This is a genomic window from Collinsella aerofaciens (assembly GCF_040910265.1).
Classification (GTDB): domain Bacteria; phylum Actinomycetota; class Coriobacteriia; order Coriobacteriales; family Coriobacteriaceae; genus Collinsella; species Collinsella aerofaciens_BK.
The window spans coordinates 1-56768 of sequence record NZ_JBDGAW010000005.1; the positions used below are offsets into that span (position 1 = coordinate 1).

Here is a 56768-nt window from a genome sequence, read left to right on the forward strand (position 1 = left end):
ATTACGAGCTCCTGTGCGAATTGAAGGGAGCGCTCCCGCAAACTGCCTCTTGACAACTTATAGGAGCGTCGGTTTTATTATCTCGGAATTGCATATGGTTGGGGGTTCGCGATTCAGCCCCGTAAACCGGCATAGTTTTGAAATAGCCGGCTGATACGACGGGCATCGTGGCCCTCGGAGAGCCAAATTGATCCGTTTTCTTTCGCCTCCAGACGTTCCCAGGGAATCAGCTGAACCCGCCCGCCACGAAATCGGTCTATCTACTACGTTTGGCCCGACACCCCCAACCACAACCGTGTTTTATGAAAAACCGTAGGCTTTCTACCTGCGGTTTTCTTTTTGCGTTGTTCGCTGTGGTTGAGGGTAGTGGCTTAAACGTAGTAGATGGGCCAGTTTCGTGACAAGCGGGCCGCGTGGATGCCCTCGCGAGGTGAAAATGATCCCTTTTCCTCCGTCCCCAGGGGATTAGTTGGGGCTAGAGCTCTAGGGTGAGGGTGACGGGGCAGTGGTCACTGCCAAAGATGTCGCCGCGGATGCCGGTGTCGCGTACGTTGTCGGCGATTGCGTCGCTTACCAGGAAGTAGTCGATGCGCCAGCCGGCGTTGTTCTTGCGGGCATTAAAGCGGTAGCTCCACCAGCTGTAGACGCCCTCGACGTCGGGGTTTGCCGAGCGCCAGGTATCGGTAAACCCGGCGTTGAGCAGCTCGGTGAACTTGCCGCGTTCCTCGTCCGAAAAGCCAGCGTTGCCGCGGTTGGACTTGGGGTTCTTAAGGTCGATCTCCTCATGCGCCACGTTAAAGTCGCCGCAAGTTACGACGGGCTTGCCGGTCTCGCGTCCAAGCGCGCTCAAAAAGCCGCGATAGGCATCGTCCCAAGCCATGCGCACGTCGATGCGGGCGAGTTCGTTTTGCGCGTTGGGAGTGTAGACATCCACGAACCAAAACTTGTCGAACTCGAGCGCGCAGACGCGGCCCTCGGTCGCGGCTTGGGCGACGAGCTCGGCAGCCTCGCCTTCGCCGGCGTAGGGCAGCAGCGCATCGGCGCGCAGCACGCGTAGCGGTTCCTGGCGGCTAAAGACCGCAGTGCCTGAATAGCCTTTACGCTCGGCGTAGCTCCAGGTTTGGCGATAGCCGGGCAGGTCAATATCAACCTGGCCTTCTTGCAGCTTGGTCTCTTGCAGCGCCAGGATATCGACGTCGAGTTCTTGCGCGATCTGGATAAAGCTCGGGTCCTTTTTGAGCACGGCGCGCAGGCCGTTGACGTTCCACGAGGCGAAAGTGTAAGTCTGAGGCATGGTGTCCTTTCGACGGGGTTGGCAGGCTTAAGATTAGCGCAACAGGGGCGGGGTGGGCTCCGTGGGCGACGGCGCAATCGCAGCCGCCCCGACCAACATGGACGGAGGACAAACATGACGCAAGCGATAACAGATTCCAAGCAGGCCTCCACCGCACTGGCGGAGCTGTTCGGTACCCACAAGCGTGTGGTGTTCTTTGGCGGCGCCGGTGTTTCCACGGCGAGTGGCATCCCCGATTTCCGCAGCGTGGACGGCCTGTATCACCAGCAGTTTGCCTATCCGCCCGAGACCATGCTCTCGCACGGCTTTTACGAGACACATCCGGCGGAGTTCTTCGACTTTTACCGCACCAAGATGATCGCGCTTAACGCCAAGCCCAACCGCTGCCACACCAAGCTGGCCGAACTGGAGCGAGCCGGCAAGCTCGATGCCGTGGTGACGCAAAACATCGACGGCCTGCATCAGATGGCGGGCTCGCAGCGCGTGTTTGAGTTGCACGGATCGGTCCATCGCAACATTTGCCAGTCGTGCGGCGCGGTCTATAGCGCCGAGTGGATTTGCTCGCGCGAGCACGAGGACGCCGCGGGCGTGCCCGTGTGCCCCGCGTGCGGTGGCCGCATCAAGCCCGATGTGGTGCTCTACGAAGAGCCGCTCGACGAGCGTGTGTTGACCGGTGCCGTTGCCGCCATCGCCGCGGCCGATGCCCTCATTGTGGGCGGGACCTCGCTCGTGGTGTATCCGGCGGCAGGCCTTACGCGTTACTTTACTGGCGATACGCTGGCCATTTGCAATTTGGCGCCTACCGATCAGGATGCAAATGCCGACCTGCTGATTTCTTGCGACATCGCGGCCGCGTTTGCGTTCTAGCCCGTGTGCGCGGATACAATAGAAAGACTGAGTGCAAAGCGACCCCGCCGCCAGCTCCCCAAGCTCGGCGGCGTGGGCATTTTAGGAGGATGTTCATGGCGAACGACAGCAAGACATGGCGGTGCGGAAAGTATGAGCTCAGCTTTGACCGTCCGCGCATCATGGGCGTCCTCAACGTGACGCCCGATTCGTTTAGCGATGGCGGGGAGTACTTCGACCCGGATGCCGCCATCGAGTACGGTCTGGCGATGCTCGACGCCGGCGCCGACATCATCGACGTAGGCGGCGAGTCCACGCGCCCTGGTTTTACCCCGGTCAACCCCGACGAGGAGGCTCGCCGCGTGCTGCCCGTGGTGCGCGCGCTGGCCAAGGAGGGCGCCATCGTCTCGATCGACACGCGCCACGTGGCGGTTGCCAAGGCGGCCGTGCGCTGCGGCGCCTCGATCGTCAACGACGTGACCGGCTTCACCGACCCCAAGATGGTCGAGTTTGTTAAGACGAGCACCTGCGGCGTCATCGTGATGCATGCCGGCGAGGTCGCCGCGCCCGCACGCACGCACGCAACGGTGCAGCTCGATACCTCGGCTGCGGCGTTTGTTGCCGAGAAGGCGCGCGAGGCGGCTGCCGAGGCCGCGCGTGAGGCTGAGAAGCCGGCTCGCCGCCGTCGCGGCAAGTTACTGGGCGAGCCTAAGCCGGAGGCCAAGCTTCCGGGCGGCGTGGTGCAGCCCTCGTTGCCGTTTGGCGATCCGGAGCCCGCGACCGAGCCTGCAAGCGAGCAGGAGACGCCGGCCGCCGAGCAGGCTGCTGCCGCCGAGACCGTCGCGCCCGCGCCCGAGGCCACCGAGGCCGCATCGGAGTCCAATGACCGCCTGGCCGCCATGATGCGCCGCAGCGCCCGCCGCGAGGAGGCCTACGTGCCCACCTCGCAGCTCCGCCGCTTCACCCTGCCCGATTCGGCGCCCATCATGCGCCGCGTCATGGGCTTTCTGTCCGACCAGGCCCGCGCGCTCATCCACGCCGGCGTGTCGCGCGACCGCATCTGCATCGATCCTGGCCCGGGCTTTGGTAAGTCGGCTAACGAGGACATCGTCATCCAGCGCGAGACTGCCAAGATGGCGTCACTGGGCTATCCGCTCATGTGCGCTGTATCGCGCAAGCGCTTTGTGGGCGCCGTCTCGGGCGTGACCGAGGCCGCCGAGCGCGATGCCGCTACGTTTGGCGTGTGCCTGGGCGCCATCCAGGCCGGCGCCAACATCGTGCGCGTGCACGACGCCGCGGGCTTTGCGCAGTTCCTGAACGGCTACTGGGCGGTTGCCAAGCCGCAGCCGCGCCGCGCGTTTGTGGCCGTGGGATCCAACTTGGGGCATCGCTGCGACAACATCCGCGCCGCACGCGACATGATCGCCGAGATTCCACTTACCTGCGTGTCCAACTCCTCCAAGATCTACGAGAGCGAGCCGGCCTACGAGACGCGCCAGGACGCGTTTGCCAACGCCGTCATCGAGATCAAGACCGAGTTGGCGCCGCTGGTGCTGCTCGACGAGCTCATGAAGATCGAGGCCGAGCTGGGCCGCGACCGCTCCAAAAAGGCCAAGGCCAACGGTCCGCGCACCATCGACCTGGACCTGCTGTGGATGGACGGCGAGACCCACGGCGGCAAAAAGCTGCGCCTGCCGCATCCACTGATCGGCGAGCGCGACTTTGTGCTGGTGCCGCTTGAGGACCTGATGCACGACCCGGCGCGGTTCTTCCGCTACAACGGCGTCGAGGTCAAGGAGCCCGAGGACCGCGTGGGCCATATCGTGGGTGAATTGGGGCGTATGTAGATGATCGAGATGAATGCTGTTGCCGCTGGCACCGAGCTCGACGCGGCGCGTGACGCGGGCCGCGAGGGCGTGTCCGCGGGCTGGTGCGCGTGGAGCGTGGGCGATGCTTTGCTGACGTTTTCGCTGGTTGTGCGCCCCGATGTGAACATGCACGCCTTCCACGGCCTGCCGTTTGTGGCCGCGATGGGCATGATGGACGCGCTCGTGGGCACGGCTTCGACGCCGGGGTTGGGCCTTGCCGGTAAAGTGGGTATCCAGTGGCCGAGCGATATCGTGTGCGGTGCGCCTGCGTTTGAGGCGTCGCTCGCGCGTGTTGCCGTGAACGGCGGTGCCGGTGCTGCGGGCATGTTTGCCGCGGTGACGGTTGATATTGAACGTGCGGCGCTGGGCGAGCTTGGCGTGGATATGGCCGACGAGGTGCTGGTCGAGGCATTGGCCACCGCCGTGCTGACCCGCGTGGACACCTGGGCGGTTGCCGCCAACACACCACAGGGCGCTGCCGGCCCGCTGGCTCCGGTGCTGGGTGAGTACTTCGATATGGTGCCGCTGCTGGGTCGTCAGGTTGCGGCGGTGTCGCCCAACGGTTTGCCGCTTGCGGTCGGTGTGTTTGCGGGCCTGGACATCTGGGGCCGCGCGACCATCAAGACCGATGCCGGCGAGCAGGAGTTTCCGCCCGAGGCCGTACGGATTCGCGGACTGTAACGCGAGGCGCCCGCGCTCAAAGATAACGATGACAACGAAGCCCTCTTCGGCCTGTGCCGGGGAGGGTTTCGCCTATCTGGGGAATGGGTTGCCAGCGCCCTATTCCTCAAAATTGAAAATTTTTCAGTTTTGAGGAATAGGCTTGGCGAACGTTTGCGGGGCTGTGACATCGGGCGTGCTCGACTTAAGCCCCTGCTCTATCCCAGCTCCTGCATGCGGCGGTAGATTTCGCAGATGCCCTTGATGGTGAGTTGGCCGTCGACCACGTCGAAGGCGTCGGTCGAATCGGCGACGATGCCGGCGAGACCGCCCGTGGCGATAACGGTGGCATCCTCGCGGCCCAGCTCGCGCTTCATGCGCGCGACCAGGCCCTCGGCCATGGCGGCAGCGCCCACCACGGCGCCGACCTTAATGCACTCCTCGGTATCGCGACCGATGGCGTGCTCGGGCGCCTCGAGCGGCACGCTGGCGAGCTTGGCGGCTCGGGTGGCAAGCGCGTCCATGGAGATGCGGATGCCCGGCGCGATCGCCCCACCAATGTAATAACCGTCCTCATCGATGACGTCGATATTGGTCGCGGTGCCAAAGTCCACCACGATTGCCGGCGCGCCGTAGAAAGTCTCGGCCGCAACGGCGTTGGCGACGCGGTCGGCGCCCACGGCCTGGGGGCGCGCCGCGCGCAGCTTGGTCACGGCGGCCGTCTGCGGCCCGATGACGATGGCGTCCGCGGCAATGCGGTCGGCCACGGCGTGCCACTCGCGCGAGAGCTGCGGCACCACGCCCGCAAAGGCGATCGCGTCAACCGCATCGAGCGAGAGGCCGTACATCTTAAAGAAACCCATCAGGCGCACGTGGATCTCGTCGGCGGTATAGGAGCGGTCGGTGGGCATGCGCCACGACTGCACCAGCTCGTCTCCGTCAAACAGGCCCATGGCCGTCTGCGTGTTTCCCATATCGATAGCGAGCAGCATGTCTACTCCCGGTGTCGGCATAAAAGGACGCGCACCATTGTATACGTGCCATCGACGGCGCTCGGCTGTGATTCGTTTACGGTGATAAGGGCTGAGAGGTTTAAATATGAAGGAATTATGCTCTACGAGATTTTCCTTGCCGTTTACCGAACTCCCACGTAATATTCTTTCTTGCGCACATGAGGCGCCCAGACATTGCGGGGTGGAGCAGTCTGGTAGCTCGCCGGGCTCATAACCCGGAGGTCGTAGGTTCAAATCCTGCCCCCGCGACCAAGAACTTTTAGCAGCTCAAAGGCACTGTTCCTCTGGGCTGCTTTCTTTTATATCTTTGATTTATAGCAGCGTTATAGCAGGCTTTGTAGCAAATAGCACTGCAAACTAAACTTAATTCGAGCCACGCTAATAGTTCGCTAGTTTGCCGCTGGGGTATCCCCCCCCCTATGCTCAAGTAGGGCTATAGCCATAGGGCACCAATGACGGGAGCTAAATTACTGCGCGTTAGGGTTTTTCAGACGGGGGTGGTCTTCTTTTAGAAGAATAAGACCGATATATTTAAAGATTTTCGCTTTTACGCCGAGTTGGGGGTATTTCGTCTTCCTTGTAGTTAAAAGCGCAAACTTGGTTAAAGGCCAACGTTCAGTATTGCTGTGCTGCGGCTCTGTAGTGGCATTACAAGCGGCTTTCTTGCCCCTGCCGCTTATCGGATGCGTGGGAATTGGTCAAAGCGGCAAATATCGCCATACAACAACGAAAAAGAGCGCCCGCCAACTGAATGGCAAGCGCTCTTTTTCGTTAGCCTGTTCGGCTATGGGCGAATTGATTGTAGCAGCGTTGTAGCAGGTGGTGCTATCGCTCGATGCCCTTTTTCTTGAGTTCCCTATAAAGCGGGGCGCGGCTTACGCCTGTGCGCTCGCATATCTCCTTAACGGAAATGCCGCCGTCTTTGTATAACCTTACGGCGGTGTCCATCTTGTCTGGGTCTGTGGCGGGTCTGCCAAACTGCCGCCCGCGTGCTTTTGCCGCCGCGATGCCCTCTGCTTGTCTTTCCTTAATCAATTCGCGCTCAAACTGCGCCATAGCCGCGCACATTGCGAAGAAAAAACGTCCCTGTGGGGTGCTGGTATCGGTGCCCTCTTTGATGGATACAAGCGAAACGCCGTTTTCCTCAAAGCGTTCGGCAAGACTGAATAGCTGCTTACTGCTTCGCGCCAAGCGGTCATAACTGCAAACTACAACAGTATCGCCCCTCCTTAACTGTCCAAGCATTTTGTCGAGTTCGGGGCGGCTTTCTTTAACGCCGCTGATTTTGTCGCTAAAAATCTTATCAACGCTACGTTTAGCCAACTGGTCTAGCTGTCGGTCTAGGTTCTGTTCTTTGGTGCTAACGCGTGCATATCCAAATATCATTACTTGCCCCCTTTATAGGTGTATCTAAAAGTCTAAAGCATTTCGGGACAATAATAAAGAGACAGTTAAAGAGACGGTTAAAGCGTCTGTTTTTCGCTTTGTTCTTGGCTGCTTATCGCCGTCTCTTAACGTGTGCTTTTGGGACACGCTCAAATGCCAACATCTTTGTTGCTATATTGCTAAATTGCCGCTGATACGCCGATAAACTCGAACGGTGTTTGCGGTCGCATAGGGCTATAACAACTCGCACGCCGCCCGCCGCGCCCGTGTTTCCCGTCACGGTCTATTACTTTCGCGCTTCAACTAAAACACTGAAAGAATCAAGCAGCTGTTCCTTGGCATGGTCAAGCGATGCAATGCAAGCGTTAATTTGCTCAATAGCTGGTTCGCCCGCTGGCGTGTCCTCAAGCGCTATCGCCGCCGCTTCTTTAATCGCCCGTTCGAGACTTGGAGCATATAGCAGACCGAATCGCTCGCGGTCGTTGAGCTTCCCAACAATTCCAATAAGATAGCTTTTCAACTCAAACTCCTGCGCCTGCTTATAGAACTGGTATGGCGTATTGAAGTTCTCACGCGTCCACGCTGCCAACGCTTCGCCTACAGATTCGCCATGCCTGTATTCGGTATTCCAAACGTCAAGAAAGGGCGAACTTGAATCGTCAAGCTCTTGCAGTATAAGGGCGCGTTCCTTTCCATTGCATAGCAAGGGGTTGTTATAAACGCGTTTGCAAATCCCTATGTCGATGCTTAAAGCGTCTGCAAGCTCTGCCGCGTTGCCTATGTCGAGCGCTTCGAGGATTTGGCAAAACTGGGTATTTGCGTTCTGCGCGTGTCTCTCGTCTTGGTGTAACGGTTCGCACAAATCTAAATCGCTTGGCAAGCGTGCCAAATCATTAAAGGCTTGATTTGCAAGGCTCATTTCCTCTCGAAAGCACGTCTCGCAAGTGCTGAAAGCGTCAAAGCATGATTCGCGCTCATCGTTTCGGTTGTTGATTGAACATTGCATGATTGAATCGTCAAGTAGGCTTTTGTTCATTTCGAATCGCTCCAATTATTTATTTAACGTTGGCGGTTACGCGCTGCCGTCCTACCGCCTTTGCTGCCGTTCAATCGGGCTTTGCCTATAGCAAGCGCCGATTCGTCAACAAGTGGCATACCACGCCGTCCGCCGCTGCCGACAGTTACAAGTTCAAGGTCTATTAGCGTTGTGATAAAGGCTTCGTATTCCTCGGGGGAGTTGAAGCACAAACCAAGCTGAAAGCCCCTATAGCCCTGTTCACCTTCGCGCGGTATGGCGTGCGCGTTCGTGTTAGATAGCAGCTCAATAAGCCGCCAATAGCGTCCGTATGATTCCATGCCACCGACTGAAATAAGTTGATTAAGATAGGGGTTCCCAGCATTAGCGGCTTCGTGCTTAACCCATGATATGGGGCAGTTGGAAAGTGCCCGCGCCGCGCACGCTTCACCTGCTTTGTTTAGTTCATCGCCCATAGCCGCCGCCCGTTATAGACCGAAATATCGGCACACTTGGTCGCGGTTAAGACGAATCATATTTCCGCGAATCCTTACCGCCGACAGCTGCCCATCTTTAACAAGGTTGTAAACAGTGCCCTTTGAGATTTGCAAGCAGTCTGCAACCTGCTTAACGGTTACAAGCTCTTGAAGGTCTTTTAAGTTGCGCGGTGCTTCTTGTCGCTCAGTGCTTTTCATTAGTGCCCCTTTCAACGTGTCGGGTGGATGAATCGCGATTCGATGGGGCTATATAAACATGAAAGCGTTCTATGGGCTTCTAGCATACGGATACGCCAATAGGCAATTTAATAAGCTATATCATTCAAAAAAGATTGAATCAGCAGCGGGCGTGATTAAAAGAGACGCGCCAAAACGTAATATGCGACCTTGGGTAATTACTAAAGCGATGGTTTTAGGCTGGGTTAACCCTTAAAGGAATGTTTACCAGCGCTTTTTTATTAACGCTAAAGTGTGTAAATGAGTTTTGATTAACATGCGGACTCCATAACTCGGTGCGTTAAAATCAGTTTTCAACAGGTTTTCAACCAGTTTTCAACAGTGCTTGCCGTCTTCTTTTCTTCTAATAAGGTTGCACGCCCGCCGCGCCCGCGCTTGCCCTTAAAGGCGCAAGCGCGGCGGGCTGCTGTTATCTAGTCTTATCTGTTCTTATCTGTATAGGCACCCTATAGGGTTGCTATACAAAGAGTAAAGCCACCCTATAGGGTTGCCGTATCGGGCGTATAGGGTGGCTGGGCGTTGGTTGTATGGATGGGGCGCTTATTTGTCGCTGCTGAAAACTGTCTCTCCTAGTTTGTGCGTTGCGGCTTCGATAACAGCGCCCAGCGTATAGTAAGCATCGCCAACGTGATTGTCTGGGCATACGCCCGCATCGGCTGCACCTGCAAGCATTTTCAGCAGGCACGCCGCGCCATTTAGGGCCGAAATAGCATCCTCTGGTTCATCGTTGAACGTTATCAGTGCTTTGCTATGTTTATCCATGTTGCTATGTCCTTTCTAGGTATAGAAACGTACTTACCTGTTCGTTGACTGGTCGCACCTCATTAGGCACTCTACGATGCCTGCCGCCCGCCGCTTCGCGTCTGGGTCTGCACTTGCGTATACGTTCAGCGTCATTGCTGCGTTGGCGTGTCCTAGGTTGCTTGAGACGGTTTTAACGTCCATGCCGTGGGCAAGCGCCAATGTTGCCCACGTGTGGCGCAAATCGTGGAAAGACAAACGCCGCCCCTCGGTGCCACGCGTGCCGAGCATCTTTGTTAAAGATGCCCAGTCTTTAGATAGCCTGTCTGGGTGGTAGTACCCGAGCGCATCGCCAAGAATGAAAGAATTGGGGTTAAGCGATGCCATATTATCGGCGAATGTCTGCCGCTGCTTTTCCTGCCATTGCTCAAGCACTTCTAGCAAAGTGTCTGGCAGAACAACGTCTCTTGCCTTGTCGGTCTTTGGCTGCTTGATATATGCACCTCCTTTGCCGAGTCCAATTGAGCGCCTAATCCATATAACGCGATTGTCCGCGTCAATGTCTCGCCATTGCAGCCCGCATACCTCCCCGCGCCGTATTCCTGTGTTTAGTGCTATGTATGCCGCGACAGTAACGGGGGACAGCTCAAGCAGACTTAGCTTGTCGAGAAGTTCGGCAAGCGCCGTTTCGTCTAGCGCGTTGATACCCTGCTTTTTGTTGACACGCTTGGGCGGCTTAACAAGGGATAGCGGGTTCTTGTCAATAACGCCCGTAGCGATAGCGTTATTAAGAACCATCTTTAGCAACCTGAAAGCCTTTCCTATAGTGGAGGGTGAACGGTCTTCCTTAACAAGCTCGGCTATCCATTTTTCAGCATCAATAGGCTGTAAATCTTTTATTCGTGTTTCGCTAAAAGTTGCGGCTATATACCGCAGCGAATCGCGATAGCTGCTTATGGTTGACGGTTCAATGGCTTTAGTCCGCTCCTTTGCGTCTATGTATTGGGACACATAATCGGATATGGGCGTATCTGCCACGGGTAACGATATGCCGCCGCTGCGGTCAAGGCTTTCGCTATGTTCCCGTTCTTTTTCTTGCCGCCATGCTGCTAGCTCTGCGTTAGCAGCCCGCTTGCCCGTGGCGTTTAGCGTGCGCGTTATATATCGGCGTTTGTTGTTGGTGTCGCGGTATGACAGCCGCCCGCGAAACTTGCCGCGTTTTTTATCCTCTAGCAACTCTTGCCCTGTGTAGTAAAGCGTGCCCATAGCCCAACCCTTCAAGAACATTTCATATTTGTATTTGTAGCAGCTTTGTAGCAATCGTGTAGCAAACAGCTGATTTTGAAGAACTAACCGAATGATTAAACGCTACGCAACTGTATGAACTGTATAAACAAAACAGCAGCTCAAATACCATGTTATCACATGAAAGAAGAGCTATTAGATTTGCAGGACAGAATAATATAAAGCACTCTCATAACCCGGAGGTCGTAGGTTCAAATCCTGCCCCCGCGACCAAGAACTTGCAGCTCGTCGGCCTAGCCGGCGAGCTTTTTTGTTATTCCGGGACTGTGTCTTCGGTCCAATTCTTGGTCTCTCAAACAAAATCTCGATCTGTAACATCTGGGCTCGATTTGGGCGGTTATCTGTTACAGATCGAGACATTTGGACAGAGCGGGTCCGCATATTCGATTCGAAACATGTCGGCAAGGCAGATACTAGGGAAATCTACTAGGGAACTCGTTGAGCCTTCTCAGATGGTGGACATCGTGGTCTTGGAGTTTTAGTTAAAGCCTGTCGCTGTGGTTAATGTCCCAGAGGCGCCGTCGCGAGAAAAGCTGAACTGCCTCCCATTTCTTGGACACGAGAAATGGGAGGCTTTTGGAGTGGGTATGATGAATTGGACACCAGGTTAAGAGCGAAAGGTGTTCAAGATGGCCCAAAGAAGAAAGCGATACGACAGGCAGTTCAAGTTCTCGGCGGCAAAGGTGGTCCTGTCCGGGGAAATGACGGTCAAAGACCTATCGGAGGAACTCGGGAGTCGAAACAACAGGGGGTGGCACCCGAAGCGGTGCCACCCCAAAACCTAGCGAGAACGCACGCCTACTGGTTGATGCCCTTGAACTCGACCTCGCGTCCGCGTGCGCTGACGATGCGCACTGCCTCGCCCAGGACGATGAAGATGACGGCCCCAACGAGCATGGGAATCTTGCTCATCTCGTCCTCCGAGCCGTCGAGCGGCACAATCGTGGCAATGCTCGCAAGGATGATGAGGACCACGGGGACCCAGGTCATGAGCTTGAGAACGATGCCCTTGCCCGGGCAGACGAACGGGCGCGTGGCATCCGGGTCGACCTCGCGGAGCTTGAGGAACGCCGGGAACATGGGGATGTAGGACAGCAGCAGGAACACGACGTTCATGGCGAAGAAGATCCAGAAGAAGCTGTCGGCGCCCAGCATCGCGAGTACGGGCTCGAGCACAACGAGGATGCTCGCCACCACGCCATTGACCACGGCGGCGCCAATGGGCATGTTGTCCTTGCCGCCCTCGATGGCGAAGACCTTGGGAAGGTTGCCGTCCTTCGCGGCGTAGCACGCCACCGAGTTCACGCCAAACGACCACACGATCATGTTGCCAAAGAGCGTGGCCAAAAAAGCGACGGAGACGATGTAGAAGAGCGGGCTCGTCTCGCCGACGATGATGGCGACGGCGTCGGAGATGCCGGCATCAAGCGCAACGTCGGAGGGCATGACGGCCGCGGAGATGCCAAAGGAGCTGAACAGGTACACCGCTGCGATGGCGAGGCCGCCTGCAATGATTGCCTTGGGGATCTCGACGGCGGGGTTCTCCATCTCGCTCTTGAAGGTGGCGAGGACCTCGAAGCCCATGAAGTTGAAGAGGATGATGGAGAGGTAGGTGATGCTCTGGATGTCGGTGAAGTCGGGGAGCATGCTCGCCGGGGTGAGGGGGTTCACCAGACCGTGCGTGGCCGCGTACCAGATGCCGAGACCGCCCACCACGACCGCGATGGCAACCTTGACGATGGCGGTCAGGTTGAAGATCCACGCCGAGTTGGAGGCATTGGAGAAGCAAACGAACGTCACGATCCAAATGAACGCGAGCTCGATGGCGAGGGAGGCAAAGACGGGCAGGTCAGCGCCCAGAAGCATCCCAATGGTCGGTGGGAATATGAGGGCGAGCGAGGCGATCCACAGCGGGAAGTTGACCCAGTAGTACCACGCAACGCGGGCGCCCCACTTGTCGCCAAAGGCGTTGCGGACCCAGTCGTAGAGACCGCCGTCGGTGTCGTAGGTCGAGGCGAGCTCGGACACGATGAGGCCATAGGGCAGCAGGAAGATGACGATCAGCAGGATCCACCAGAAGAACTGGGAGTTGCCGATCGCCGCCGCAGGCGCTGCGGCCTCGCAGACGAACACGATGCAGATGATCGAGAGAATGGCATCGACGAGGCGGAACTTCTTGTGTGCCATGCGAACGCTCCTTTCAAATGAAGGCTAGGTAAACCTATGCGGGAATCTGGTGCGTGCCGCAGTGGATGCCGCCGCCCAGAAGGTTCAGGGGGATGGTGTTGATCTGGATGACCTCGCGGTCGGGGAAGCAGGACTTGAGAACTGCAAGCGCCTCTGCGTCGCGCTCGCGCACGGCCTCGTCGACGCCCTCCTTCCAGAACTTCTGCCCAATGACGAGCCCGTTGGTGATGAGGAAGTTGCAGTAGCTCATCGCGGGAAGCACCGTCATGCGGCCCGTGGGGAAGGGCGAGCCGTCGGGGAGGCCGTCGGCCATCTCAAGCGCGGTCTCCTGCCAAACCTCGTGCAGGTAGTCGCCCTCGTCGATTTCGTAGTAGAACGGGATGGCCATGGGGATGCGCACGATCTTGAGCGGCCGTCCGTCGACCGTGGTCTCGCCCTTGAGGACCTCGTAGGCGGCGTCCAGGCGCTCCTTGTTGAGGCGGTCGATCTCGCTCGTGGCGGCCTCCTCCTCGGTGACCTCGGCGAGTAGCACCGTGTCCTCGCTCACAAAGCGGCACATCTCGTCGATGTGGCCGTTGGCGGAGGACGACCGGTAGGCGTTCCACTTGCCGTCGGGTCCGGGAATGGTGCCCGAGAAGTGGTCCTCGTCCTCGAACGTGGACCTGGGGAGCATGATGACCTTCTCGACGTTGTAGATGCGCTTGAACTCCTTGGCCACCTCGGCCGCCGTGAGGTTGGGGTTGCGCTTGGCGACCTCGGTCTCCTCGATGCACATCATGAGACCGGCGCCGTTGAGCTCGCGGTCGCCGCCCTCGGAGATGAGGCGCGTGAACACGATGTCGTCGATGCCCTCGAGCGCGGCGTGCCAGCGGCCAAAGCCCTGGATGGCAGTCGCCTCGCGCGTGTAGCGCGTCGCACCGGCGGTGGTGTAGTAGGCGTTGTCGTAGTCGACGACCGCGCGGCTACCGTCCGCGGCCTTGAGCACGTCCGCGCCGTAGTCGCGCGGGTAGGTCGTCTCGACGTAGAGGTCGCCGATGTCCTCGGGCAGGAGGTCGTCGGACTCGTATCGCACGAAGCGGATCGCGGAGGTGTCGACGCCTGCCTCCTCGAGCTTGGCCTTGGCGTGCTCGATCGTGGGGTAGTAGCACTGCACGATGACGTCCACGTGCGGGAGGAGGGCTTTGACAATCTGGATGGTGACCTCCTCGACGTTCTCTCCGCGAATCGCCTCGGACTCGGGGGGCCAGGAGAGGAGCACGCTCTGCTGGGGCTCGAACTCCGCCACGCCGCGATACTTGTGGTTGATGTTGCTCATTGTTCGCTCCTTTTAAAAGCGGCCGGGCGGCAGAGAAGGGCCACCCGGCCTATGACGGGGAAGTGGTTAGCGGATGCGCCTGTCGAAGATGGTGGAGAGGAGCTCGAGGGTCTTATCCTCGTAGTAGCGCACGTCCTCGGGGTCGGGGATGCGGAAGTGCGGGCGCGAGTAGTACACCAGCAGCGCCATCATCGCGGAGAGGCGGTTTTCGGCCTCGTCCCACACCGCGCTGCGGTCGCCGTCGAGGCACTCGCGCGTGACCTCCTTCTCGTCGGGCCAGTTGCCGTTGCCGGCGTTGGCGGGAAGGACGTGCATGAGCAGGGCGTGGTCGCTCGCCTTGGCGAGAAGCTCGCTTGTGACCACGTAGGTGGGCTTGAAGTCCTTGTCGCGCTTGGCGATCTCCTCCTCGGTGCGGCCCCAGCATCACTCCTCGGCCATGACGAAGTCGGCGCCCTTGATGGCATCGATGTCGGTGGTCTGGACAAACTCGCCGCCCGAGACGCGGTTGTTCTCCTCGATGCGGTCGATCACGAGCTGCGGGAGGCCGTAGCCCTCGGGGCAGACGATGGTGAACTTGGCGCCGAGCTTGGAGAGCGCATAGCCGAGCGAGGCTCGGGCGTGGAGGCGTCGCCCACGACCGCCATGTGGATGTCCTCGAGGCGCTTGCCGTTGGGCAGGTGCTCGTACATGGTGAGCAGGTCGGCTAGGCACTGGGTGGGGTGGTTGCCGGTGTCGTCGCCGTAGACGTCGGTACTCATGGCGTTGATGACGGGGATGGAGGACCACTGGGCGAAGCGCTCGATGGCCTCGTACTTGTCGGTGCGGATCATGACCACGTCGCACATGCGGGCGAGCACGCGGGCGGTGTCCTCGACGGTCTCCTTCTTGCCCAGGTGGATGTCGCCCGAGCCCAGCATGAGGGCATGGCCGCCCAGGATGGTGGCCGCGGTCTCAAAGGAGACGCGCGTGCGGGTGGAGTTCTGCTGGAAGATCATGCCCAGGGACTTGCCCTTGAAGAGCTGCGGGACGGCGTTGCGGCTGCGCGCGTCCTTGAGGAGCTTCATGAGGTCGATCCACTGGTAGATCTCCTCCTTGGTGAACTGGTTCATGTTCATGAAGTGGCGGAGGTCCTTCTTGTGAAGGTCGGTCGCGCTGCTGCTCTGGAAAGCCATGTCATCTGTCCTTTCGGGTGCGCACGCCTTCCCCGTGGCCGGACGCCTGCCGTCCGGCCCGTCAGTTCGGGCTATGCATCTGTTTGATGGGTCGTGCTGTTGAGGCGCCTACTTGTTGGGCCGTGGCCGGGGCCCTGTTTGCAAGCAATGGGTCGGGATTCCCGTCTTCTTGCACCTTGAATACTATGAAAGGGCGAATACGCCTTCAATGGTATGATTCCTGTAACTTTGGTAGCTACTCTGTTGGTAGTAGTATTGGTAGTACGCATACCACCTCTGTTGGGAGGTCCCACGGACTCGTCTTCTGCGCATCTCAAGCAGCTGAGCGACCTTCTCCTCAAGATCCATACGTGTGATGCGAACAGCATCTTCCAGACGGCGTGTCAGGGTGCGAAGGCGTTGATGCCATTCAAGTACTCGTTGGCCTCGTTCTTCGAGAGCCGCTCTGCGAGCAGGAGGACGTTCAAGATTGTGAGCGAGGACCTTCCCGAGGAGAGCCTCAGGGCGTACGACCAGACCTACTCGGCCATGGACTACATGGTGTGGAGGGATGCCCAGCCCGTGAGGGAGGTCTATCGCGAGTCGGACCTGTTCACCGAGCGCCTCATCGAGTCGTCAACGATCTACAAGGAGTGGCTCGAGCCGCTGGGGATGTACTACTCGATGTCGGGCAACTGCGTGCAGGACGGCATCATCTATGGGTCCATCGCCATCATGAGGGGGAGGGACCTCGGCAACTTCACGGACGACGAGCTCGAGCTCTTCTCCATCATCAACGACCACGTCTCGCAGCGAATGGGGCAACTCTATCCTGCGGGCATCGGGCGGTCGTCACTGGGCGAGTCCTCGTCCTGGTTGCGCACGTCCTTTGGGCTGACGAGCAGGGAGATCGAGATAGCCGAGCTCCTTGCTGGTGGCAGCGAGCGCAGTGTGATTGCCGAGCAGCTTTCGATCTCCCAGAACACCCTGAAGAAGCACATCTCGAACATCTACCGAAAGATGGGCGTGTCAAACGAGGTCGCGTTCCTCGTTGCCGTCAACCGAGGGTTCGAGCTGTAGGGGAGGGTGCGGGGCAGTCGGCCTGTGCGATGGGCTGGATCGCAGAGCGCAACAGTGTGCACAATTCGACCTAAGGCCGAGCGTTTCCGCAGGCGGAGTCAGGCGGTCAATGCACCACCTGCTTCCGACAATGCCTCCGCCGGCGTCCTCCACCCCAGCGTCTCCCTCGGGCGCCCGTTGAGCTGGTCCTGGGCCTCGCGGACCTCGTCGTCGCCAACGCGGGAGAAGTCCGCGCCCTTCGGGAAGTGCTGCCTGAGCAGCCCGTTGGTGTTCTCGTTGGTGCCCTTCTGCCGGGGGCTCCTCGGGTCGCAGAAGTAGACCCTGAAGCCGGTCGCCTCGGTGAAGCGCGCCGTCTGGGCGAGCTCGGGGCCCTGGTCCCAGGTCAGCGTCGAGAGGGGCGCCGAGCGCACCCCCTCCGGCGCGGCCGCGACCATCTCCACCAGCAGGTCCACCACGGTCCTCGAGTCGCGGGCGTCGAGCCGTCTCGCCGCGAGGAAGCGCGTGGAGCGCTCCACCAGCGTTACCAGGCAGGCCGTCCCGGGCCCGGCCACGAGGTGCCAGGCATACGCCGGCGAGGATGATGGCGACGCCCAGCCACTCGACGACGCTGAGCGGCTCGCCGAGGACGATCATGGCGATGAGCAGGCCGGCGGGGAGTTCCGCGGCGGCCATGACAGTGGAGAGGCCCGCGGGCAGGTGCGGAGAGCCCATGCCGAAGAGCAGGACCGGGCAGAGCATGCCGAAGAAGCCGGCGATGACGGCAAAGGGCAGGATGCCCTGGGCGAGGACGCCCGAGACGACGTAGTCCGGGCACACCGTGAGTGACATGATCACGGAGTCCGCGCACACGATGACGCCGCGCTGCTCGGACGAGCAGGGGGCCTCGACCCTGCCGGAGAGGGTGACAAAGAGGGAGCAAGACACGGCCGCCCCCAGCGCGCAGAGCAGGGCCACGGGGTCGTACCCGGTGATGCCGGTCTTGTAAACGCCGCTCGCGAACACCGTCCCGAAGACGATGACCAGGGCGGAGACTACTTGGAGGGGCCTCGGCGGCCGGCGCGTCATGACGGTCTGCCACACGAGCCCCAGCCACGTGAACTGGAAGAGGAGTGTGAGCGCCACCGGGGCGGGCAGCACACTCATGGCGTAGCAATAGAGGATTGAGGTGAGACAGGTGAGGGCTCCCAGGCCCATGAGCTTGAGGGCGAGCTTCCAGCCCGCGCGCTGCCAGCGGTGCCCGAGCACGTGACCCGCGAGCGTGGCGAGGGCGAAGAAGAGGCAGTCGAACCACGCCTGGCTCGCCACCACCTGCGCTGAGGTGAAGCCCGCGGCGTAGGCGAGCTTGTAGGTCGTGGCCATCGCGCCGTAGCAGGCGCCGCCCGCAAAGACCTAGAGCGCCGCCTTGGCTTGTCCTACGCCCGTGGCTCCTGCCTCGGCGGCCTGTTGCTTGATTGTGTTTGTTCCTGCCATTAGGCTCCCTTCCGTCTGCTGTCTTGCAGACGCACATCTCGTGCGTCTGTTCCCTGTAGTCGGAAGGTGGGCTCGTGCGGTCTTCTAGCGGTGCATGTGGCACCTGCTGCCAAGACGAAAAAAGCCACGCAACCGACTGCTCGGTTGCGTGGCAAAAAGGTGGCTAGCGCCCAGAAAAGTCCACGCGTTTTTAGACGGAGACAAGGTACTACAACAGGTGAGATGCCGTCGGGAAAAGCCGAGGGAAAAAAGTAAGTCTCTGCCCGTCGCACCTCTTGGCGTGGGGCGACGGCCGGCCCCGTAGGTGTTCAGGTGTCTCGCAATTTGGTTGAGGTTTGGGCCGCTACCTGTTGTAGGTTGAGACGTTTCGGCAGGCCGATCTCCGTCCATCTAAATCTGTAACAGTAAGACCCGGTTTTGCTGAGTAACTGTTACAGATCGAGACAAACCGGGAGCCGGCCCCGCCCCATCCACCTGCCGCTACCTGCTATCCGCCGATTTCCGTTGCGCTGTTGTATTCCCATGCCATATCCTCTAGACAACTACGCGGCACCATCGCCGCCGCGCCTACAAGAGAGGAATATCCATGACCGCACCTGCATCCAAGCTGCTCCAGCCCATTACGGTTGGCCCCCTTGAGCTCAAGAACCGCATTATGTTCCCGCCGCTGACCACCGGCTACGAGGAGCGTGACGGTTCCATCGGCGAGCGCAGCCTGGCTTTTTACGAGCGCCTGGCCCGTGGCGGTGTGAGCTACATCGTCATCGGCGACGTCGCTCCCGTTATGACTGCAAGCCCCACGCCCAAGTTGGCGACCGACACCCAGATCCCCACGTTTAAGGCGCTGGCCGACGCCGTCCACAAGCACGGCGCCAAGGTCGCGCTGCAGCTGTTCCACCCCGAGTACGACGTGCCCGGTGTCGGCCGCATGGTCATGGGTTCCATGGCCGCCGCCAAGGCTGCGCAGGAGGCCAAGGCCGCCGGCGACGAGGAGACCTTTGCCGCCAAGATGGCCGAGTCCAACGAGATCCGCAAGCAGGCCTACGCCAAGTTGCACCACGATATGCAGCACTTTGTGAACGAGGCGAGCGTAGAGCAGCTCACCCAGATCAAGGAGGCCATCGCCGCCTCGGCCGCTCGCGCGCAGCAGGCCGGCATTGACGCCATCGAGGTCCACGGCGACCGCTTGGTGGGTTCGCTATGTTCGGCCATCCTCAACAAGCGTACCGACGAGTACGGCGGTTCGTTCGAGAACCGCGTTCGCTATGCGCTCGAGGTCGTCGCCGCCATTAAGGAAGCCGCGCCGCAGCTGATGGTGGAGTACAAACTGCCCGTGATCATGGAGAACCCCGACGGCACGCCGCGCGGCAAGGGTGGCCTGCAGCCCGACGAGGCCTGCGAGTTTGCCAAGCTGCTCGAGGGCGCCGGCATCGACATGATCCAGGTTGCACAGGCCAACCATACCGGCAACATGGGCGACACCATTCCGCCCATGGGCGCCATGCCCTACAACTGGACGCTGCCCGTGGCCGAGCGCGTCAAGGCCCTGGTCTCCGTGCCGGTGGCAACCGTCGGCCGTGTTGTTTCGGTCGAGGCCGGCGAGAAGATTCTGGAAGACGGTTCGGCCGATATCATCGCGTACGGCCGCTCGCTCATGTGCGACCCCGACATTGCGCTGAAGGCTGCCACGGGTGAGCCCATCCGCGAGTGCCTCAACTGCAACAAGGGCTGCGTCGATGCAATTCAAAACCGCAAGTACATCTCGTGCGTGCTCAATGCCGAGAACGGCGACGAGGCGACCATCGCCATCAAGCCGGGCGAGGGCGACAAGAAGATCGCCGTGGTGGGCGGCGGTATTGCCGGCCTGGAGGCCGCGCGCGTGGCGGCCAAGCGCGGCTACGATGTGACCATTTACGAGGCGAGCGATCACTTGGGCGGCCAGATTGTGCTGGCAGCCGCGCCTCCGCGCAAGGACGAGATCATGCGCTCGGTCGAGTACTACGAGAAGATTCTGCCTGGCCTGGGCGTGAAAGTTGAGCTCAACCACACCGCTAGCCCTGCGGACCTCAACGCCGCCGACGCCGCGATTGTGGCCGTGGGCGCGCACGACGTGGTCATCCCCGTTCCGGGTGCCGACTCGGAGAAGGTCGTCTCGAGCTGGGACGTGCTGGCCGGCAAGGTGGAGCTCGGCGGCCGCGTCGCCGTTATCGGCGGTGGCCTGGTGGGTACCGAGACTGCCGAGTACTTGCTGCAGCACGGCTGCGAGGTGGCGATCGTGGAGATGCTCGACAAGATTGCCGCTGGCGAGTCCGAGACCATTCTGCCGCTGATCATGAGCGACTTTGCCGCCCACAACGTGGAGCAGCACGTTAAGACCCGCCTGACCGCCATTACCGACGAGGGTGTGGAAGCTGTTCGCACCACCGAGGACGGTGCCGAGGAGCCGGTGAAGATCGCCTGCGATTACGTGGTGATGGCCGTGGGCTCCAAGGCCAACGCGTTTGACCTGGATGGCGTGACGGTGCCCGTGACCTGCGTGGGCGACTGCTCGGGCGAGCGCACCGCCGACATTGCGAGCGCCATTCGCACGGCGTATCACGCGGCCAACGAGCTGTAGTTGATCATCGCAGCGGGGCGGGGCGGTAGCACGGATCCGTCTCGCCCGGCTGTGTCCCGTCGGGTGTCAACCGGTGCGGGGCCTGCAAGCGCAGCAGGCCCCGCCCTTTTTGTTTTGCTCCGGTGGATGGCAATGCGCGGTAATCATGAGGAGTAAGGACGTCTACTGCCTTGCCGATTACTCAAAATTATTGGGGGAGGGGTTAATAATCATATCCGCTATAGCAAAGGACATAAAGAGGTGTCAATTTTGTTGACAGGCGAATGACGATTGGCTGCGAGTCAGCTACCAGCGTAAATAATCGATAAAGAAATGTCGTAAATTGGTGCCAAATGCCCAGATAACGCCGCGTCTATTTTAATTAACTGCTTTGAGTAAACAGTAAAATGCTACTATCTAACTTGCACGTAAGAAAGCAGATTAACGGTTAAGGCTAAGAAGTGGCAGGTATGTCGGAAGCAACTAGGACTCGCACGCATGCGCCCGAGGTTAGGCAGCGCGCCGTCGAGATCCTCCAAGAGGGGGTCGGTCATCGCGCCCTCGCCGCGGAGCTTGGCATTCCCAGGGCCACGGCTCGTCAGTGGGCCCGCGCGTATGCCGTAGGCGGTGCCGACGCCGTTCTCAACGCCGGTTCGCATCATCACACCTATTCGTACGAAGTTAAGCTCGCCGTGGTCAAGGACCGCTTGGAAAACGGCTTAACGGTTCGCGAGGCCATGATCAAGCACAAGATTCCCAGCGAGTCTTCGGTCAAGGCTTGGTGCCGCCAGTATCGCGAGAGCGGTGAGTCCGCGCTGGTTGATAAGCCGCGCGGTCGCAAGCCGCGCGTTAAAAAGGCGGAATAGCGAACGGGATGGTGCGCCCACAGGGGCGCATTTTTCTTGCCGCGCCAACTTTTTGGACCGTCGTGAGCCTACTGGAACATCCTCCAAAGTGGTTAATAAACCGCGCGCAGTGGCCCGTGCGCCTGCCGCCGCGATAGGGGGAGCGTCGCCTCTCTGCTCCAAAGCGGACAGACTCGTTACCCCGTACGCCTAAAACTCCCCAGTTGACCGAAAACCCGCCGCCGCTACTCCTCAACTGAGCTATAACGTTAAACAATTGCAGCGTTTTTGCATGGGGGAGTGATGGTATGACGCTACTGTATTTCCTTACCCTGTTTCCGCTGGTACCGGCGCTGGGCATGCTGCTCGCGCGCGGTGACCGCGCCCGCGATGCGCTAGGGCTTGTAGGCTCTGGCATCATTATGGCGGTGACGGTTGTAGTCGCCGTCATGTTTTTTGGCACGGGCCCGCAGAGCTTCGAGGTTGCCCCCGGCACCTCGCATGTGCTCTCGATCATCAGCTCCGTCATTGACGTGATCCTGTGCGCCGTCATCCTGTACAACGCGCGTAAATATAAGAGCACGCTCACCACGGTGCTCGGCGTGGTGCAGCTGGCGGGCTCGATTGCCTTCGCGACCATGACGTTGCCTGCGGCCGAAGCCGTCACGGCGACGCCGCTCTACCTAGACTACATGAGTGTGATCATGGTGCTCGCCGTCGGCATTGTCGGCAGCCTAATCTGCGTGTATGCCTTGGGTTATATGAAGGACTTCCAGGCCCATGACGAGCACGAGGCTGCGCTGCGCGGGCAGACCGCGCCCGACCGACGCCCGCAGTTCCTGGCGCTTATGTTTCTGTTCCTCTCGGCCATGTTCGTCATCGTGACGAGCGACAACCTGGAGTGGCTGTTCTGCGGCTGGGAAATCACCACCGTGTGCTCGTTCCTCATGATTGGCTACACGCGCACGCCCGAGGCCATCAAGAACGCCTTCACCCAGATCATCCTCAACATGCTGGGCGGCATCGCGTTTTTAGCGGGCCTTATGTTCCTGCACGTCAACGGCATGCCGCTGACCATCTCGGGCATGATCGAGCTTTCCGGCGCCGGAACCGCGCAATCCGCGCTGCTGGTGATGCCGGTCGTTCTGCTGTCGCTCGCCGCACTCACCAAGGCCGCACAGATGCCGTTCCACACTTGGCTATTGGGTGCCATGGTTGCCCCCACGCCCACGAGCGCCCTGCTGCACTCGTCAACCATGGTCAAAGCCGGCGTGTTCCTGATGGTCAAGCTCAGCCCGCTCTATGCCATCTATCCCGTGACTGGCTTTATGGTCACGAGTGTGGGTGCCATCACGTTTTTGCTCGCTGCCCTCATGGCCATCTCGCAGAGCAACGCCAAACGCGTGCTTGCGTACTCCACCATTTCCAACTTGGGCCTTATCAGCGCCTGCCTGGGCGTCGGCGCGCCCGAGGCCGTGTGGGCCGCGATCTTCCTGATCCTGTTCCATACGGTGGCAAAGTCGCTGCTGTTCCTGTGCGTGGGCACGGCCGAGCATCATATCGGCAGCCGCAATATCGAGGACATGGACGGTATGTTCAGCCGCATGCCGCACCTGACGCGCCTGATGATGCTGGGCATCATGGGCATGTTCGTGGCGCCGTTTGGCATGCTCGTGTCCAAGTGGGGCGCCCTGGTGGCGTTTGCGCAGACCGGCAACGTGCTCATGATCATGGTGCTTGCCTTTGGCTCGGCCGCGACGTTCTTCTTCTGGGGCAAGTGGCTTGCCAAGCTTTCGGGCGTCGACCCCACGGCTCAAAACGTTGAGGTCAATGTCCATAAGACCGAATGGATGGCCCTCAACACCATCGCCGCGCTGCTGATTCTGTGCTGCGTGGCGTTCCCGGTTATCTCGAGCGGTCTGGTGTCGCCTTACTTGGCCATGGTGTTTGGCCGCGTGCCGTACGTTATTGGCAAGGATGCCATGTATCTGATGGTGGTTATCGTGGCGTTTATCGCCGTGGTGCTGCTGACTTCATTCCGCGTGAGCAACAAACCGCACGTAAACGTATATCTTTCGGGCGTGGGAACCGACAATTACCGCCATTTCCGCGGCTCGATGGGACACGAGGTGAAGGCCGAAAAGCGCAATTGGTACTCGGAGGACGCCCTTGGCGAGAAGCGTATTGGCCCCGCGGGTAGCGTCGTGTGTTGCAGCATTATCTTGTTTGCGCTGCTGTGTTGCGCGTGGATTGGGCCCGAGCGGCTTGCCATGAGCGCGCCCTCGGTGCTGCGCGGCAAGTATTTTGAAGGTTCGGGTGTCGTGGGCATATTTATTGGTACCGTGGCGTTTGCCTTGATTGCGCCGCTTGTGGGTGGACTGATCGACGGCCTTGACCGCAAGCTTTCGGCCCGCATGCAGGGCCGCGTGGGTCCGCGCCTGCTCCAGCCCTTCTACGACGTTGCCAAGCTGCTGCGCAAGGCCCCTGCCAGCGTAAACACCATGGATGATACCTACATGGCGTGCGCACTCATCTTTACCGTGGTGGGCGGCGGCATCTTTGTGTCGGGCTCCAACACGCTGCTGTGCGCCTTTATGGTGACGCTCGCCGCGATCTTTGTGGTGTTGGCGTCCGCCTCGACGCAAAGCCCGTTTGCCCAGGTTGGCGCCGACCGCGAGCTGCTGCAGGTTATGAGTTACGAGCCCGCCGTTCTGCTGATGAGCGTGGGCCTGTATCTTGCCACCGACAGCTTCGATTCCATTGCTGTGACGGGGCAGTCGGCCCCCATCATCGTGTACAGCGCGCCCATTTTCCTTGCGCTGCTCGCGGTGCTTACCATCAAGCTGCGCAAGTCGCCGTTTGACCTTTCGTACTCGCATCACGCGCATCAGGAGATTGTCCAGGGCGTCGCCACCGAGATGAGCGGCAGCACGCTGGCCAAGATGACCCTTATGCACTGGTGCGAGACCGTGCTGTTTTTGATGTGGGTGGGCATGTTCTTTGTTTGGGACAACCCGGTGAGCTGGGTGGTCTCCCTGGTCGTCATGGCCGCGACGTATTTTGTCGAGGTGCTGATCGACAACACCTTCGCACGCAGCACCTGGCGCAGCTGCTTTAAGCTCGGCTGGGGCGTGGCGCTGGTGTTTGGCCTGCTCAACCTCATGCCCATCCTCGTCGACGTGTTTATTTAGGAGGCGGCATCCATGGATCATAAAATGTCGCGCTCGCCGTGGGTTATTCATTACGACGGCTCGAGCTGCAACGGATGCGATATCGAGGTGCTGGCCTCGCTCACGCCGCTGTTCGATGCGGAGCGCTTTGGTGTGGTCAACACCGGCAACCCCAAGCATGCGGATATCTTTTTGGTGACGGGGTCGGTCAATGCCCAGAACCTGCCCGTCGTGCGTCAGATTTACAACCAGATGCTCGAGCCCAAGTGCGTGGTGGCGTGCGGCATCTGCGCGTGCTCGGGCGGCGTGTTCCGCGATGCCTACAACGTGATTGGCGGCGTGGACCGCGCGATTCCCGTGGACGTGTACGCGCCCGGGTGCGCCATTCGCCCCGAGACGGTGATCGATGCCATCGTGGAGGCGTGTGGCATCCTGGACCAGAAGGAGGCCGTGATGCGCGCCGGCGGCGATCCGCTCACCGTGGGCGGTGCCGCTACCTGGGACGGTGGCGTTGAGCTGGGCGAGGACGGGTTTGTGGCCGCGGGGGCCGGCGACGCGCCCGCCGTTGGCGACGCACCTGCTGGGACGCCCGCCGCTGGCGACGCACCTGCTGGGACGCCCTCCGCGTCCGTCGCTGCGAAGGAGGCCGAGTAATGCAAAAGGCTATCTATACCACCGTTGGGATCGACGAGCTCCTGTCGCATGTCCAGGCGCTTAAGGGTGTCGGTGCGCGCTTTGTGCAAATGCACGCCGAGCGTAACGTCGACGACGGCTCGTATCGCTTGGTCTATACGTTTATCAACGTTCGTGCTGCTCAGGAGCATATTGCGCAGGACGGCAGCTATGCGATTGAGAACCTGGTGGCTGAGGGCATCGACCAGTACCAGGAGATTCCGTCCATCAGCTCGTATTACCCCGCGGTGTTCCCGTTTGAAAATGAAGCGCACGATCTGTTTGGGCTTGCCATCACCGACATGCAGATCGACTTTAAGGGCTTTTTCTACCAGGTCTCGACTGCCGAACCCATGAGCGTCATCACGCCCGAGGTGAAGGCCGCGCGCGAGAAGGCCATGAAGGTCCGCGCGGCCGCCGAGGCCAAGGCGCGCAAGGCTGCAGCCGAGAAGGCCGCCGCTGCTGCAGGGGAGGGCGCCGCGGCTGCCGGCGATGCCGCGGGCGCCGCTGCCCAGCCCGCTGCGGCTGCCGGTTCCGATGCTCAGCACGATGAGGCTGCTGCCAGGGCGGCGCTCAAGGCTGCCGAGATGGAGGCAAAGCTCGCCGCCATGGATCCCGAGAAAGCGGCCAAGGTCCGCGCGGCGCTTGCCGCCAAGGCCGCCCGCGACAAGCAGAAAAAGGAGGCGTAAGGTCCATGGCACATCGCTCCGTTATTCCGTTTGGCCCGCAGCACCCGGTGCTGCCTGAGCCGCTTCATCTGGACCTGGTGATTGAGGACGACCGCGTTCTCGAGGCAATTCCGCAGATCGGCTTTGTGCACCGAGGACTCGAGAAGCTCACCGAAAAGCGCGATATGCATCAGTTTGGCTACATCGCCGAGCGCATCTGCGGCATCTGCGCCGTTGGTCACAGCTGCGGCTATGCCAGCGCCTGCGAGCGCATGCTCGACATCGAGGTGCCCGGCCGCGTGCAGTATATCCGCACCATTTTGCACGAGCTTTCGCGCATCCACTCGCATCTGCTGTGGCTGGGCCTGCTCGCCGATGCCTTTGGCTTCGAGGCGCTGTTCTATCGTTCGTGGACCCTGCGCGAGCAGATTCTCAAGATCTTCGAGAGCACGTGCGGCGGTCGCGTGATTCTGTCGATCAACGAGATTGGCGGCCTTAAGCACGATATTGAGGACTCCGAGCTGGCCGGCATTGTCCAGACGCTCGATGCCATGCGCCCCGACTACGAGGCTCTGGTGCATACGTTTTTGGACGACGCCAGCTGCGGCGAGCGCCTGCATGGCGTGGGCGTGATCAGCAAGAAAGATGCACTGGAGCTTTCGATGGTCGGTCCGTTTGGGCGCGCATCGGGCGTGGATTACGACGTGCGCATGTTTGACGACGGTGCCTATGCGGATCTGGCTGCGTTTGAGCCCATCGTTGCTACCGATGGCGATTGCTATGCCCGCTGCCAGGTGCGCTGTGCCGAGGTCACGCAGGCCATGGACATCATTAAGGAGCTTGTGGGCAAGATTCCGCACGACGGTATCGGCGGGCGTACCAAGCTCACACCGGCCGACGGCGCGCGCGGCGAGGTTGTGATTGAGCAGCCGCGCGGCGAGGCGTATTACTATGTGCGCGGCAACGGCACCAAGAACCTGGACCGTTTCCGCGTGCGCACGCCGACGTCGCAGAACCTGGCGGGTCTGACGCATGCGCTGCAGGGCGTGCTCCTTGCCAACGTGCCCATGATTATCCTGACCATCGACCCCTGCATTAGCTGCACGGAAAGGTAGGCACGGCATGAGTTTGCTGACATTTGCCAAGACGGCCTTGGGTTCTATGGTCAAGCAGCCGGTCACGGTGTGCTATCCGCAGGAGAAGCTCGCGGCGCCCGAGCGCCTGCGCGGGCATATCGTCAATGACATGGACGTGTGCATTTGCTGCGGCATGTGCGCGCGTCGCTGCCCGGCGGGCGCGCTCGCAGTCGATCGCAAGGGCGGGACGTGGTCGATCGACCCGTATGCCTGCGTGGTGTGCGGCGAGTGCATCGAAAGCTGCCCCAAACACTGCCTGAGCATGGACACCGTCCGTACTCCGGTTGCGGCGGATAAGACTCCCACGGTGGAAACCAAGCCGGAATAGCGCTGGAATAGAGCTGGAATAGGGGCCGGTGGGGCAAAAATGCCCCACCGGCCCCGCGCTTAAACGCGCGGTTGTGCCGTCGCGAACAAAACTATGCTGGATTACGGGGCTGGATAGCGAACCTCCGACCATGCAGAAAATCGCAAAAACAAAACCGCAGGTAGACAGCCTGCCGTTTTTCAAAAAAAGGCTGTATGGATGAGGACTCCGACTTTAGCCCCGTAATCCGGCATAGTTTTGAAATAGCACCATATCCGTAGCAGCCCTTGATCTCCCGTGGACAGAGGGAAACGGATCATTTTTGCCTCGCGAGGGCTACCGCGCGACCCGTCTGCCACAAAATGGGCCTATCTACTACGTTTAGGCTGCTACCCTCACTATGGCGAACAGCGCAAAAACAAAACCGCAGGTAGAACGCCTGCGATTTTGTTCAAAACGAAGGCATGGTCAGGGGTATCGAGTCAAACGTAGTAGATGGGCCGATTTCGTGGTTGGCGCCGCCAAATGATCCCCCGGGGACGGAGGAAAACGGATCATTTTTGGCCCCACGCGGCTGGTGGGTGCGTTCGCGCAGGACCGTTCAAACAAAACTATGCCGGTTTACGGGGCTGAGTCACGAGTCCCCAACCATGCCGATATTCGTGAAAATAAAACTGCAGGTAGACGAGCCGTCATTTTGCAGAAAACGCGGGTATGGATGGGGGTCCTGAGTTTAGCCCCGTAAACCGGCTTAGTTTTGAAATGGCATTAAATCGATGGCAGCCATTTTGCTATGCCGGAGCGGTCGGCCGTTGGGTAATTACCCTCGCAGGTAGGCGATGGCGATTTGCGTACGGTTGCGCAGGCCCATTTTGGCCAGGATCGAGCTGATGTGGTTGCGCACCGTGCCTTCTCCCATATAAGCCGTGGCGGCAATCTCCTTGTTATCGAGGCCGCGGGCGATGAGCTCGGCGGCTTCGAACTCGCGGTCGGTCAGACCGGCAAAGGCCGCGGGCCGGCGAGTCGCACCGGCCTCAGCGTTCGCCCCATCAAAATCGACATCTTCGATCGCCTTGCCCTCGAGCACGCGTTTACCATCCATGACCTGCGCCAACGCTGGCGGAATGGCGGCGACATCGGTCTTGATCAGGTAACCGCGGGCGCCCAGCTTGAGCGCCGACACAATGTACTCGTCATCCGAGAATGTCGTCAGAAACACCACGCGTGCCGCGGGGTCGTGCTCAAGGATTTCGCGCGCCGCCGAAAGGCCGTCGCGCCCCGGCATCTGAATGTCGAGCAGCGCGATATCGGGCGCGTGCTCGGCGTAGAGTGCCACCGCGTCGTTGCCGTCGGCTCCGGTGCCCACCACTTCGATCTGCGGCTGGGCGCCCAGGATAATCTTGAGCGAATCGACTACCAAGCGGTCGTCGTCGACAACTATGAGCCTCATCGGGCGTCATCTCCTTGCTGTTTGGGGACGGTGGCAAACACGCGCCAGCCGGGGGCGCCGGCGCGCAGGCCGGCGGTGAAGGTTCCGCCAAGCGCCTCGACGCGCTCGCACATGGAGACGAGCCCCATGCCTTCTGCGACGTTGCTGCTGCTCGCCGGGGTCGCGTCTGCGCCATCATCGGTAACGATGAGCTGGTAAAACGACGGATGCTCCATGCACCGCACGGTAATGGTTTTGGCATGGGCGTGGCGCATGGCGTTGGAAAGCGCCTCGCGCAGCACCGCCGCAAAGCAGTTGGCGACGTTGGCGGGCGCATGCTCGGCCAAAACCTCAAGCTCAATCTGCGGACCGCTGTCCGAGCGCGCGCCTTCAACAATGCGTTCGAGCTGCACGGAAAGGTCGACGGCGTTGTCGTTGAGCGCGTGGATGCTGGTGCGCACAAGCTGGAGCGCCTCGTCAACCGTGCGTTTAACGTCGGCGAAATCGGCGGCGACGCCGGGCTTGTCGGCGTGCACGACGCGCAGGGCCTCGGTCTGCAGCGAGGCACGCGTGAGCTGGTGGCCCACGTTATCGTGGATTTCGCGCGCGATGCGGGCGCGTTCGGCGAGCGTCGCGAGCTCGACTTCGTAGTCCTGGCGATCGGCAAGATCGCGGTTGCGCGCTTCGAGCGCGAGGGCTCGTTCCTGCAGCTCGTCACGGGTACGGCGCATGCGCTGCTGCTCGCGCTCCAACTGGGCGGTACGTAGCGATAGCAAGGTGGCGGCAACCGAAAGGATGGCGGTCAGCAGGAGCGTTCGGGCGGTGAGCGCGTCGGCGCGAAGGTTCGCGACGAGCGCAAAGACAAAGGCGACGCCAATGCCCAGCGCGACCCAAACGCGTTCACGGCGCACCCGCCGCGCAATGTCATAGAGGGCGAGGGGCGCAAACGGCACAAACGGCGGCACGAAAACGGCCGCGATGATGTAGACGTAGCTCGCGGTCTCGCTTGCACGGCGCGTGCGTTCCTTCTGTGCGAGCTCGGCCAGTGAGGTGGCAATAACGCCCAGGCAAAACGCCGCGACCAGGCGAGCGTCCACAGCAAGGCCCACGGCGGCTGCGATGCAGCACGCTAGCACTATCGATTTGTCGAAAAGCCTGTTCATACGGGTATTGTACGCGAAGCTGCGCGTGGTGGAGGGGCCGCCTGCGCAACCGTGACATTCCTCCCGCGCGGCAAAGCGGGGGCGTCGGCAGGCCGCACGACCAAGGCCCCCGCACTCGTGACAAAGCTCACTGGTGCGCACCGGCAGCTCCTGCGATGATGCAATCGTACCGGGTCGCAATCAACGGAAAGGCCGCCTCATGACAGACATCGTCCACGTCGAAAACCTCGTCAAGCGCTATGACGACCTTATCGCGCTCGACCACTTTAACCTGAACATCGCCCCTGGCGAGATCTTTGGCCTGCTTGGCCCCAATGGCTCGGGCAAGACCACGTCCATCAACTGCATCCTGCAGCTGCTCGCCTACGACAAGGGCACCATCGAGCTGTTCGGCGAGCCCATGACGCCCGTCCGCTACGACATTAAGCGCCGTATTGGCGTGGTGCCGCAGCAGGTGGCGGTGTTTGACGAGCTCACCGTGCGCGAGAACATCGACTATTTCTGCAGCCTCTACGTCAACGACCGTAAGCGCCGCCGCGCGCTGGTGGACGAGGCAATCGACTTTGTCGGCCTGGGCGACTTTGCCAAGTTCCGCCCCGGCAAGCTTTCGGGCGGCCTGGCGCGTCGCCTTAACATCGCCTGCGGCATCGCGCACAAGCCCGAGCTCATCTTCTTCGACGAGCCCACGGTGGCGGTCGACCCGCAGAGCCGCAACGCCATCCTGGAGGGCATCTGCCGACTGCGCGACGAGGGCGCCACGGTGGTGTATACCAGCCACTACATGGAGGAGGTCGAGCAGATCTGCAGCCGCATCATGATCATGGACGGCGGGCGCGTGTTGGCGCAGGGCACCAACGACGAGCTCAAGCGCATGATTCAGATGGGCGAGAAGATCGTGATTGAGGTCGGTGAGGTGCCGAGCGCGGCACTCGCCGCCGTTGCGAGTCTGCCGCATGTCCTGGACCTGGCGGCGACGGCGGGCCAGCTCACGTTTTCGTGCGAAGCGAGCCCGCATAACCTGACCGACATCCTCGACGCGCTGCGCTCGCACGACGTACCGCTCGGCCGCATCTACTCCGAGCCGCCGACCCTTAACGACGTGTTCCTCGAGATCACCGGCCGCGAGCTGCGCGACTAGGGGGCGGCCATGTTCAACACCATCATCATCACGCTCAAGACGCTGTTGCGTCGGCCGAGCACCTGGGTTTGGGGTGCGGTCTTTCCCGTTGCGCTTTCCACGATGTTCATGTTTATGTTTGCGAACCTGAGCTCCGACGGCAAGGTCGACCCGGTGCCGGTGGCCATCGTGGCGGACGAGGTCTGGGACGCCGCGACCTTTAAGGATGTGGCGACGTCGCTTGCCAAGGAGGGCGACGAACAGCTGCTCGAAATTCACGAGTGCGAGGATGCGGCCGCCGCGAACCGCGCGCTCAAGGCGGGCGAGGTCGCGGGCATCTACACGGTCGATGCCGCGGGCACGCCCAAGCTCACGCTGCTCTCGAGCTACGACAGCTCGCGTGCGTCCACGGTGCTCGTCGACCGCAGCATTCTGGAGACGGTGGCAAGTTCGTATACGCAAAATGCCGAGCTCATGGCCCAGATTGCCCAGGACGACCCGGCGGCGCTTGCCGACCCGGAGACGGTTGCGCACGCCCTGTCGCTCGAGGGCGGAACCCGCCGCGTGAGCCTGACTCGTGCCACGCCCGATGGCACGGTCATCTACTACTACGCGCTCTTTGGCCTGGTAGCGATGATGTCTGCCGAGTTTGCCGCTTTGAGCGTCGTCGACCTGCAGCCCAATCTGTCGGGCCTTGGCGCCCGTCGCTGCGTGGGCGGCGTTTCCAAGACGGCTTCGCTGGCAGGTATTTATATCGGCTCGTGGCTGGTTTCCTTTGCCTCGATGTCGATCGCGATCGGCTACGTGCGCCTGGTCGTGGGCGTCGACTTTGGCGGGCGCGAGGGACTCTGCCTGGTAGGCGGCGCCGCATCCGCGCTTGCCGCGACGGGCATGGGACTCTTTGTGGGCACGCTGCCCGTTAAGGGCGGCAAGGCGTCCAAGTCGGGTATCCTCACGGGCTTTGCCACCACGTGCGCCCTGTTCGCCGGCCTTTACGGCGAGCCGGCGATGGCGCTTGCCGACGACGTCGCCCGCGCCTGTCCGGCCGAGTGCTGGCTCAACCCCGTCAAGCTCATCTGCGACATGTTCAACCGTCTGTATTTCTTTGAGGACCTGGGGCCGTTTGCCGTGCGCGCGGGCGCGCTCGTCCTGATGGCCCTGGTGTTTGTCGCTGCCGCCACGCTGATCTTTGGAAGGAGCCGCTATGAGCACCTTTAAGACCGCGCTTCGCATGGCGCTGGCGCACCCGTTCTACCTGCTCATCTACACGGTGTTCATCTCGCTCATGGGCGTGTTCATTGCGGCATCGGTGAGCTGGAACTCGTCGCAGCTCACCGAATACAAGCCCTACGACACCAACGTGATCGTGGTCGATCGCGACAACAGCGACCTTTCGCGGGCGCTCACCAAGCACTTGGGGTCGCGCTTTGACCTGGTCACAGGCGTCGGCGACGACGCATACGACCTTGCCGACGCGCTCTCCAAGAGCAACAGCGCCAAGGGCAGTGCCGATTGCGTGTTCTTTATCCCGGAGGGGTTTGAGGACGATCTTGTTGCAGCCGCCCGTGCGGGGGAGGCCCTGCCCAAGCTCGACGTGACCTATGGTTCCGGCACCATGGCGGCGGCGCTTTCGTCCGCCGAGGCCTCGCGCTGGATCTCGCTCGCGGGCGCTGCGGCGGCGCTTGAACCCGCTGCCTCCAACGGTGACGTCGCAAGGGCCGCCGAGCACGCGGCCGCAAAGCGCGCGGAGGTCCAGATCGAGCAGGTCAAGGTCGACTCGACTGCTGCTACCACGCTCGAGTCGTACTTCAACTTTGGCGCGTACGCGATCATCTCGTCGGTCATCGTGTCGGTGGGACTGGTGTTTTCGGGCATGAACGAGCCCGAGCGCGTGCGCCGCATGGATGCCAGTCCGGTCTCCGAGCGCCAGCGTTCGCTCGCTGTGTTCGCGGCCGCCGCCGTGCTCACCGTCTGCATCTGGCTCGTGTCGAGCATGATGGGCGTCGTGGGCTTTGCTGGCGCGGTTGCCGAGGTCGGCGTGGGTCGCGTGTGCCTAGCGCTGGCGGCAACGTTTGCCCTGGCGTGCACGCCGCTGGCTGTTGGCTTTACGCTGTCGAGCCTGGGCGCGCGCGAGGAGCTGCTCAACGGTGTGGGCAACCTGCTCGGCATGCTCATGACGTTTTTGGGCGGCGCCTGGATGCCGCTGTCGCTCATGGGCCCGGCCGTGCAGACGGTGGCGCACTTTGTGCCGACGTATTGGGTGAACGACGCGATCGGCAAGGCGCTCGCCGCGGACCTGACGTCCACCGTGCTGGGCGACATCGCCTGCGATCTGGGCGTCACGGTGCTCTTCGCCGCCGCCATCGCCGCCGTAGGCCTAGCCCTCGCCCACAACAAATCCCACGCCTAGCCACCTAGTCATTGGGGACAGTCTTTGCCGATTCGCCGGCAGGGCTGGCAGGGACTGTCCCAATGAGTAGGTTGGAAAATAGTTCGCGCACGTCGCTTAAAAATAGTTCGCCCGGGTTTACTATTAGCCTAGAAAAGTAGCAGAAGGCTAACAACGGGGGATAGCATGGCGACAAAGCAAGCCTATGTCCAGGTCAAAGGGCTCAAGAAACACTACGGCGACGGTGATGCGCGCCTGACGGTACTCGATGGCATCGACACGTCCATCAACCGCGGCGAGATCTGCGTCATGCTGGGCCCCTCGGGCTCGGGCAAGTCGACCTTTCTCAACCTGATCGGCGGCCTGGAGGATGCCGACGGCGGCTCCATCATGGTGGACGGCTGCGACCTCACGGTGCTCAAGCCTACCGACCTGGGTGAGTACCGCCGCCGTGAGCTGGGCTTCGTCTTCCAGTTCTACAATCTGGTGCCCGACCTCACCATCAAGGAGAACATCGAGGTCACGGCGCACCTGTCCAAAAACCCGCTCAATGTCGACGACCTGCTGCGTTCGCTGGGCCTTTACGAGCACCGCAACAAGTTCCCGCGCCAAGTTTCGGGCGGCCAGCAGCAGCGCTGTGCCATCGGCCGCGCGCTCGTCAAAAACCCAGGTCTGCTGCTGTGCGACGAGCCTACGGGCGCGCTCGACTATAAGACGTCCAAGGAAATCCTGCAGCTCATGGAGGGTGTCAATCACGAGTACGGCTGCACCATCATCATCGTCACGCACAACGCCGCCATCGCTCGCATGGCCAACCGCGTGCTGCGCCTGCGCGACGGGCGCATCGTCGAGGATGAGCTCAACGAGTCGCCCGTCGCGCCCGCCGAGCTCGATTGGTAGGCGGCGCCATGACACCTCTCGCAAAACGTCTCCCGCGCGAGCTGCGCCGCAATATCGGCAAGTACCTGGGCATCTTTTTGCTTATGTGCGGAAGCATCGCCCTTACCTCGGGCTTTTTGCTCGCGGCGCATTCCATCGGTTGCCTTATCGACGACATGCGCGATGCGTACACGATTGAGGACGGCCGCGTGACCACCTCCTTCGAGGCTACCGACGATCAGCTCAAGGCGGCCGAGGACGCGGCCGACGACGTCGGCGGCGTCACGCTCTACAAGAATTTCTCCATCGACGCCATCATCAAAAAGACCGCCGGCGACGACGGCACCAAGCGCACGCTGCGTACCTGTGCGCACCGCACCAAGGTCGATATCGCGTCCTACTGTGAGGGCAAGGAGCCCAAGACGGACGATGAGGTGGCCATCGACCGTGTCTTCGCTACCAATAACAACCTGTCCGTGGGCGATAAAGTCGAGCTCGAGGGTCGCACCTACACCATCTGCGGCATCATGACCCAGCCCGATAGCCAGGCACTGTTCCTCAACAATTCGGACTTTACGGTGAACACCATCACCTATGGCGTGGCCGAGGTCACCGACGCCGGCTTTGCCGCGCTTGAGGACGCCGGTGGCGCGCCTGCCTACACCTACTCCTTTACCTTTACCGATCGCGACCTCTCCACCGCGGACCGTACCGATGCCGAACAGGATATGGTCGAGGCGCTGACCGATGCCGATGCGCGCGTGGACGATCTGATCGATGCCGATTCCAATCAGGGCATTGGCTATGCGCGCGACGACGTGGACGGCGACTCCATGATGTGGATGACGTTGCTCGACATCATCATCGTGATCATGGCGTTTGTCTTTGTGGTCCTTACCGACGCCACCATCGAGGAGGAGAGCGCCATCATCGGCACGCTGCTCGCCAGTGGCTATCGCCGCCGCGAGATCGTGCTGCACTACCTGGCACTTCCCGCCATCGTGGGCGTGCTCGCGGCACTTTTGGGCACCGCGCTCGGCGTTGCGTTCTTTACCGAGCCCATGCGCGGTCTCTACTACGGTTCGTACAGCCTGCCACCCTTCCAGGTGTACTGGAGCTGGGAGATCTTTGTGAAGTGCGCTGTGGTCCCCGCCGCCGCGCTCATCCTCATCACGCTGGTGGGTCTGCTCCGCAAAATGGGCAAGACGCCGCTGCAGTTCCTTCGTCACGAGGCGAGCGGCAAGTCGGGTACCAAGCGCGGTCTGCAGCTGCCGGAACGCATGGGCTTTGTCTCGCGCTTTCGCCTGCGCGTCTTCCTGCGCAACCTGGGCAACTTCGCCACGCTCTTCGTGGGCATTGCGTTTGCCTCGCTGCTGCTGCTCTTTGGCCTGGCGATTCTGCCCACGATGACGCACTACGCGGACAACCTCGAGACGAGCCTGGTCGCCGAGCACCAGTACACGCTCAAGGCGCCGCTGGAGCTCGAGGGCACTGCCGAGGAGCGCGAGCAGTGGTCGGCACTCGAGCGCTTGCAGTCGGTTGACGGCGCGCTGCTTTCTGCCGCCCAGGATGCCGATGACGAGCTTGACGACGCGGCCGATGTGGCACAAGCGGCAGCCGATGCCGCGACCGCATCTCCGTCTGCCGAGAGCCTGACCGCAGCGCAGGATGCGCTTGCCAAGGTCCAGGACAAGAAGGATGCGCTCTACGCGCGCCTTGACGATCTTGCCGATGCCCTCGGCTGCAACCGCGATGAGGCCATCGATCTGATCGACAAGGCCTCTAAGATCGACACTGACAACGACGATATCCACCCGGTCAATACGACCGACAACGGCGCGGGCGCAATCGCGCAGGCCGAGAAATATGCCGTTTACCAGCTGCAATACGACCGCGGCGATGGTAATGGCGAGGAGACGATTTCTGTCTACGGCATCTCGCCCGATTCGCGCTATTGGAAAGACCTCAACGTCGGCGATGGGCGCGTCGTCTTTGGCGGCGGCCTGCTCGATAAGTTTGGCTGGAGCGAGGGGCAGAAGGTCGCGCTCAGCGACAAGTACGAGGGCGAGCATTATTCCCTTGAGTACGCGGGCAAGGACTGTGCCTGGGGTTCCAAGTCGGACATGAATATCTATATGAGTATCGACGACTTTAACGAACTGTTCGACAACGACGCTGCCTACTTTAACGGCTATGTGAGCGACGAGAAGCTCGACCTCGATGCTCGTTACTTTTCCGGCGACACCACGCCCGACGACATGCGCGCCGTGGGTGACCAGTTCATCGGCATGATGAGCAAAATGATCGGAATGATGATCGGGCTCGCAGTGTTTATCTTCCTGCTGTTTATGTACCTGCTGACCAAAGCGGTGATCGACCACAGCGCCCGTTCGATCAGCTACATGAAAGTCTTTGGCTATCGCGATAGCGAGATCTCGCATCTGTACATCCGCTCGATCACGCTGTGCGTGGCGGCGTCGCTCGTGCTGAGCCTGCCGGTCATTATTGGCTCGCTCACGGCCATCTTCCGCTCGATGCTGCTCGCCTACAACGGCAATATCGAGATCTACGTGCCCGCTTGGTCCATGGCTGCATGCGTCGGCATCGGCTTTGCGACCTACTTGGTCGTGGCGCTCCTGCACACGCGCTCCATCAGGCGCGTCAGCCTCGCCGAGGCGCTCAAGGTCCAGGAATAGGAGGGCTCATGGCCAGATCGGCAGAAGAGCTCAAGCAGCTTTCCGTCAAAGAGTTCACCGAAGCGGCGAAGATCTACGAGTCCGGCCATGCCGGGATCTACGAGATGTGCAAAGACGACTATCCGCAGATGCTCGAGGAGCTCGCGCTCGAGCCGTTCGAGGACGTGCTCGACGTGGGCTGCGGAACCGGAGCGGTCCTGGAGCTGCTGCACGGGGAATACCCGGGCAAGCACCTGACGGGGCTCGACCTCACGCCCAAAATGATCGAGGCGGCATGCGCCAAGCAGCTCGGGAACGTCCGCTTCGTCGTCGGGGACGCCGAAGCCCTGCCCTTCGAGCCGCAAAGCTTCGACGCCGTGCTCTGCTCCAACAGTTTCCATCACTATCCGCACCCCGAGAGGTTCTTCGCCGAGGCGGCCCGAGTCCTGCGCCCCGGCGGGCGCCTGATTCTCCGCGACTACACGTCGAGCGACTTCGTGGTATGGCTCATGAACACCTTTGAGCTGCCGTTGGCGCGCCTCGCAGGTCACGGCGATGTCCGGATCTGCAAGGTGTCCGAGCTTCGCGCGCTCGCCGAGGGGGCCGGATTCCTCCTGCTCAAGCTCGAGGCGCAGAAAGGCTTCCGCGCCCACCTGGTTGCGCGCAAGCCCTCCTAGGACGACCACACATCACACACATTTTGGGACGAAATCCCCCGCGACGCCTTTCCTACCAAGAGTGGTCATTGGGGACAGACTTAAATGACTAGTCATCGGGGACAGTCTTTGCCGATTCGCCGGCTCGCCGGCCGGACTGACAAGGACTGTCCCCAACTGCCGGCAGGAAAGGAACGTCCCTAGCTGCCAGGTGGCGAGGCACTCATTTAAGTCCGTCCCCAATGAGTGGTTTCAGTCATTTAAGACTGTCCCCAACGACTAGGTTTCGCGCTTGACTTTGACCCCACTTCAATGGGTACCATCCCCTTATGTCTGTAACGCCATATAGACCGAGGGGATATATCTATGACCGCAACTGCACCCGCAGCACCCGCTAAGGTGTACTTCACCAACCTGCGCACGCATGCTCGCGAGAGCCAGCTCGACAAGCTCAAGCGCCTCATCCGTCGCGCCGGTATTGAGCAGATCGACTTTGAGAACAAGTTCGTCGCCATTAAGATTCACTTTGGCGAGCTGGGCAATCTGAGCTTTTTGCGCCCCAACTACGCTCGCGCCGTCGCGGATGTCGTGAAGGAGCTGGGCGGCAAGCCCTTCCTCACCGACTGCAACACGCTCTACGTCGGTAGCCGCAAAAACGCGCTCGAGCACATCGATACCGCTTATCAGAACGGCTTTACCCCGTATGCCACGGGTTGCCAGATCATCATCGCCGACGGCCTCAAGGGCACCGACGAGGCACTTGTCCCGGTCGAGGGCGGCGAGTACGTACACGAGGCCAAGATCGGTCAAGCGCTCATGGATGCCGATATCGTGATCAGCCTCACCCACTTTAAGGGCCATGAGCAGGCCGGTTTTGGCGGCGCCATGAAGAACCTGGGCATGGGAGGTGGCAGCCGTGCCGGCAAGATGGAGCAGCATGCCGCCGGCAAGCCGAACGTCGCGACCGAGCACTGCGTTGGCTGCCGTGCCTGCGAAAAGATCTGCGCGCACAACGCTATCTCGTTTGACGACACCCGCGAGCGCGAGCTTGCCAGCGGCGCTACTCGCACGGTGCACGTGGCCGCCATCGACCATGATCGCTGCGTGGGCTGCGGACGCTGCATTGCGGCATGCAACCAGGACTGCATCAAGCCCGGCTATGACGCCGCGGCCGATGTGCTCAACTGCAAGATCGCCGAGTATACGAAGGCCGTTGTCGACGGACGCCCGAGCTTCCATATTTCGCTTGCCATGGATATCAGCCCCAACTGCGATTGCCATCCCGAAAACGACACGCCCATCGTCAACGATATCGGCATGTTTGCGAGCTTCGACCCGGTCGCCATCGACCAGGCCTGTGCCGACGCCGTCATGGCGTCCGAGCCGCTGCCCAACACCGAGCTTACCGATAGTGCTGCCAAGATGGAGCACAACCACGAGCATCTGGAGGGCGAGCAGGCGCGTGACCCCTTCTGCATCACGCATCCCGACACCGACTGGCGCGCGTGCATCGCGCACGCCGAGAAGATCGGTCTGGGCACGAGCGAGTATGAGCTTATCGAGGTCAAATAGCGCCTATCTATTGGACAAAACAAGCGCCTTTGTGGCGTAAGTCGAGCAAAAGACGCCCGCGAGCACAACGCTCGCGGGCGGCTTTTCGGAAGTATGCGGCAAATTTCGAGATCGCCGAGCACACGACATTTTTTGGCAACAAAACCCCTGATAAATTGTTGGTAAAACTGCGGTCTGGTCGGCAGTTCCAGATTTTGCCGCATACTTCCGAAAATAGGGGGTCAGATAAAGCCCCAGACGTTGCTTTTTGCCTAAAAATACTCGTCGAGGAAGTTGTTGACCGTATTCCAGTAGAGCTCGGGGTCAACTTGCGCACTCTTGGCGTGGGTGGCGCCATGTATGGTGAGCTTTTGCTTGACCTTGCTGGCGCACGCCTCGTAGTTTTGGTCGAGCATACTGTACGGCACAAAGGTGTCCTGGTCGCCGTGGATAAACAGCATGGGAACCGTCGCGTGTCTGAGTTGCTCCACACTGCTGGCCTTGTGGAAGTCGTAGCCTGCACGTACGTTGCACACCAGGTTGGCCACATCGAGCAAGGGAAAACTGGGCATACCAAATACATCCTTAAGCTGCAGGGAAAACTCGTCCCAGACGCTCGTGTAGCCGCAGTCCTCGATAATGCATTTCACGTTTGCGGGCAGAGATTCCCCCGCGACGTTCATGGCGGTTGCCGCACCCATCGACTCGCCAAAGACCAGGATGCGCGCCCCGGGGTCAGCCTGAACGATTCGCTCGATCCATGCGACGATGTCGAGGCGCTCGGGCCAGCCCATGCCGATATAGTCGCCGCCGGAGCGCTCGTGGGCGCGGGCGGCGGGCGCGAGCACGTTCATGTCGCGGTCGTGGAATCGCTTGACGTATCGGGCCATACCGATGGGCTCGTTGGTATATCCATGCAGGCAGACGGCGTAGTCGTGCGTGCTCTCCGACGCAGCAAAATACCAAGCGGCAAGCTCGGTTCCGTCATCTGCGGTGAGGCTGCTGCTCTCGCGATTCTCTTTAAACCACGCCCGCGCCTCGGTGTCCTCGGCATCCGGCTGTTCACCTTTTTTGTCGTTCTTGCTATCCTGCATCATCTTCATGGTGTACGGCGCTTGGGGGTTCAGGGCAAAGTCAAACAAAAAGTTGCCGGCAAATCCGAGCAACGTGACAACGAGCGCCAACGCAACGACGCCGGCTATCTTGAGCTTTCGATGGGAGCGTGCGTTTTGAGCCATGCGATATTCTCCTATAAGATGTTAATACATCAACATTTAATGCAAGCGCATTATGGACGTTCGCCGTTGATGCGTCAACAGGCAAAGAATGGGTAAACAAAGGGTCACGTATGGTGCAAATTTCGCACGCACCCAGACGCTTTGATATAGTGTTGAGAACTCTTTACGTTGGAGGATGTAACCGGCATGTCCGATTCGAGCGACAGTTCTAAGCCGCGACCCAAGACCGCGGCCGTTCCACACTACACGGTGGGCGAGGAGATCATGAACTCCGTCACCCATGGTGTCGGCTGCCTGCTGGGTATCGCGGGCCTGGTGCTCCTGATCGTATTCGCTGCCCTGCGCGGCGGAGGCCCAGACCACATGGCCGCGGCGATTGTCTATGGCGTCAGCATTATTCTCGAATATCTGGCTTCCACGCTCTATCACGCGATTCAGCCCGCGGGTGCCAAGCGCGTATTCCGCATCATCGACCATAGCTGCATCTACCTGCTCATTGCCGGCAGCTATACGCCGTTTTGCCTCATCACGCTCGCAAACGACGGCGGCCCCGCGCTGTTCTTTGCCGTGTGGGCCATCGCCATCATCGGCATCGCACTCGAGTGCTTTATGCGCGAGCGTCAGCCGCACTGGGTAAGCGGCTTGGTCTACCTGCTGATGGGCTGGCTTGTCGTCTTTAAGCTGCCCGAACTTGTGGCGCTGCTCAACCCCGTGGCACTTGCCCTGCTCGCCGTCGGTGGCGTGTGCTATACCGTGGGCGTGCCGTTCTATATCGCCAAAAACGTGCGCTATCTGCACAGTGTTTTCCACTTGTGGGTGCTCGCCGGCAGCATCTTCCAGTTCATGGCGGTGATCCTCTTCGTAATCTAGCGACCGCGCCCGCGTCCTCGTTTGGGCGCCGGCGCAATTGCCGTATCCGCCATCAACGTTTCACCCTGACGTCCCGAATCTTGGAGGTTCGAGAAACTCCCGATGGACATAACCATCTCCCTTATTACCACCCTCGTTTTGACCCTCATCAACGGCTACTTCTCCATGTCCGAGATGGCTCTCACCACGGCTAAGCGCGCCGTGTTGGAGCACGATGCCGAGGAGGGCGATAAGCGCGCCGAGCGCGCCGTCCAGCTCGCCGCCGACTCCGACCAGCTGTTGGCCACCATCCAGGTCGCCATCACGCTCGTGGGCTTCGCCTCGTCCGCCGTCGCCTCGACGAGCCTGTCCGACCCGCTTGCCACGTGGCTCATGAGCTTTGGCATCGCGCCGCTTTCCGCCATCGCGCGCGGCCTAGCGCCGGTCATCATCACCGTCGCCGTCGCCTTTGTGTCCATCGTGATCGGCGAGCTCGTGCCCAAGCGCATCGGCCTCGCTAACGCCGAGGGCGTATCCAAGCAGGTCGTGGGACCGCTCTCCGTGTTCCAAAAGATCGCCCGCCCGCTCGTGTGGCTGACCGGCGCCTGCTCCGACGGCCTGGCCCGCATCCTTCGCATCAAGAGCGCCGATGACCGCCAGAACGTCTCGGAGGAAGAGATCAAGTACATGGTCTCGGAGCAGGATGACCTGCTCGACGAGGAAAAGCGCATGATCCACGAGATCTTCGACCTGGGCGACACCGTTGCCCGCGAGGTCATGGTGCCGCGCGTGGACACCACCATGTGTGAGGACGACGAGACGGTCGCCGGCGTGCTGTCCACCATGCGCCAGACCGGCTTCAGCCGCATCCCCGTGTGTCACGAGGATCCCGACAACGTCGCGGGCATCGCGCACATCAAGGACCTGATCCAGCCTGCGCTCGACGGCAAGGGCGACCAGCCCATCGCCAGCTATTTGCGCGATGCCACCTTTGTGCCCGATACCAAGGACATCCTGCCGCTGCTGTCCGAGATGCAGACCTCGCACGACCAGATCGTGGTCGTCGTGGACGAGTACGGCGGCACGGCCGGCATCATCACCATCGAGGACATCGTCGAGGAGATCGTGGGCGAGATCGAGGACGAGTTCGACCCCGACAACAAGTACCTCACGCGCCTTTCGCGCCGCGAGTGGCTCGTCGATGGGCGTTTTTCGTGCGATGACGCGATTGAGCTTGGTTGGCCGCTCGAGGAAAGCGATGATTATGAGACCATCGCCGGCTGGATTTTGGAGCTTTGTGACTCGGTGCCCGACATCGGAGAGGTGTTTGAGGTCGCAGGGTACAAGTTCAAGGTACAGTCGATGCGTGGCCAGCGCATCTCGCTCATTCGCGTGATCGCTCCGGCCGAAACCGATAAGAAGGATTCCGAGTCCTCGGCAGAGAAGCCGGCGGCGTCGGGTGCGGGCTCTGTGGATCCGCACGATGGCGACGAGTAGGGCAAGGAAGAGTAGGGGAGAGTTATGGCAGGCCTGTTCAACATCCTTAAGGTCACCGTCAGCGAGGACAAGATTTGCGCGCACGTGCTGGTGAACCCCGGCATGCCGCTCATGACCTCGGAGGATATCGAGGCCACGGCGCGCGTGTACTACCTGGTGCCGGCGATTGCCAAGCACCTGTGCCTGGGTGATTCCGGTCGCGAGTTCCAGGACTGCATGGGCCAGACCGAGCTTTGCCACCTGCTGGAGCACGTGACGGTCGAGCTCATGAACGAGACCGGTCTTGCCGGCAGCATCTCGTGCGGTCGCACGCGCGTGAGCGAGCATGACGAGCGTGTCTTTGAGGTTGAGCTTTCGTGTCCCGATGACGCGTTGGCCATTGGCGCGCTGTCGTCGGCGACCTTTATGATGGACTGGGCGTACCTGCACGCCGACCAGCCGGCCCCCGACGTGGAAGGCACGGTCGCTGGCCTGCGTAACCTGGTGCTGGGCATGCGTGCCGAGGCCGAGGGCAAGGACCCGCACGAGGCCGTTGCCGCTGCGAACGGCGAGGACGTGGCCGAGGATGCGCCCGAGGGCGACGCTCCTGCCGACGCCGACACTGAGCCCGTTGCCGAGGCGCCTGCTGAGCCCGAGTCTGCGGAGCCCCAAGGCGTTCCGAGCTTTGACGACGAGCCGCAGATGCCAATCGATACCGAGGGTGCGGTCGCCGAGAACCACGAGGCCCCCGCGGCCGTCTTTGGCGGTGCGGCAACGGCCCCGTCCGGCTCGGCGCACGAGGGCAACCTGCCGCTCGTCGATGGCGCCGGCGAGAACCCGGCCGCCACGGTCGCCATGCCGGCTATGCCGCAGGAGTAGGCTCACTCGCTTATCACCATCATGTACCTGCGCTTTTACCGTACGCAGATGAGCGCGACGGCAAGTGTTGCGCTGCGGGTATAATGGACAGCATTCAAACGGTGGGCATCGAGGTGCCCGCAGGAGAGGAATGATCATGGGAAAGACTTTCAGCTTTGTCTCCGGTGCGCTCTTTGGTGCTGCCGCCGGCGCTATCATCGGCGTTGCTCTGGCCCCGCGCTCGGGTGCCGAGACCCGCGCCATGGCCGCCGATATCGCCAACGACGCCTGGGACAACATGCGTGACACCTACGAGCACAGTGCCGAGGAGGCTCGTGCCGCGGTCAACGACTTCGGCCCGATGGTCGATGCCAAGACCGATGACCTGCGCGCCAAGGTCGACCTGGCCCGCGAGCGCATGGATCAGCTTCGCGAGCAGCTCAACGACGCCATCTCGGGCGGCAACGTGACGCCCGCTGCCGACGTCGTGGTCGAGAACGTCACCGAGGCCGGCACCGAGGCCACGGAGTCCTCGACCGAGGCATAATGCGCGCAGGGGATTTTGTCGGCGTCAAGGTTTATCGTAAGCCTGCCGAAGACAAGCGCACCAAAAAGGACGGCACGCCGCGCAGCCCTAAAAAGCTCGGCAAGATTCACTTTCCCGTCTTTACCCCGGGCGGCACGCGCGTGGTGGGCTTTATGGTCCGCCAGTCCGATATTGCGGGTATGATCGAGCGCCCCGACCGATTTGTGGCGCTCGATGCCATCGGCGTCTACGAGGGTGCTGTCGCGGTCGACGACGTTAAGGGCACCTACGATGCCGCCGCGGCCAAGCGCCTCGATATCAACCTGGACGATTGCATCATCTGGGTTGGCATGGACGTGCGCACGGAATCGGGCGATGTCGTGGGCTACTGCTCGGACGTTGAGTTCAAGCCGCGCTCGGGCATTGTGCAGACGTTCTATGTGACCGCCAGCGCCGCATCGAGCATGTTGGTGGGCGACACGCAGGTGCCGCCGACGATGCTGCGCGGCTACGAGAACGGCGCGATGATTGTCTCGGACGAGGTCAAGTCGCTCGGGTATTCGGGCGGCGCGGCCGCTAAGGCTGCCGAGGCCAGTGTCGTGGTGGGCGATAAGGTCAAGAAGGGCGCCAAGGTGCTCGATGACAAGGGGTCGGTCGCCGTGGACAAGGGTAGCCGCGCACTGGGCAAGCAGCTCGGCAAGACGCGCGGTATGTTCAAGGCCTTTAAGGACGAATATCAAAAGGCGAGCGGGGGCTCGTCAAAAGCTAGCAAATAGCGACGTACCAAATGATGGGAGGCGAGCCGGAGACATGTTGCTCCGGCTCGCTGTGTTTATGGGGGAGGGCATATGCGCCAAAACGGATCTAACTTAAACGGGCACTCGGGTGCGCGTCCGACGGCGCGCCGCGACTTGGGGCAGCTGCCCAGCGGTCAGCGTCGACGTCGCCGTAAGCCCGGCGCGATGTACCTCAACCATAGCCGTGGGTTTAGCGATCGCAGCGCGCACATCGGCAACGGGCGCTCGCCGCGCCGACCGTCCCGTCTGCCCTATGCGCTCATCGCCGTGGGTTGCGCGCTCGTGCTGTTTATCGCTGCCGTCGTGGGCTACGTCAACCGCAGCGTGGACGTGGAACTCAACGGGCAAAAGACCGCGGTGCGCGTGGGCTCTACGTTGCAGAATCTCATCGACGATCAAAGCCTGACCGAAACGTACGACGCCGGCGATCTGCTGGCCGTCGACGATAGCGTGCTCAAGCGCCATGGCGGCGAAAAGCTGTCGGTGAAGGTCGACGGCAAGCGCGTGAAGCAAGGCAAATGGGATAGTCGCGAGCTTACGGGTGGCGAGAAGGTGACGGTCAAGGATGGCCGCAACGTGTACGAAAAGCACGAGGTCCAGGCCACGACTATCGAGCCAAAGCTTAAGGTCGAGGGCACGGGTGCCATTGAGTATGTCAAAACCTGGGGCGTTCAGGGCCGCTCCGAGGTATGGGTCGGCGAGCAGTCGGGCAAGACGCAGGACCGCGGCGAGGTCGTGCCCGCCACCGACTGCGTGGTCGAGTGCGCAAGCGTAGCGCCCAAGGGCAACGAAAAGTACGTGGCCCTGACATTTGACGAGGGTCCGAGCGGAGCGACCAAGCAGATCTTGCAGGTGCTCAAGGAAAAGGGCGCCACGGCGACGTTCTTCCTTTCGGGCGATGCGGCCGAGGCCTCGCCCGCTACCGCAAAAGCGATTGTCGATGCCGGGTGCGAGGTCGGCTCCAACAGCTACAGCGATGATTCGCTCAAGGGCGAGGATCGCGAGACGGTGCGCAAGCAGATCGCGAAGGGTACCGAGGCGATTAAGTCGGCGACCGGCGTCGAGACGATGTTGCTGCGCGCCCCCTACGCCGCGTTTGACGAGCAAAACTGGATTGACTCGATGGACCTGGTGTCCGCCGTTGTTTCGTGGAATATCGATTCGGGCGATTGGCTGCTCAACGGCACCGACGAGCAAGTATCGACCGTGCTCGACTCGATGACGCCGGGCAATATTGTGCTGCTCACCGATAGCGATGAGTGCGCCGAGCAGACGCTCGAGGCGCTGCCGCAGATTATCGATGGCCTTGTCGCCGACGGCTACAAGATCGTGACGCTCAGCGACCTGGTCAAGACGGACACGGCGTTGAGCAAAAAGCTCACCTCGCTCACCAAGGTCTCCATGCCCAAAAACGCCGTGTTCCCCCAACTCCCCGAGGACGACGACGCCACAGAGTAGTCATCGGGGACGTGCTTAAACGACTGGTCGTTTGGGACGGTCTTAATCGCTTTGTCCCACCGCGCTCATCCGGCTCTATGTCACGGATGCGTCAGCGTTTGGTATGCCTGCAATGTGCAGCGCATAAATTCGGTGCCGCAGCGCGATGCTGATGCTATAGTTACTGCGGTTAATGAGGGTCAAGAGAAAGGTTACAGGTGAAATCCAAACCTCGACCATACAGTCGATGACCCCATGCAGGTGCTTTCTGCGCGTGCACGGGGTGTGAGCGCCGAGCGGTGTGCCGCCCGCGCATGCGTATACATATCTAAAAGTCCACGGATTGCGTGCCGGCATGGTCACGCGGTTCGCAGGAATAATGATGGGGAGCACCATTGAATTATCTGAGTGAGATGCTCAAACTGCCGGTCTTGGACGTCGACGGCGAAAAGCTCGGCGTGGTTAACGATTTTGGCATTGCAACCGGAGAAGTTTTTCCGCACGTGACGTCGCTCGCGTTTCGCGGTCCCGGCAAGACGCCGTTTATGATCAGCTGGCGCAAGTGGGTCGACCGCATCGACGAGACGGGCGTGTACCTCAATACGTCTGCCACTAATATCCGCTTTTCCTACCTGCAGCCGACCGAGCTGCTGCTCGCGCGTGACGTGCTCAACAAGCAGATCGTCGACACGCAGGGCATGAAGGTCGTGCGCGTAAACGACATTAAGTTTTCCATGTCGGGCGAAAATCAGCTGCGCCTGCTGGGCGCCGAGGTCGGTGCTCGCGGTCTGCTACGCGCCATCAGCCCCACGCTCGAGCATGTCGTCGAGGGCTTTATGAAGCACTTGGGCAAGCCGCTCAGTGAGGACATTATCGCCTGGTCTTACATGGACCTGCTCGATCGCTCGACTAAGAACATCCAGCTCTCGGTGTCGCACAAGACGCTTGGCGAGCTGCATCCTGCCGACATCGCCGACATTATCGAGCAGCTCGACCCGCGCCTGCGCGCGCAGGTGTTCGCTCAGCTCGATACCGCTCAAGCCGCCGAGGCCATCTCGGAGTTCGATGACGACGAGCTCATGACCGAGATGCTCGAGGGCCTGTCCGATACCGACGCATCGTCGATGCTGGCCATGATGGACCCGGACGACGCTGCCGACCTGATCGACGAGCTCGATTACGAGAAGGCCGAGAAGCTCCTGCGCCTGATGGGCGTTAAGGAGGAGAAGGCGATTCGTAATCTGCTGGGCTATGAGGACAACACCGCCGGCCGTATCATGACCTCGGAGTTTGTCTCGCTGCCCGCCACGGCGACAGTCGGTGATGCCATCGAGGCGATTCGTAAACTCGACGAGGACTTTGAGAGCGTCTACTACGTCTACACCGAGGACCCGAGCGGCATGCTGACGGGCGTGCTTTCGCTGCGCACGCTGATCGTGGCCGACCGCGACGCCACGCTGGGCCAGCTCGCCTATCGCGATCTGGTCTACGTGTCGCCCGACGAGGACCAGGAAGACGTGACGGACGAGATGACCAAGTACGACCTGGTCGCCATCCCCGTTTGCGATGAGAACCGTCACATCTTGGGTATCGTGACCTTCGACGACGCCATGGACGTTATCGCCGAGGAGCATCAGGAGGACCTGCAGATCGCCGGTGTCGGCTCGGGCGATAGCGCGTCGGACGACTCGACGAACGTGCTCAGCTGGTTCGTGCATCGTCAGTACTGGGTCGTCGTGTGGGGCATCGCCTCGTGCATTATGGCGACCGTGCTGGGGACGGCGCTGGGCTCTGCGCATCTGGTGGTGTTCCCCATGTGCGCCATGCCGCTCGTGCTGCTGGCTGCCTCGCGCATGGTGTCGTTCGTCAAGAACTATTTCCTCGAGTACGACGGTCACGACGACGAGCCCAAACCGTACCTGGGATTCTTCTTCCAGAGCACGGGTATGGGCCTGATCCTTTCGCTCGTGACCTACCTGTGCGCGCAGCTGGTGCGCACCGCCGCGTTCCCCGATGCCACTATGTTTGAGGAGCAGCTCTTTACCGGCTGCTTTAATATCGCTGCCGTCATTTGCCTGGTTGGCAACATGAGCGCTGTGATTTATCTGATGGTGCTGTTCTGGCGCGACGAGCACGACCTTAACACGTCGGGCACCGCCATGAACGTCATCGCCGTCATGATCTCGTGTGTGGCGTACTGCATCGCCGCGGTGCTGCTCACCATGTCGGTCATGGGGTAGGTGGTCGCGTGCAAAATACGAAGCAAAAGCCGAGCACCAAGCAAAAGCTGACCATCGCGGCCATCTTTGGCGCCATGGGCCCCGGTCTGTTGGCGGCGCTTTCGGGTAATGACGCCGGCGGCATCGCCACGTATTCCAGCGCGGGCGCCAGCTATGGCTATAAGATGCTCTGGATGCTTCCCGTCATGACCGTGCTGCTTATCGTGACCCAGGAGACCGCGGCGCGTTGCGGATGCGTCACGGGTAAGGGCCTGGCGTCGCTCATTCGCGAGCGCTTTGGCGTGCGCAAGAGCGTGCTGGCCATGGCGGCGCTGTTGATCGCCAACACGGCGGTGACCATCTCGGAGTTCGCGGGTATCGCGAGTGGCCTTGCTCTGTTTGGCGTTCCGGCGAGTATCTCGGTGCCGCTCGTGGCGCTGCTGGTGTGGATGCTTACCATGTCGGGCAGTTTCCAGCGCATCGAGAAGATTTTGCTGCTGGTAAGCTGCGTGTTCGTGACCTACATCGTCGCCGCGTTTATGGCCGGCCCCAACTGGGGCGAGGTCGCGGTCGACTTGGTCGTCCCCAATATTCAAAACGACCCCAGCTACGTGTCGCTCGTGGTCGCAACGATCGGTACCACCATCGCACCGTGGATGATCTTCTTGGCTCAGAACAACGTGGTCGATAAGAATGCGGGCGAGGACGACATCGTGCTGCAGCGTATTGATACCGTGAGCGGCTCGATCGCCGCTGATATCATTGCGGGCTTCATTATCATCACGACCGGTACGGTGCTGTTCCCGGCGGGTATTCAGATTAGCGATGCCGCCGATGCCGCCCGCGCGCTGGAGCCCATCGCGGGCCAGTGGTCCACGGTGCTGTTTGCCTCGGGCCTGGTCGCAGCGAGCTTTTTGGCTGCCTGCGTGCTGCCGGGCGTTACGTCGAGTGCCATCTGCGAGGCTTTTGGTTGGGAGCGCGGCGCCGACCGCAGCTGGGACGAGGCTCCGGTCTATCGCGGCATCATTACGGCTATCATCGGCATTTCTGCCGTGTTGGTGCTCATGCCCGGTGTCGATTTGTTCCAGATTATGATGACCTCGCAGGTCATCAACGGCGTGCTGCTGCCCGTAGTACTGGTATTCCAGGTGGTTATCGCGGCGGATCGCCACATTATGGGCGCCAACCGCAACGGCCGCGTGTGGAATGTGCTCACGTGGGCGACCATCGGCGTGATTACGGTGCTGACAGTTGTCATGTTTGTGCTGCAGGCGATGGGTTACAGCGCCTAGCGTCTCTTTTGGGGCTTCGAGCGGGCCGTAGCGATGGGCTGCGGCCTGTTTTTTGCTTGCTATAGGGGGTTAGTTATATGGCAGTGGGCAAAAAATGCCAAATATGAGTACTGTTGCTAATGTGATAGCATTTATGTGCAAGAAGATAATATACACAATCTAGAGTGTGTACATTAAAATTCACCTCAGCAGGCTCTAATCCAGCTAGGTTGGCCGCTTTAGAGGTTTGCAGGGGTCGCTCGGACGCTATTTTGGGCGGATTTGCCTGCTACTAAAATAGCAACAGTACTCATATTTGCCCTTTTTTGCCCACAGCTCCTTGGCATGTTGCTACGAAGCCGCCCCTGGACTGGAATTGACAGCCCAGGGGCGGCTTTCGCTTGTCGCGGGAGTGTCCCCAGGTGCCGGCATAAAAGGAACGTCCCTAGCTGCCGGATTACTTGTCGGCGCTCAGCTTGTGCGGCTTGAAGGCGAGGGCGTTGACGAGCGCGTCAGTGGCAGACTTGACGGCCGCTGGCTGAGGGTCGTTGACGTGATCCTCGGGGTGCACGGGCAGGTCCTTCTTAACGGCATCGTGAATCAAGTTGAGGTATTCGGTCACGCCGATGGTCGACAGGTGCGTGCCGTCGCCATCGAACAGGTCATTTCGGTTGGCGCTGTATCCGTACCAGTCGATAACGCGCACGTTCTTGTAGCGCGTGGCGGCGTTGGCGATGGCCTGGTTGGTCGAGCCAACCCACGGCTGCGGGCTGCGCGTGTTCACAAACACGACAATGCGCTTGTCTCCCGCATCGGCCATGATGGCATCGATCTGGTCATCGGTCACCAAGCCGTTGGTGCCCAGGGCAAAGACCATGATTTTGCCGGCAAGGTTCTGCTGGATATAGCCCTCAAATGTCGCGCGGCCCGCATCGAATTGGCGGCCCTTTTCGGCATCGATGTGGCTGTGCGGGAACACGCCGTCAAAGGCGTCCACGGCACGTAGCGACACGGAGTCGCCGATCATGAGCAAGTCGTAGGAACCATCGGGGAAGCCATCGTTGTCCTTGTCGGTGTCGTCGGCTGCCTGTTGGTCCGTGGGCGCGGCGTTTTTAGCTTCCTTGTTGAGGACTTCGGCGCCTTCGCCGCTGAGCGCGGAGGTTTCCGGCACAAAGACCAGACCGCCCAGCGCGATGACAAGCACGATGCCGCAAGTGGCACACGCAGGAATATGCGAGCGCACCCAGTTGGCGGGCGTGGTGGTGCCATCGCGGAACTCTGAGACAGTGCGCCCAAAGGCACCCTTCCTAAACGGCGTCTCGATAAAGCGATAGGAGCATTCGGCGACGGCTACCACCAGCAGTATCTGCAAAATGTACTGCCACCAGGGCGTATCGTTGATGTTGGCGACCGGGTTCATGAGCAGCAACAGCGGATAGTGCCACAGGTAGATGCTGTAGGAGCGCTTGCCAACCCATACGAGCGGCTCGGCGGATAGCGCGCGGGCCACTATTCCCTGGGGCTGCACGCAGGCTGCGATGACCATGAGCGTGAGGATGGAGCACAGCAGCGTGCCGCCGCGATACTGGAACGCCGTGTAGCCGTTGGTGAGCGCGACCATGGCGGCAAGGCCAACCAGGCCCACGACGCCCAGCACATCGATGGATGCGGGCGAGGACCAAAAGCGCACGAGCGCGCTCGGCTGGGCCGGGGCAGTCTCGGCTGCATTGTCGGCCTTCGTGCCCTGCTTGTCTTCGGCATTCTTGCCGTGCTTGGCGACGAGGCGGTCGAGCCCCAGGCGATGTGCGAGGCGCACGGGCGCCAGGTCGCGATCGGGGATAAAGGCCATCCAGGCGCCCAGCAGCAGCGAGAACACACGGGTGTCAGTGCCGTAGTACACGCGGCTGGGGTCGGCGGCAGGGTTGTAGAGCACCATCATGGCAATGGAGGAAACAGCAGCCAGGCCCAGAACCACGCGACGCGTGCTGGGCTTGCTCATATGCATGGATACCATGGCAAGGAGCAGCGGCGGCCAAATCAGGTAGAACTGCTCCTCGATGGCGAGCGACCAAAAGTGCGTGAGCGGCGAGGGGTCGCCCAAGGCGTTGAAGTACGAGACGTCCTGAGCAATCTGCCACCAGTTGTTGAAGAACAGCAGCGACGGCAGGATGTCAGGACGCATCTTGGTGAGCATCACGTGGTTAAAGATCGTACACAGCGCGCAGGTCACCACCACGACGGTCACTACGGCGGGGAACAGGCGGCGGATGCGGCGAATCCAGAAGCTCTTGAGGTCGATGCGTCCGGTCTTGGCGACTTCGTTGAGCAGCAGGCGCGTGATCAGATAGCCCGAAAGCACAAAGAAGATCGTGACGCCGAGCAAGCCGCCTTGCGCCCACGTGAGGTTGAGGTGGTAGAGCACCACCGCGACAACGGCGAGCGTGCGCAGGCCGTCGAGGGCGGGAATGTAGCGGGATTTGGGACGAGCGGGCGTCTGGTCTGCGGTGGCGGCGCTGGCATGGTTCGCTTTGTTGGCGGGCGAACGATGGGGGCTCGGGGCGCGTCGCGACTCGCCGGTGCGGCGCTCGGCGCGCGGGCGTTCGTGCGGCGCCGGCTCGTTGCCCATACGGCGCGGGCCGCGCGAGCTCGATTGCGGGAATTGTTCCATAAAACATCATCCAATGACGAGAATAATCAGCACATATTCATTGTAGCTGCCCGCTCCTGTGAATGCTTGCTGCTGGCGCAACCTCAAGCGCGCGTTCACATCAAAGTGAACTAAAGTTATAGAGGTGCGAAAGCATACGGTTGACGGCCGACGGTGGGTATAAAGCCCGCAGATGAGGAGGTTTCCATGGCAGATCGCGGCATCGTTGCGGTGTTCGGCAGCATGAACATGGACCTTTCGGTGGCGTGTGAGCGCATGCCGCGTGCGGGCGAGACTGTCGGCGGTAGCGGTTTTATCACTAACGCCGGCGGCAAGGGCGCCAACCAGGCCGTAGCCGCCGCGCGCATGGGCGCGCACACGCATATGATCGGCGCGGTCGGCTGCGACGCATTTGGCACGTCGCTCGTGGCGGGGCTCCAAGACGCCGGCGTGGACTGTGTCTTTGTAGCGCGTCGCGATGACGTGGAGACGGGAACGGCGACCATCATTCGCTGCGAGGGTGACAACCGCATCGTGTTATCGCCGGGCGCCAACCATGCGCTTTCGGGCGAGGACGTTGCCTGCGCGCTGCGTTATCTGGTGGCCGATGAGCTCGATGCCGATATCTGCGACCTCGCCCCGGCAGCCGGCGGTGTCTTTATCGCCCAAGGTGAATGCGATCTGATGGCAACGGCCGCGGCGCTCTCTTGCGCCCACGGGCTGGGGTTCTATACGGTCTTTAACCCGGCGCCGGCGTGCGACCTGCCGGCGGGAGCGTGGCCTGCGGTCGACTTGGTTTGTCCCAACGAGACCGAGTGCCAGGTGCTGACGGGTATTCTGCCCACGGACGACGCGAGCTGCGTGGCTGCGCTTGGGGCCTTGCTCGCCAAGGGCGCCGGTGCCGCGGTCATCACGCTGGGCGGATCCGGGGCGGTTACGCTCGGCGATGACGGAGGGCTGCTGCGCATGCCGGCGCTCTCCAGCGAGGTGGTCGACACCACGGCTGCGGGCGATACGTTTATCGGCGCACTTGCGGCGGCTCGGCTGCAGGGCTTGCCTCTCTTTGAGTGCATGGCCGCGGGCGCTCGCGCCTCGGCAGTGACGGTGTCGCGCCTGGGCGCTCAGCAATCGATTCCCACGCGCGCGGAAGTCGAGCGTAAGTTTGGTTTAGACGGTTTAGACGGAGAAGCGGAGTAGAACAATGGCAACCAAGAAGCTGATCCTTGATCTGGATATGGGTGTGGACGACGCCATGGCGCTCGCCTATGCCATCGCGAGCCCCGAGGTGGAGCTCGTCGGTATTACCACGTGCTTTGGCAACGTGCGCGTCGAGCAATCGGCGCATAACTGCCTGGCGGTACTCGACCTGCTGGGTCGCCCCGAGGTGCCGGTGTACCTGGGCGCCGATCGTCCCATTAAGTCGAACGAGCCCTATACGCCGCCGGCGTCTACCACGCTCATCCATGGTAAAAACGGCATCGGCGGCGCGAGCGTGCCCGCATCGCCCTACGAGCCGGTGGGGGCGACATCGGCCGATGGCAACGCAGCGGTCGATTATCTGATCGATGCCGCGCGCACCTATGGACCCGATCTGGTCTACGTGGCGACCGGCCCGCTCTCAAACTTGGCGCTTGCCCTGGAGCGCGATGCGGCGGCGATGATGTCCATCGGCCGCGTGGTCGTGATGGGCGGCGCCCTTACCGTGCCCGGCAACGTGAGCGCGGGCGCCGAGGCCAACATGGCAAGCGATCCCGAGGCCGCCGATGCCGTGCTGCGCTCGGGCCGTAAGCTCACCATGGTTGGTCTGGACGTGACGCATCGCGTGGTGCTGACGCGCCGCGACATTGCCGGTTGGACGGGCTCGGGCACCATGGCGGGCTGCGCATTTGCGAGTATGGTCGAGCACTACATTGGCTCGTACGAGATGAACGCCCCTTACCTGGGCGGCTGCGCGCTGCACGATCCGCTTGCCGTTGCCGTGGCGATTGATCCCACGCTCGTGGGCGCACTTGGTTGCAACTTGCGCGTCGACCTGCTCGGCGAGTATCGCGGCCGCACTATCTGCGACGAGCATCGCCTGTCCGACCCCGACAAGAGCGCGCTTGTGGCACTCACCGTGGACGCCCCGCGCTTTCTGTCCGAGTTCAAGGCGCGCATGGCCCGCATCCTAGGCTAGGCTCGGGATCGAAGCACGCCCATCTGCTCGATGTGGCCGCTGGCGGGCCGACATCTACCGTTCGCCAGCCCGATGGTCCCCGGGGCGGGGAGAGCGCTATAATGCATTCTGCATCTTGGATTGTTACTCCTGTGTGGAGGCATGCCCAAGAGCAATACAACACGGATTGTTACGTAAGGCATGACCGCAATAGCACTGCTATTGGCTATCATGCCTTTTTCTGTGAGTGTTCTTGAAAGGAGGTTCACCATGCTTGCAATTAAAAAGCTTAACAACAACGCGGTTCTTTGCCGTGACGGACAGGGGCGAGATGTCATCGCCATGGGCAGGGGCGTCGGTTTCGGCGGAGATTTTCCTCGAGAGCTCCCTCTTTCTAAAATCGAGCATACGTTTTACGACATTGATCCTAAAGGACAAGATGTCATGAGGGATCTTCCCTCGGATATCGTGATGTTTGCGGCGAAAGTTATGGACATCGTTGCCAACGAACTGCCCTACGACCTCTCGACCAATGCGACGCTGTTCATGGCTGATCACCTGTCGTTTGCCGTTGCGCGAGCCCAAAAGGGGGTCCGCATCGCGATGCCTCTTGCCCATGAAGTGCGGGAGACGTATCCGAAGGAATACAAGGCTGCCCAGTTTATCGTCATGCGACTCGAGAAGGAGCTCGGAGAGCGGCTTCCCAAGGATGAGATTGCCAGTATTGCGATGAATCTCGTGAACGCACGGGTTGTTGAAGCCGTCAAAGCCACGGCCGAGCCCGCAAAGCAGTTCGACGATATGCTCGAGGACGTTATCGAGATTCTCGAAAGCGATTTCCGCATTATTGTCGACCGCGATTCCTTTGATTTCACCCGCTTCGCCACGCATCTGCGGTACCTGTTCAAGCGCATTCAAGCCGGCGAGTCGCTGAACAGCGCCAACATGCAGATGTACAAGAACTTTCGTGAGGAGTTTCCGCAGTTGGCAGAGTGCGTGAAGCATATCGGTTCCTATTGTCGTGAAACGTGGGACGCCACGCTCTCCGAGGAGGAGGAACTCTATCTGATGATCCATCTCAACCGGATCATCTCCAAAAAAGGATTGTAACCCGTAGCCATTCGGGGCATGACCTTTGCCGATTCGAACAGTAAGCCAAGATTGTGCAAAGGAGCCAATGATGGCAAATTACAAAAAGGTGGCAGAGCAGATTCTCTCCACTGTGGGCGGGGCGGAAAACGTGGCTTCGGTTACGCATTGCATGACGCGCCTGCGCTTCAACCTCAAGGATGAAAGCCTCTCGAATGATGAGAAGCTTGAGGACATCTCGTCTATCATCAGCGTCGTGCACGCCGGAGGGCAGGTGCAGCTGGTGGTCGGGCCCACGGTCGACAAGGTCTACGACGAGGTTTGTAAGCAGGGCGGATTCGAGGTCACGGTATCGATTGACGAGGAACTCGATGGCCCTCAGCTTAGCTGGAAGGAGCGCTTGGCGCCCAAGCACCTCTTCAATCAGCTGCTCGATGCCGTGAGCGGCGCTATCACCCCGATCCTTCCGATCTTTTGTGTCGCCGGTATCTTCAAGATGCTCGTTATTCTGTTTGGGCCCGAAGGCGCCGGTTTTATGTCCGAAACGAGCGACCTGTATCGGATCCTTTCCCTGGTGGGCGATGCGGCGTATTACTACTTCCCGGTGTTTGCCGCCTATAGCTCGGCTAAGAAGTTCAAAACGAGTCCTGTGCTGGCACTGCTCATCGCTGTTGTGATGATTTATCCCGACATGCTCGCTATTGTTGAGGACGGAAAGCCTTTCAGCGTCTTCGGCATCCCCATGCAGCTCGTCAACTACACCCAGGCTGTTCTTCCGGTCATCTTGATCACCTGGGCCCAGTCCTATGTTGAGCGCTTCTTTAAGAAGATCTCGCCTGATATGTTGCGCATTCTGATCGTACCCGTGGGTACGGTGCTCGTGATGTT

The 56768-nt window shown here is 60.9% G+C and carries 48 protein-coding genes, 1 tRNA gene and 1 pseudogene (1 of these 50 running past the window's edge); 33 read left to right on the forward strand and 17 right to left on the reverse strand.

The genetic code is table 11. From position 1 onward, the window contains the following. Nucleotides 1-475: 475 nt before the first annotated feature. Nucleotides 476-1294, reverse strand: coding sequence for an exodeoxyribonuclease III (locus AB5Z14_RS03455; protein WP_368130291.1), 819 nt, complete (start codon nucleotides 1292-1294; stop codon nucleotides 476-478). Between the two features lie 114 nt (nucleotides 1295-1408). On the opposite strand from AB5Z14_RS03455, the gene AB5Z14_RS03460 reads away from it, so the two are divergent. The 3 genes from AB5Z14_RS03460 to AB5Z14_RS03470 all read left to right on the forward strand — a co-directional run bounded on the left by AB5Z14_RS03460 (nucleotide 1409) and on the right by AB5Z14_RS03470 (nucleotide 4689). Next, nucleotides 1409-2161: an NAD-dependent protein deacylase gene (locus AB5Z14_RS03460; protein WP_368130292.1), complete on the forward strand. Its 753-nt coding sequence runs from the start codon at nucleotides 1409-1411 to the stop codon at nucleotides 2159-2161. Nucleotides 2162-2256: 95 nt separating this feature from the next. Beyond that, nucleotides 2257-3987 carry a dihydropteroate synthase gene (gene folP / locus AB5Z14_RS03465; protein WP_368130293.1) on the forward strand — a complete coding sequence of 577 codons (1731 nt, stop codon included), beginning with the start codon at nucleotides 2257-2259 and terminating at the stop codon, nucleotides 3985-3987. Continuing rightward, the gene (locus AB5Z14_RS03470) at nucleotides 3988-4689 is read left to right on the forward strand and encodes a hypothetical protein (RefSeq protein ID WP_368130295.1); all 702 of its coding nucleotides are present in this window, start codon (nucleotides 3988-3990) and stop codon (nucleotides 4687-4689) included. It begins immediately after the preceding gene. 197 nt (nucleotides 4690-4886) lie between these two features. On the opposite strand, the gene AB5Z14_RS03475 is transcribed toward AB5Z14_RS03470, so the two are convergent. Then, a complete protein-coding gene (locus AB5Z14_RS03475; RefSeq protein ID WP_158568462.1) occupies nucleotides 4887-5660 on the reverse strand; it encodes a type III pantothenate kinase in 774 nt (257 codons plus the stop codon). A gap of 196 nt (nucleotides 5661-5856) precedes the next feature. Between AB5Z14_RS03475 and AB5Z14_RS03480 the strand changes: the two genes are divergently transcribed. Further along, nucleotides 5857-5933: transfer RNA gene (locus AB5Z14_RS03480), tRNA-Met, on the forward strand. A gap of 573 nt (nucleotides 5934-6506) precedes the next feature. Here AB5Z14_RS03480 and AB5Z14_RS03485 read toward each other — a convergent pair. The 6 genes from AB5Z14_RS03485 to AB5Z14_RS03510 all read right to left on the reverse strand — a co-directional run bounded on the left by AB5Z14_RS03485 (nucleotide 6507) and on the right by AB5Z14_RS03510 (nucleotide 10823). Continuing rightward, on the reverse strand, nucleotides 6507-7067 hold the full coding sequence (locus AB5Z14_RS03485) for a recombinase family protein (protein ID WP_368130297.1): 561 nt from the start codon (nucleotides 7065-7067) through the stop codon (nucleotides 6507-6509). A gap of 286 nt (nucleotides 7068-7353) precedes the next feature. Further along, nucleotides 7354-8103: a hypothetical protein gene (locus AB5Z14_RS03490; protein ID WP_368130298.1), complete on the reverse strand. Its 750-nt coding sequence runs from the start codon at nucleotides 8101-8103 to the stop codon at nucleotides 7354-7356. A gap of 23 nt (nucleotides 8104-8126) precedes the next feature. Further along, the gene (locus AB5Z14_RS03495; protein WP_368130300.1) at nucleotides 8127-8558 is read right to left on the reverse strand and encodes a hypothetical protein; all 432 of its coding nucleotides are present in this window, start codon (nucleotides 8556-8558) and stop codon (nucleotides 8127-8129) included. Between the two features lie 12 nt (nucleotides 8559-8570). Beyond that, on the reverse strand, nucleotides 8571-8777 hold the full coding sequence (locus AB5Z14_RS03500; RefSeq protein ID WP_271807403.1) for a helix-turn-helix domain-containing protein: 207 nt from the start codon (nucleotides 8775-8777) through the stop codon (nucleotides 8571-8573). Between the two features lie 579 nt (nucleotides 8778-9356). After that, on the reverse strand, nucleotides 9357-9578 hold the full coding sequence (locus AB5Z14_RS03505; RefSeq protein WP_368130301.1) for a hypothetical protein: 222 nt from the start codon (nucleotides 9576-9578) through the stop codon (nucleotides 9357-9359). Nucleotides 9579-9611: 33 nt separating this feature from the next. Further along, nucleotides 9612-10823, reverse strand: coding sequence for a tyrosine-type recombinase/integrase (locus tag AB5Z14_RS03510; protein ID WP_368130302.1), 1212 nt, complete (start codon nucleotides 10821-10823; stop codon nucleotides 9612-9614). A gap of 668 nt (nucleotides 10824-11491) precedes the next feature. Between AB5Z14_RS03510 and AB5Z14_RS03515 the strand changes: the two genes are divergently transcribed. Beyond that, entirely contained in the window at nucleotides 11492-11647 is a 156-nt protein-coding gene (locus tag AB5Z14_RS03515; RefSeq protein WP_368130382.1) for a transposase, read from the forward strand. A gap of 13 nt (nucleotides 11648-11660) precedes the next feature. Here AB5Z14_RS03515 and AB5Z14_RS03520 read toward each other — a convergent pair whose 3' ends face one another. The 4 genes and pseudogenes from AB5Z14_RS03520 to AB5Z14_RS03535 all read right to left on the reverse strand — a co-directional run bounded on the left by AB5Z14_RS03520 (nucleotide 11661) and on the right by AB5Z14_RS03535 (nucleotide 15536). Continuing rightward, entirely contained in the window at nucleotides 11661-13049 is a 1389-nt protein-coding gene (locus AB5Z14_RS03520; protein ID WP_368130303.1) for an APC family permease, read from the reverse strand. A gap of 34 nt (nucleotides 13050-13083) precedes the next feature. Further along, entirely contained in the window at nucleotides 13084-14364 is a 1281-nt protein-coding gene (locus tag AB5Z14_RS03525; RefSeq protein ID WP_368130305.1) for an agmatine deiminase family protein, read from the reverse strand. A 66-nt stretch (nucleotides 14365-14430) separates the two neighbouring features. Then, nucleotides 14431-14931 (reverse strand): annotated as a pseudogene (locus tag AB5Z14_RS03530) (hypothetical protein). Next, entirely contained in the window at nucleotides 14892-15536 is a 645-nt protein-coding gene (locus AB5Z14_RS03535) for a Rossmann-fold NAD(P)-binding domain-containing protein (RefSeq protein ID WP_368130306.1), read from the reverse strand. Before AB5Z14_RS03535 ends, AB5Z14_RS03530 begins: the two are co-directional and overlap by 40 nt. A 402-nt stretch (nucleotides 15537-15938) precedes the next feature. Here AB5Z14_RS03535 and AB5Z14_RS03540 point away from each other — a divergent pair, with 402 nt between their 5' ends. Next, a complete protein-coding gene (locus tag AB5Z14_RS03540; protein ID WP_368130307.1) occupies nucleotides 15939-16595 on the forward strand; it encodes a LuxR C-terminal-related transcriptional regulator in 657 nt (218 codons plus the stop codon). 98 nt (nucleotides 16596-16693) lie between these two features. On the opposite strand, the gene AB5Z14_RS03545 is transcribed toward AB5Z14_RS03540, so the two are convergent. Next, nucleotides 16694-17146 (reverse strand): IS30 family transposase, encoded by a 453-nt coding sequence (locus AB5Z14_RS03545; protein WP_368130309.1) that lies wholly within the window; start codon nucleotides 17144-17146, stop codon nucleotides 16694-16696. Between AB5Z14_RS03545 and AB5Z14_RS10190 the strand changes: the two genes are divergently transcribed. The 8 genes from AB5Z14_RS10190 to AB5Z14_RS03585 all read left to right on the forward strand — a co-directional run bounded on the left by AB5Z14_RS10190 (nucleotide 17097) and on the right by AB5Z14_RS03585 (nucleotide 27480). Next, nucleotides 17097-17420, forward strand: a complete 324-nt coding sequence (locus AB5Z14_RS10190; RefSeq protein WP_438265648.1) for a hypothetical protein — start codon at nucleotides 17097-17099, stop codon at nucleotides 17418-17420. The two genes, AB5Z14_RS03545 and AB5Z14_RS10190, sit on opposite strands and share 50 nt — an antisense overlap. Before the next feature lie 1231 nt (nucleotides 17421-18651). Beyond that, entirely contained in the window at nucleotides 18652-20682 is a 2031-nt protein-coding gene (gene bilR, locus AB5Z14_RS03555) for a bilirubin reductase, long form (protein WP_368130311.1), read from the forward strand. 449 nt (nucleotides 20683-21131) lie between these two features. After that, the gene (locus AB5Z14_RS03560) at nucleotides 21132-21527 is read left to right on the forward strand and encodes a helix-turn-helix domain-containing protein (protein WP_368130312.1); all 396 of its coding nucleotides are present in this window, start codon (nucleotides 21132-21134) and stop codon (nucleotides 21525-21527) included. 287 nt (nucleotides 21528-21814) lie between these two features. After that, complete coding sequence (locus AB5Z14_RS03565; protein WP_368130313.1) at nucleotides 21815-24697, forward strand: proton-conducting transporter transmembrane domain-containing protein; 2883 nt, start codon at nucleotides 21815-21817, stop codon at nucleotides 24695-24697. A 12-nt stretch (nucleotides 24698-24709) separates the two neighbouring features. Next, entirely contained in the window at nucleotides 24710-25330 is a 621-nt protein-coding gene (locus AB5Z14_RS03570; RefSeq protein WP_368130315.1) for an NADH-quinone oxidoreductase subunit B family protein, read from the forward strand. After that, the gene (locus AB5Z14_RS03575) at nucleotides 25330-26037 is read left to right on the forward strand and encodes an NADH-quinone oxidoreductase subunit C (RefSeq protein WP_368130316.1); all 708 of its coding nucleotides are present in this window, start codon (nucleotides 25330-25332) and stop codon (nucleotides 26035-26037) included. Before AB5Z14_RS03570 ends, AB5Z14_RS03575 begins: the two co-directional genes overlap by 1 nt. 5 nt (nucleotides 26038-26042) lie before the next feature. After that, on the forward strand, nucleotides 26043-27131 hold the full coding sequence (locus AB5Z14_RS03580) for a hydrogenase large subunit (protein ID WP_368130318.1): 1089 nt from the start codon (nucleotides 26043-26045) through the stop codon (nucleotides 27129-27131). A gap of 7 nt (nucleotides 27132-27138) precedes the next feature. Further along, entirely contained in the window at nucleotides 27139-27480 is a 342-nt protein-coding gene (locus AB5Z14_RS03585) for a 4Fe-4S dicluster domain-containing protein (protein WP_368130319.1), read from the forward strand. A 799-nt stretch (nucleotides 27481-28279) separates the two neighbouring features. Here AB5Z14_RS03585 and AB5Z14_RS03590 read toward each other — a convergent pair. Together AB5Z14_RS03590 and AB5Z14_RS03595 are read right to left on the reverse strand one after the other, a co-directional pair. Continuing rightward, nucleotides 28280-28909, reverse strand: coding sequence for a response regulator (locus AB5Z14_RS03590; protein ID WP_368130320.1), 630 nt, complete (start codon nucleotides 28907-28909; stop codon nucleotides 28280-28282). Next, nucleotides 28906-30051, reverse strand: a complete 1146-nt coding sequence (locus tag AB5Z14_RS03595) for a sensor histidine kinase (RefSeq protein ID WP_368130321.1) — start codon at nucleotides 30049-30051, stop codon at nucleotides 28906-28908. The genes AB5Z14_RS03590 and AB5Z14_RS03595 overlap by 4 nt, the downstream gene beginning before the upstream one ends. 199 nt (nucleotides 30052-30250) lie before the next feature. Between AB5Z14_RS03595 and AB5Z14_RS03600 the strand changes: the two genes are divergently transcribed. The 7 genes from AB5Z14_RS03600 to AB5Z14_RS03630 all read left to right on the forward strand — a co-directional run bounded on the left by AB5Z14_RS03600 (nucleotide 30251) and on the right by AB5Z14_RS03630 (nucleotide 39339). Then, complete coding sequence (locus tag AB5Z14_RS03600; RefSeq protein WP_368130323.1) at nucleotides 30251-31189, forward strand: ABC transporter ATP-binding protein; 939 nt, start codon at nucleotides 30251-30253, stop codon at nucleotides 31187-31189. 9 nt (nucleotides 31190-31198) lie between these two features. Beyond that, nucleotides 31199-32386: an ABC transporter permease gene (locus AB5Z14_RS03605; RefSeq protein ID WP_368130324.1), complete on the forward strand. Its 1188-nt coding sequence runs from the start codon at nucleotides 31199-31201 to the stop codon at nucleotides 32384-32386. Continuing rightward, entirely contained in the window at nucleotides 32373-33578 is a 1206-nt protein-coding gene (locus AB5Z14_RS03610; protein WP_368130325.1) for an ABC transporter permease, read from the forward strand. Before AB5Z14_RS03605 ends, AB5Z14_RS03610 begins: the two co-directional genes overlap by 14 nt. A 165-nt stretch (nucleotides 33579-33743) precedes the next feature. Further along, a complete protein-coding gene (locus AB5Z14_RS03615; RefSeq protein ID WP_368130326.1) occupies nucleotides 33744-34457 on the forward strand; it encodes an ABC transporter ATP-binding protein in 714 nt (237 codons plus the stop codon). A gap of 8 nt (nucleotides 34458-34465) precedes the next feature. Next, the gene (locus AB5Z14_RS03620) at nucleotides 34466-37132 is read left to right on the forward strand and encodes an ABC transporter permease (protein ID WP_368130327.1); all 2667 of its coding nucleotides are present in this window, start codon (nucleotides 34466-34468) and stop codon (nucleotides 37130-37132) included. 8 nt (nucleotides 37133-37140) lie between these two features. Continuing rightward, the gene (locus AB5Z14_RS03625) at nucleotides 37141-37788 is read left to right on the forward strand and encodes a class I SAM-dependent methyltransferase (protein WP_368130328.1); all 648 of its coding nucleotides are present in this window, start codon (nucleotides 37141-37143) and stop codon (nucleotides 37786-37788) included. 345 nt (nucleotides 37789-38133) lie between these two features. Further along, on the forward strand, nucleotides 38134-39339 hold the full coding sequence (locus AB5Z14_RS03630) for a DUF362 domain-containing protein (protein ID WP_368130329.1): 1206 nt from the start codon (nucleotides 38134-38136) through the stop codon (nucleotides 39337-39339). A gap of 251 nt (nucleotides 39340-39590) precedes the next feature. Here the strand turns inward: AB5Z14_RS03630 and AB5Z14_RS03635 are convergent, their stop codons facing one another. Continuing rightward, nucleotides 39591-40556 carry an alpha/beta hydrolase gene (locus AB5Z14_RS03635; protein WP_368130330.1) on the reverse strand — a complete coding sequence of 322 codons (966 nt, stop codon included), beginning with the start codon at nucleotides 40554-40556 and terminating at the stop codon, nucleotides 39591-39593. 186 nt (nucleotides 40557-40742) lie between these two features. Here AB5Z14_RS03635 and trhA point away from each other — a divergent pair, with 186 nt between their 5' ends. From trhA to AB5Z14_RS03675, 8 genes are all read left to right on the forward strand, one after another. Further along, nucleotides 40743-41426: a PAQR family membrane homeostasis protein TrhA gene (trhA, locus tag AB5Z14_RS03640; RefSeq protein ID WP_175406098.1), complete on the forward strand. Its 684-nt coding sequence runs from the start codon at nucleotides 40743-40745 to the stop codon at nucleotides 41424-41426. Nucleotides 41427-41528: 102 nt separating this feature from the next. Continuing rightward, nucleotides 41529-42902, forward strand: coding sequence for a hemolysin family protein (locus tag AB5Z14_RS03645; RefSeq protein ID WP_368130331.1), 1374 nt, complete (start codon nucleotides 41529-41531; stop codon nucleotides 42900-42902). Nucleotides 42903-42926: 24 nt separating this feature from the next. Next, nucleotides 42927-43760: a cyanophycin synthetase family protein gene (locus tag AB5Z14_RS03650; protein WP_252200185.1), complete on the forward strand. Its 834-nt coding sequence runs from the start codon at nucleotides 42927-42929 to the stop codon at nucleotides 43758-43760. A gap of 136 nt (nucleotides 43761-43896) precedes the next feature. Continuing rightward, nucleotides 43897-44286, forward strand: a complete 390-nt coding sequence (locus AB5Z14_RS03655; protein ID WP_138113744.1) for a YtxH domain-containing protein — start codon at nucleotides 43897-43899, stop codon at nucleotides 44284-44286. Then, on the forward strand, nucleotides 44286-45041 hold the full coding sequence (locus tag AB5Z14_RS03660) for a PRC-barrel domain-containing protein (RefSeq protein ID WP_271746757.1): 756 nt from the start codon (nucleotides 44286-44288) through the stop codon (nucleotides 45039-45041). Before AB5Z14_RS03655 ends, AB5Z14_RS03660 begins: the two co-directional genes overlap by 1 nt. 72 nt (nucleotides 45042-45113) lie before the next feature. Continuing rightward, on the forward strand, nucleotides 45114-46520 hold the full coding sequence (locus AB5Z14_RS03665) for a polysaccharide deacetylase family protein (protein ID WP_368130333.1): 1407 nt from the start codon (nucleotides 45114-45116) through the stop codon (nucleotides 46518-46520). Nucleotides 46521-46894: 374 nt separating this feature from the next. Beyond that, entirely contained in the window at nucleotides 46895-48739 is a 1845-nt protein-coding gene (locus tag AB5Z14_RS03670) for a magnesium transporter (protein WP_368130334.1), read from the forward strand. A 74-nt stretch (nucleotides 48740-48813) separates the two neighbouring features. Beyond that, nucleotides 48814-50010, forward strand: a complete 1197-nt coding sequence (locus tag AB5Z14_RS03675) for an Nramp family divalent metal transporter (protein ID WP_055252163.1) — start codon at nucleotides 48814-48816, stop codon at nucleotides 50008-50010. A gap of 436 nt (nucleotides 50011-50446) precedes the next feature. Here the strand turns inward: AB5Z14_RS03675 and AB5Z14_RS03680 are convergent, their stop codons facing one another. Next, the gene (locus tag AB5Z14_RS03680; protein WP_368130335.1) at nucleotides 50447-52657 is read right to left on the reverse strand and encodes an acyltransferase family protein; all 2211 of its coding nucleotides are present in this window, start codon (nucleotides 52655-52657) and stop codon (nucleotides 50447-50449) included. 186 nt (nucleotides 52658-52843) lie between these two features. Between AB5Z14_RS03680 and AB5Z14_RS03685 the strand changes: the two genes are divergently transcribed. From AB5Z14_RS03685 to AB5Z14_RS03700, 4 genes are all read left to right on the forward strand, one after another. Continuing rightward, entirely contained in the window at nucleotides 52844-53833 is a 990-nt protein-coding gene (locus AB5Z14_RS03685) for a ribokinase (RefSeq protein ID WP_368130336.1), read from the forward strand. 4 nt (nucleotides 53834-53837) lie between these two features. After that, nucleotides 53838-54812: a nucleoside hydrolase gene (locus tag AB5Z14_RS03690; RefSeq protein WP_368130337.1), complete on the forward strand. Its 975-nt coding sequence runs from the start codon at nucleotides 53838-53840 to the stop codon at nucleotides 54810-54812. Nucleotides 54813-55061: 249 nt separating this feature from the next. Further along, nucleotides 55062-55901, forward strand: a complete 840-nt coding sequence (locus tag AB5Z14_RS03695; protein WP_368130338.1) for a PRD domain-containing protein — start codon at nucleotides 55062-55064, stop codon at nucleotides 55899-55901. Nucleotides 55902-55971: 70 nt separating this feature from the next. After that, a protein-coding gene (locus AB5Z14_RS03700) for a PTS transporter subunit EIIC (protein ID WP_368130339.1) crosses the window boundary here: on the forward strand, nucleotides 55972-56768 show its 5' portion. Its footprint extends 652 nt past the window's final position; only the first 797 of its 1449 coding nucleotides appear in the window; it begins with the start codon at nucleotides 55972-55974; its stop codon lies off the right edge, out of view.

What these genes read in the sequence shown, in the direction of transcription:
- AB5Z14_RS03455 (WP_368130291.1), bottom strand. Translation starts at nt 1,294, where the DNA reads ATGCCTCAGACTTACACTTTCGCCTCGTGGAACGTCAACGGCCTGCGC.
- AB5Z14_RS03460 (WP_368130292.1), top strand. Translation starts at nt 1,409, where the DNA reads ATGACGCAAGCGATAACAGATTCCAAGCAGGCCTCCACCGCACTGGCG.
- folP (WP_368130293.1), top strand. Translation starts at nt 2,257, where the DNA reads ATGGCGAACGACAGCAAGACATGGCGGTGCGGAAAGTATGAGCTCAGC.
- AB5Z14_RS03470 (WP_368130295.1), top strand. Translation starts at nt 3,988, where the DNA reads ATGATCGAGATGAATGCTGTTGCCGCTGGCACCGAGCTCGACGCGGCG.
- AB5Z14_RS03475 (WP_158568462.1), bottom strand. Translation starts at nt 5,660, where the DNA reads ATGCTGCTCGCTATCGATATGGGAAACACGCAGACGGCCATGGGCCTG.
- AB5Z14_RS03485 (WP_368130297.1), bottom strand. Translation starts at nt 7,067, where the DNA reads ATGATATTTGGATATGCACGCGTTAGCACCAAAGAACAGAACCTAGAC.
- AB5Z14_RS03490 (WP_368130298.1), bottom strand. Translation starts at nt 8,103, where the DNA reads ATGAACAAAAGCCTACTTGACGATTCAATCATGCAATGTTCAATCAAC.
- AB5Z14_RS03495 (WP_368130300.1), bottom strand. Translation starts at nt 8,558, where the DNA reads ATGGGCGATGAACTAAACAAAGCAGGTGAAGCGTGCGCGGCGCGGGCA.
- AB5Z14_RS03500 (WP_271807403.1), bottom strand. Translation starts at nt 8,777, where the DNA reads ATGAAAAGCACTGAGCGACAAGAAGCACCGCGCAACTTAAAAGACCTT.
- AB5Z14_RS03505 (WP_368130301.1), bottom strand. Translation starts at nt 9,578, where the DNA reads ATGGATAAACATAGCAAAGCACTGATAACGTTCAACGATGAACCAGAG.
- AB5Z14_RS03510 (WP_368130302.1), bottom strand. Translation starts at nt 10,823, where the DNA reads ATGGGCACGCTTTACTACACAGGGCAAGAGTTGCTAGAGGATAAAAAA.
- AB5Z14_RS03515 (WP_368130382.1), top strand. Translation starts at nt 11,492, where the DNA reads ATGGCCCAAAGAAGAAAGCGATACGACAGGCAGTTCAAGTTCTCGGCG.
- AB5Z14_RS03520 (WP_368130303.1), bottom strand. Translation starts at nt 13,049, where the DNA reads ATGGCACACAAGAAGTTCCGCCTCGTCGATGCCATTCTCTCGATCATC.
- AB5Z14_RS03525 (WP_368130305.1), bottom strand. Translation starts at nt 14,364, where the DNA reads ATGAGCAACATCAACCACAAGTATCGCGGCGTGGCGGAGTTCGAGCCC.
- AB5Z14_RS03535 (WP_368130306.1), bottom strand. Translation starts at nt 15,536, where the DNA reads ATGGCTTTCCAGAGCAGCAGCGCGACCGACCTTCACAAGAAGGACCTC.
- AB5Z14_RS03540 (WP_368130307.1), top strand. Translation starts at nt 15,939, where the DNA reads ATGCCATTCAAGTACTCGTTGGCCTCGTTCTTCGAGAGCCGCTCTGCG.
- bilR (WP_368130311.1), top strand. Translation starts at nt 18,652, where the DNA reads ATGACCGCACCTGCATCCAAGCTGCTCCAGCCCATTACGGTTGGCCCC.
- AB5Z14_RS03560 (WP_368130312.1), top strand. Translation starts at nt 21,132, where the DNA reads ATGTCGGAAGCAACTAGGACTCGCACGCATGCGCCCGAGGTTAGGCAG.
- AB5Z14_RS03565 (WP_368130313.1), top strand. Translation starts at nt 21,815, where the DNA reads ATGACGCTACTGTATTTCCTTACCCTGTTTCCGCTGGTACCGGCGCTG.
- AB5Z14_RS03570 (WP_368130315.1), top strand. Translation starts at nt 24,710, where the DNA reads ATGGATCATAAAATGTCGCGCTCGCCGTGGGTTATTCATTACGACGGC.
- AB5Z14_RS03575 (WP_368130316.1), top strand. Translation starts at nt 25,330, where the DNA reads ATGCAAAAGGCTATCTATACCACCGTTGGGATCGACGAGCTCCTGTCG.
- AB5Z14_RS03580 (WP_368130318.1), top strand. Translation starts at nt 26,043, where the DNA reads ATGGCACATCGCTCCGTTATTCCGTTTGGCCCGCAGCACCCGGTGCTG.
- AB5Z14_RS03585 (WP_368130319.1), top strand. Translation starts at nt 27,139, where the DNA reads ATGAGTTTGCTGACATTTGCCAAGACGGCCTTGGGTTCTATGGTCAAG.
- AB5Z14_RS03590 (WP_368130320.1), bottom strand. Translation starts at nt 28,909, where the DNA reads ATGAGGCTCATAGTTGTCGACGACGACCGCTTGGTAGTCGATTCGCTC.
- AB5Z14_RS03595 (WP_368130321.1), bottom strand. Translation starts at nt 30,051, where the DNA reads ATGAACAGGCTTTTCGACAAATCGATAGTGCTAGCGTGCTGCATCGCA.
- AB5Z14_RS03600 (WP_368130323.1), top strand. Translation starts at nt 30,251, where the DNA reads ATGACAGACATCGTCCACGTCGAAAACCTCGTCAAGCGCTATGACGAC.
- AB5Z14_RS03605 (WP_368130324.1), top strand. Translation starts at nt 31,199, where the DNA reads ATGTTCAACACCATCATCATCACGCTCAAGACGCTGTTGCGTCGGCCG.
- AB5Z14_RS03610 (WP_368130325.1), top strand. Translation starts at nt 32,373, where the DNA reads ATGAGCACCTTTAAGACCGCGCTTCGCATGGCGCTGGCGCACCCGTTC.
- AB5Z14_RS03615 (WP_368130326.1), top strand. Translation starts at nt 33,744, where the DNA reads ATGGCGACAAAGCAAGCCTATGTCCAGGTCAAAGGGCTCAAGAAACAC.
- AB5Z14_RS03620 (WP_368130327.1), top strand. Translation starts at nt 34,466, where the DNA reads ATGACACCTCTCGCAAAACGTCTCCCGCGCGAGCTGCGCCGCAATATC.
- AB5Z14_RS03625 (WP_368130328.1), top strand. Translation starts at nt 37,141, where the DNA reads ATGGCCAGATCGGCAGAAGAGCTCAAGCAGCTTTCCGTCAAAGAGTTC.
- AB5Z14_RS03630 (WP_368130329.1), top strand. Translation starts at nt 38,134, where the DNA reads ATGACCGCAACTGCACCCGCAGCACCCGCTAAGGTGTACTTCACCAAC.
- AB5Z14_RS03635 (WP_368130330.1), bottom strand. Translation starts at nt 40,556, where the DNA reads ATGGCTCAAAACGCACGCTCCCATCGAAAGCTCAAGATAGCCGGCGTC.
- trhA (WP_175406098.1), top strand. Translation starts at nt 40,743, where the DNA reads ATGTCCGATTCGAGCGACAGTTCTAAGCCGCGACCCAAGACCGCGGCC.
- AB5Z14_RS03645 (WP_368130331.1), top strand. Translation starts at nt 41,529, where the DNA reads ATGGACATAACCATCTCCCTTATTACCACCCTCGTTTTGACCCTCATC.
- AB5Z14_RS03650 (WP_252200185.1), top strand. Translation starts at nt 42,927, where the DNA reads ATGGCAGGCCTGTTCAACATCCTTAAGGTCACCGTCAGCGAGGACAAG.
- AB5Z14_RS03655 (WP_138113744.1), top strand. Translation starts at nt 43,897, where the DNA reads ATGGGAAAGACTTTCAGCTTTGTCTCCGGTGCGCTCTTTGGTGCTGCC.
- AB5Z14_RS03660 (WP_271746757.1), top strand. Translation starts at nt 44,286, where the DNA reads ATGCGCGCAGGGGATTTTGTCGGCGTCAAGGTTTATCGTAAGCCTGCC.
- AB5Z14_RS03665 (WP_368130333.1), top strand. Translation starts at nt 45,114, where the DNA reads ATGCGCCAAAACGGATCTAACTTAAACGGGCACTCGGGTGCGCGTCCG.
- AB5Z14_RS03675 (WP_055252163.1), top strand. Translation starts at nt 48,814, where the DNA reads ATGGGCCCCGGTCTGTTGGCGGCGCTTTCGGGTAATGACGCCGGCGGC.
- AB5Z14_RS03680 (WP_368130335.1), bottom strand. Translation starts at nt 52,657, where the DNA reads ATGGAACAATTCCCGCAATCGAGCTCGCGCGGCCCGCGCCGTATGGGC.
- AB5Z14_RS03685 (WP_368130336.1), top strand. Translation starts at nt 52,844, where the DNA reads ATGGCAGATCGCGGCATCGTTGCGGTGTTCGGCAGCATGAACATGGAC.
- AB5Z14_RS03690 (WP_368130337.1), top strand. Translation starts at nt 53,838, where the DNA reads ATGGCAACCAAGAAGCTGATCCTTGATCTGGATATGGGTGTGGACGAC.
- AB5Z14_RS03695 (WP_368130338.1), top strand. Translation starts at nt 55,062, where the DNA reads ATGCTTGCAATTAAAAAGCTTAACAACAACGCGGTTCTTTGCCGTGAC.